Below are 57,671 nucleotides of genomic sequence, written 5' to 3'. Positions count from 1 at the left end.
TCCGGTTTACTGCGGCCTGTACAACATTGAAGGCAAGAAAATTCCGCTGACGGATACGTTCGAAATCAATCCCGATGATTTCAGGCAACCCAACGGCGGCGTGATTTTTCCGAATCCCAACGCCCCCACCGGGCGTTACCTGGAGCTCGCCAAGGTAGAGGAAATCCTGAAAGCAAATCCCGACCGGGTGGTGGTGGTTGACGAAGCCTACATCGATTTTGGCGGCGAGAGTGCCATTACCCTGGTGGATGCCTATCCCAACCTTCTGGTTTCACAGACGCTGTCCAAGGCCCGGTCTTTGGCTGGGCTGCGCGTTGGCTTCGCGGTCGGTCATCCGGACCTGATTGAAGCCCTCAACCGGGTCAAGAACAGCTTCAACAGTTACCCACTGGATCGGCTGGCTCTGGCCGGCGCGAAGGCGGCCTACGAGGATGAAGCCTGGTTCCGGAAATGCTGCGACGGAGTCATTGCCGAGCGTGAACGCTTGAGCGCTGCCCTGGAAAAGCTGGATTTCGAAGTGCTACCGTCCAGGGCGAATTTTGTGTTCGCCCGCCACAAGTCGCAAGCGGGTGAGTTGCTTGCCCAGGGTTTGAGAGAGCAGGGCATCATCGTTCGTCACTTCAGTAAGCCAAGAATCAGCGATTTCCTGCGAATCACAATTGGTACGCCGGAGCAGAATGATGCTCTGATCAAGGGGCTTCAGTCTCTGTAGCCTCCGGTCCGGGCGAGCCTGCAGAGCCAGGACGATCTTCCAGGAATAGTCAGACAGGAGACGAGCTATGGCCAACCGTAATGAAATCCTTCGCAAAATTGACGAGTGGCTCCAGCCGGACAACTTCCAGGATTATTGCCCCAACGGTCTCCAAGTTGAAGGCAAAGAGGAGGTTCGAGCCCTTGTCAGTGGCGTAACCGCGTCTCGGGCACTGATCGATGCGGCCATCGAAGCGGGCGCCGACATGATTCTTGTCCATCACGGTTACTTCTGGAAGGGCGAGGATCAGCGTATTCGGGGGATGAAGCGTGACCGCCTGAAGCAATTACTGGATCACGACATCAATCTGGTCGCTCACCACCTCCCGCTGGACGATCACCCGGTTTACGGCAACAATCGCCAGTTGGCGGATGTCCTGGGTATAGAAAATCCAAGGCCACTTGGTGGGCTGGTCTGGGAGGGCGAACTCACAGAAGCCATGAGTCCGGACCGCTTTGGTCAGTACATTGAACAGAAGCTGGGTCGGTCGCCGCTGCGGGTAGGTGAAGGCAGGTCTGAGATTAAACGGATTGGCTGGTGCACGGGCGCTGCCCAAGGGTTCATTGGAACGGCACTGGAGGCTGGATTGGACGCCTACATCAGTGGCGAAATTTCAGAGCCTACCACTCACACGGCACGCGAGTGCGGCATCCATTACTATGCGGCGGGTCATCACGCCACTGAGCGTTACGGCGTACAGGCGCTTGGCCAGGCTTTGGCGCAGGAATTCGGGCTGACGCACCAATTTATCGATTGCGACAACCCGGTCTGACTGATCAGGCCTTCTCTTTTTTCGGGAGGCCGAAACCTTCCGCCAATGTGCCTGAGGCACCCGGGTCGGTTTTTGGCGCGTAGTCGCGTGGCGGTTCGACGCCGTCATCGCTGACTTCCTCCAGACGTTTCCTGGAGGTTTCCTGGGCCAGCTCTTCCATCCATTCCTCGTCGTTGCACAGCCGGTTTGCGCCGCGGGCCATGTGCTGGTTGACGTCGCGGTAGGCGTCATTGAAACGACGCAGCAGGTGGGCCGACTCCATAAAGTGTTCGTTCACCTGGGCCTGGTAGCGGGTATATTCGCTTCTCAGTTCTTCAATCTGCTGTTCCGCCCGACGCTGTCTAAGCGTGGTTCCTTGCCCGGAGCGGCCAACAACTACCCCGATGACGATGCCCACAATCAACGCGGCAATCGCTGCCAGAATCAGGTTTGTCATATGCTGTGTCGTCCTTTTACCTGGAAATTAGCCTCGCACCACTTCCGAGTATAACGCCGGAAGAGCAATCAGCCCATGATTGTATCCTGCGCCAATCGTCGTATTGCTTCAGAAATGCCCGGCGTGGCGAAAAATCGCGAAATGCGCGACAATACGGCGCCCAAAATTTTACGACCAACCTCCGGGAATTCCTCAATGACAGAAGTTATGTCCTCAGACGTCAGTGCAAACTTGACCCCTTGGGAGCGTTACCAGAAGGATCTTGAGCGTCCGGAATTTCAGAAAGACCCGGCACAGGAAGACGCTGTCAGGCGACTCCAGTCACTGTACGACAAACTCGTTGAGGCGGAAAGTGACCGTAACGGTGCGATGGCCAAGTTGCGCCGAAAACTGAAGAAAGGCAAGGAAGATCCTGTTAAGGGGCTGTACTTCTGGGGCGGGGTTGGCCGTGGCAAAACCTATTTGATGGATACGTTCTACGAGTCACTGCCGTTCGATCGCAAGATGCGGGTGCATTTCCATCGGTTCATGCAGCGGGTTCACAATGAACTCAAGTCCCTTAAGGGTGAGAAGAATCCACTGGACCTGGTGTCCAGGAAGTTTGCGGATGAAGCCCGGGTTATCTGTTTCGACGAGTTCTTTGTGTCGGATATTGGCGATGCCATGATTCTCGCGACGCTGATGGACGGTTTGTTCAGCCGGGGGGTGACGCTTGTATGTACCTCCAACATCGTCCCGGATGGCCTTTATAAGGATGGGCTGCAAAGGGCGCGGTTTTTGCCCGCGATCGCACTGGTCAAGAAGCATACCGACGTTGTGAACGTCGATGGCGGTGTTGATTACCGCCTGAGAACGCTGGAGCAGGCAGAGCTGTTCCACTCCCCGCTTGACGAGGATGCGGATGTCAGTTTGCGGACCAGTTTTGATGCTCTTGCCGTGGAAGCAGGCAAGCACAGCAAGAGCATGGAAATAAACGGCCGCAAGATACCCGCTCGAGCGCACGCCGACGACGTGGTCTGGTTTGATTTCAAGGATGTCTGCGATGGCCCCCGCAGTCAGAATGATTACATCGAGCTGGCCCGACAGTTCCACGCAATCATCATCAGCAATGTGCCGATACTTGGCCGCGAGAAGGATGATCAGGCGCGAAGGTTTATTAACATGGTGGACGAATTCTACGATCGCAACGTCAAGGTGATCATCTCCGCCGCTGCCCCGATTACCGAGCTGTATTCCGGGGGGCGTCTGGAGTTCGAGTTCGAACGCACTGAATCCCGGTTGTTGGAGATGCAGTCGCGGGAGTACCTCGAGGCGCCTCACAAACCCTGACAAACATCATAAGAATTCAGCACCACTGAATCGTAAGCGAGGACGCAGTTTTAATGGTCCCAATGAAAACGACAGAGAGATCCATGTATGAGCAACGATAATGTAGTGATTGTCAGCGGCGTCCGCACCCCGATGGGCGGCTTCCAGGGCAGCCTCTCGGCGGTCAGTGCGCCCGAGCTTGGTGCCATTACCATCGCAGAGGCAGTCAAGCGCGCCGGACTTCAGCCTGCCGACGTGCAGGAAGTGATCATGGGCAACGTTCTGCCTGCGGGTCTGAAGCAGGGGCCAGCCCGTCAGGCCATGCGTAAGGCCGGGCTTCCGGACAATACCGGTGCCACAACCATCAACAAGCTGTGCGGTTCCGGCATGAAAGCGGCCATGTTTGCCCATGACCTGATCAAGGCGGGCAGCAATGACATCATGGTCGCCGGCGGCATGGAGAGCATGTCCAATGCCCCCTACATCTTGCCCAATGCCCGCAAGGGATATCGTATGGGCCCTGGCGATACGGCTCAGGATCACATGTTTCTGGACGGTCTGGAAGACGCCGAAACCGGCCGTCTGATGGGTGCCTTCGCCCAGGAGATGGCAGATAAGAAGGGCTATACCCGTGAAGAGATGGACGACTATGCCATCAATTCCCTCAAGCGGGCCCAGCGGGCGATCGAAGAAGGTCTTCTGAAGGCTGAAATCACCCCGGTTACGGTCAAGTCACGCAAGGGCGACACCGTGGTTGAGGATGATGAACAGCCCTTCAATGCCAATATTGAAAAGATTCCCACGCTGCGTCCGGCGTTCAGCAAGGATGGCACCGTAACGGCGGCCAACGCGTCCTCAATTTCCGACGGCGCATCTGCGCTCGTGCTCATGCGGGAATCTGAGGCGGAGAAGCGTGGCCTCAAGCCGTTGGCACGAATCGTGGGCCACAGTACGCAGTCCCAGCATCCGTCCGAGTTTACCTGCGCTCCGGTCGGTGCCATCGAGACGTTGCTGGGGAAAACCGGCTGGTCAAAAGAAGATGTTGACCTGTTCGAGATCAACGAAGCCTTTGCGATGGTCGCAATGATGCCGATTCGCGAGCTCGGGCTCGATCCGGAGAAGGTCAACGTCCACGGTGGCGCCTGTGCCCAGGGGCACCCGGTAGGCTCCACGGGATCCCGGTTGCTGGTCACACTGATGTACGCGTTGCAGCATTATGGCAAGAAGAAGGGCGTCGCGGCGCTGTGTATCGGCGGTGGTGAGGCAACCGCCATGGCGATTGAGTTGCTGTAACTCACTGACTGAACGGCCCGGGCCAAGGATGGACTGGGCTGTCTCTACCCCTTCCGACGTTCCACCCTCCTTCAATATCCTCCCGTTGAATCGCGGTGCATTGGCCACTGCAATGATCCGGCCTTGAACAGGAAAATCCCATCAAACCAAAGTGGTTGCATCCAGAATAGTTGTCTATAGTGAAGCGGTGCGAGGAAACCCGCTGGTTAATGGGGTGTTAGGGCAAAATCATACTTTTGACTGATCAAAGCGCTCGACAGCGTTAGCTATAGTGCCAACATCACGAGCACTGTGCATGAAGCCTCCAATACATCGTGAACACCAATAATCAGAGCAGCGACTCAGAACAACAATGGAGTAGCCTTCCAATGACAAGAAAAACTCAGCAATGGCAGCGTTGGACCAAATTACCGCTGGCCGTGGCAGTAGCCGCCGGAATGTCTGGCCAGGCCGCCGCTTACTCATTCTACATGGGGGATGTCGAAGCCCAGTTCAACACCACGCTGTCTGCGGGTGCTGGTTGGCGACTGGAGGACCAGGACAAGCGCCTGATCGCCCAGGGTAACCTCGGGCCAGAGTACGCTCCAGGCGGAGCACTGGAGAACATTGGCGCCTCTACCAACAACTACGACGACGGTAACCTGAACTTCGAGAAAGGGAAAACCTACTCGAAGATCGCCAAGGGCAACAGTGAACTGTTCCTGAACTACAACGTCGACAGTGATGTGCTTACTCGCGTTGGTGGTCTGCTTCGTGGCCGCTACTGGTACGACTTTGAGCTGAAAGATGAGAACCGTGCCGTTGACTTCGTGGGTCAGCAGCGTGAACTGAACCGGAAAGCCAAAGACAACGCCTCCGGTGGCGAGCTGCTGGACGCCTACGTCTTCACAGACTGGTATTTCGGAAACGTGCCAGTCAGCCTTCGTTATGGCCGCCAGGTGCTGAGCTGGGGCGAGAGCACATTCATCCAGGGTGGCATCAACGTCATCAACCCGGTTGACGTGCCGGCCTTCCGGGCTCCCGGTGCCGAGCTGAAAGACGCACTGCTGCCGGTGGAGATGTTCTATGCGTCCGCGGGTGTAACCGAGAACATCACGCTGGAAACCTTCGTGCAGGCAGACTGGGAGCCGGTAAAGGCGGATGACTGCGGTACGTTCTTCTCAACCAACGACTTCGCCTCGGATGGCTGTGGCCCGGTTCTTCTGGCCGGTCAGTTGCCGGACTCCCAGGCGTTAGCCCAGGGCTTCATTGCTCCACGTCTTGGGGACCAGGAAGCGGATTCCAAAGACCAGTTCGGTGTGGCCATGCGCTGGTACGTTCCGGCCCTGAACGATTCCGAGCTTGGTTTCTATTACATCAAGTACAACAGCCGTCTGCCGTACGTCAGTGGTCTGGTCAACAACCCGTCCAGCCCGAGTGCGACCCAGGCGAGCGATCCCTCGCTGCCGTCCTCAACCTTCCCGAGCTACTTCATTGAGTACCCGGAGAATATCAACCTGTACGGCGTCAGCATCAACACAACCGTGAGTGGCTGGTCATTGGGTGCGGAATACAGCTTCCGTGACAACGTGCCGCTGCAGTGGAACGCGTTCGAGCTGATCTACGGCGGTCTCCAGCAGCGCGGCCCCAACGGCGAAGTTCTGAGCAAGCTGGAAGCCCAGCGTCTTGAAGAGAGCGGTGGCGCCAACCTCGCGGGCAAGGCGGTTGCGGGTTATGACCGCTTTAACGTGTCTCAGGCACAGTTTACCCTGATCAAGTTTTTCGACCAGGTTATGGGGGCCAGCCGACTGTCCTTCATCACCGAGTTCGGCGCAACCTACATCCATGACCTGCCGGAATACGACGAAGCTCGTTACGGCCGCTCGGGCACCTACGGCATCGGAACCCTGCCGGTTGTTGGCGAAAACTTCACTGGCGATTTCTGTCAGGCGGGTGCCAATATCAACACCAACTACTGCAACAACGAAGGGTTCACTACAGACTTCTCCTGGGGTTACCGTGCACGCTTCGTTTGGGATTACCCCAACGTGTTCGCGGGTGTAAACCTGCGCCCACAGCTGGCCTGGTCTCATGACGTGCAGGGTTACAGCCCGCAGCCAGGCGGTGCGTTCAACGAGGGCAGCAAGGCAGTTGGCCTCTCTGTGGAAGCGATTTATCAGAATAAAATCACCGGTAATATCGGTTACACGAACTTTTTCGGCGGAAAGCCGTATAACGAGTTAACTGACCGTGATTTCGCAACCGTGAGTGTTTCCTACTCATTCTGATACCGGAACGAATTCGTTTGACGAGGGACTATAAATGAAACTAAACAAGAAACTACTGGCCACGGGTGTATTGGCTGCAAGCGTGTTTGCAGGCCAGGCCTATGGTGCGGTTTCTGCTGAGGAAGCGGCCAAGCTGGGCAATTCTCTGACTCCGATCGGAGCCGAGAAAGCCGGGAACGGCGGCGCGATCCCAGCCTGGGACGGTGGTCTGAGTACGCCGCCTGCGGCCTACAAGGGCGATGGTCGCTACGTGGATCCGTTTGCGGACGAGGAGCCGAAGTTCGTAATCGACCAGAGCAACGTCGATGAGTACGCGGACAACCTGTCGGCGGGCCAGATTGCAATGATCAAGCGTTACGATGATTACTTCATGCCGGTCTACGAGACCCATCGTACTGCGGGTTATCCGAAGGAAGTCAACGACAAGACCATCGAGAATGCGACTCAAGTCGAGTTGATCAAGAACGGCAACGGCCTCGGCAACTACACCGAAGCCACTCCGTTTCCGATTCCACAAAATGGTCTCGAAGTGATCTGGAACCATATCACGCGCTACCGCGGCGGTTCCGTTGCGCGGAATGTGGGTCAGGTGACTCCCACGGAGGGCGGCGACTTCTCTGTGGTCAAATTCCAGGACGAGTTTACCTGGCGTACCGCGCTCGAAGATTTCGAGCCGGGACAGGACCCGAACGTGCTGTTCTACTTCAAACAGGCAATCACGGGGCCGGCACGTCTGGCCGGTAACGTCCTGCTGGTTCACGAAACCATTGACCAGGTGGCCGAGCCACGTCGCGCCTGGGTCTACAACGCTGGTCAGCGTCGTGTCCGCCGGGCACCGCAGGTTGCTTACGACGGACCGGGTACCGCTGCCGATGGTATGCGTACATCCGATAACTTCGACATGTACAACGGTGCACCCGATCGATACAACTGGGAACTGGTTGGAAAGAAGGAGATGTACATCCCCTACAACTCCTATCAGCTGGTTGATCCGAGCCTCAGCTATGACCAGATCATCAATGCCGGTCATATCAATCAGGACCTGACCCGTTACGAGCTGCACCGTGTGTGGCACGTGCGCGCGACCTTGAAAGAAGGCGAGCGCCACATCTATGCCCGGCGTGATTTCTTCATTGACGAAGACTCCTGGCAGGCCTCTGTGATTGATCATTACGACGGACGTGGTGAGCTCTGGCGTGTGGCCGAAGCACATGCGATGCAGTTCTACGATCAGGACGTGCCGTGGTACGCCATCGAGGTACTGTACGATCTTCTGTCCGGCCGTTATCTGGCGCTGGGCTTGACCAACGAGGAAGAGAATCCGTACGAGTTTGGTGCTGAGCGCCGGTCTCGGGATTACACTCCGGCGGCCCTTCGTCGCGCTGGTACTCGATAAGCGTCAAAAGTGTGTTTAAACGGCGGGCCTTTGGCCCGCCGTTTTCGTTTGTGATCGGGAAAAGCAGACGAACGCCGGTTAATGTTAAAAAATCGCCACCTCCTAAAATCCTTTTACGTCAAAATTTTGCAGCCCGCCCCTTAATTGGTTTAACCTTCGTCTCATACTAAAGGCGTACCCGGAGCCGGACGCCACTCAAAAGTCAGTGCAGGAAACCATTTGTCGGTTTCTGGAGTTTGAAACTTCCGGCCGATGTCAAAACGGGGCAATGCGTGAAACCATTCAGTGATGGCTGTGCAGCCAACGATGAGTTCCAGTTAGCCAACAGTGGTCTGCAGCGGGGAGAGCTGGTCAGGGACCTGCTCAGGCAACGGTTGCAGGTGCCGGTGCTTCCTGAGGGGGCACTGAGTCGGCCGGCACTGAATCAGAGTATTGCCGATGCCTTGATTCCCCGGGGTGCGCTGTTCGTTGAGGCGCCTTGCGGTTTTGGAAAGTCCCACGCTGTGACCGCCGGTCTTTTTGCTGCCGGACTCGAGCCTGACAGCCTTCGCTGGGTCGCATTGAACGGACAGGACAATTCGCCGGCCCGGTTTCTTACCCTTATTTCCATTGCACTTGATCTGCCGGAGGCCTCCGAGAGCGGTCTTCAGGGTGGCGCTACCTATTCAGATGCCCTGGCGATGATGCTGGTTGCCCTTGACCGCCAGCAAGCTTGGCCGTGCCGGGCTCTTATCCTGGACAACGTCCAGAATATCGGCAATCCGGCCGTGGTGGCCCTGCTTCAGCAATTGGTTACCGACCTCCCTTCATACCTGTCGATCATCCTTATTTCCCGGCGGGCGCTGCCATTTGAAACACACGGCCTTGAGCTTGAGAATCGGCTGGTTCGCCTTGGTAGTGACGCACTGGAATTCAGTCGATCGGAAACCTTCGAATTCTTTGGTTCGCTGCTTGGCTCCAATCAGCTCTCCAGCATCGCCATTGATAATCTCTACGACATGACCGAAGGCTGGCCGACCCCGCTTGCGCTTTATCGGCGTGAAATTGCCCGCAACCCGGACTTGAAGCCGGTTCAGGAAACCAACAGCATCGAGCGGTTCCTGAAGGAGTCAGTGCTGGGCAACCTGACGTCGGCCCAGCGTCGGTCCCTGAGAGCCATGGCGGAACTCGAATTGTGTTCCGATGAGCTCTTCCTGGCACTCGCTCCCGATATGCCCGAGGTGGGTTTTGTGCCCTCGCAGGCAATGGACAGTGGCCTGCCGCTGAGGGGCATGCCCGGTCGGGGTCGCTGGTTCCGCTTCAATCCATTGTTGCAGGAATGGCTCAAAACTCCGGTTATGGCGGGTTACGCGGACCGCATGGGCCACGCGAGCCGGTGGTTCGGTGAGCGTGGCCAGTTTCCGGAAGCGCTGAAATATGCGTTGCTGAGCGGCGATGCCGAGGCCGTGATTCGCATCGCGTCTGAGGGGTCGGAGGCGTTGTTGCTGGGGCAGGATACTGCCTCTTTGCTCAGGTTGCGCAAGAGCCTGCCTGGGCAGCTTCTGGAACGGAGTCCACGGCTCCGGATCGTGTACAGCTGGGTTCATGCCATCGGCGGACAGTTTCATCAGGCGAGAGCGCTCATTGAAGGACTGGGAGAAGCCGGGATGGAAGAGCACGCTGCCCGTATCTGTGCGCTGAAAGCGTTCATCCTGAGAGGTGAGGGTAGTGTGGGGCCAGCCCTCAAAATGGCCAATCAGGCGTTGGCCGAGGGTGATCTGTCGACCCAGGGGCAACTGGTAACCCAGATGGTTCGATCCAGCGCCCTGTGTGCATCCGGACAGTTTCAGGAAGCGCGAGATGCCAATCGAGCCGCAGCTCGCCTTGCGCGAGAAGCGGGTGATTCGGGCTCAGAAGCGCTGGCGGTATACGCGCACGCGCGGATAGAGCTTGGGAAAGGCTCCTTGAAATATGCTGAACAATTGCTGCGTACCGGTCTGGATACGGCTATGCACGAGTTGGCCAGGCCCGCCCGCATCGGTGAAACCCGGCTACAGTTGAACCTTGTGCTGGTGCTCTGGCATCAGGGACGGTACAAGGAAGCAGACCGCTTGCTGGTCACCTGTGGCCGCCATGCCGAGCAGACGCGGGACCTGGGGCTGCTTATGGCCATGGCCATTCGCGTACTGATGTGTCGTGCCGAGGGGCGGCTTGAAGACGCTTTTGTCTGGATCGGTCGGGCTGAACGCACCATGCATGCCTGGCAGGTTGATGAGTCTTTGTTCGTTCCCGTTCTGGAGGCGCTCAAGGCCAGTTGCTGGTTGGCCCTGAATCAGGTTGACAGTGCCGCCCAGGCAGTCGCCAAGCTGGAACCCTACCGTAAGGCGGGGTGCGTGCCGGAACTGTTCCCCATGATGCCAGGCCTGTTGGATTGCATGCTGGTCAGGTTAGATCTGGCCCGAGGAGATTCTATGCGGGCCCGTGAAACCATTCAGGGTATTCGCGAGCGCTATAAAGATGCGATTCCCTGGGGTGTCGAGCTGCACATCCGTCTGCTGGAAGCTGTGCTTGTGCAAGATGAAAAAGGCACAACCGTGGCCCAGAAGATCCTTGCCTCAGTGGTCGCTGAGGCATCAAGGGAGCACTTTATCAGTCCGTTTGCGGAACTTCGGAATGAACTTCAGGATCTCGTTCAGAAAGGCTTTGCGCAACTACCCAATGGGCCTTTCAAAGAGGCTTTGGGCCGCCTTTACCAGGTGAAAACAGAAGCGGAGACGGTTGATGCATTGGCAGAACCGATCAGTGATCGCGAACAGAGTGTTCTGGAGTTGATCGCCAAGGGACTTTCAAACCAGGAAATTGCCGACAAGCTGCACATTTCGCTCCACACGGTTAAAACCCACGCAAGGCGAATCAATGCCAAACTGGAAGTGAGATCCCGCACCCAGGCCATCGTCCGTGCCCGGGAACTGGGCTTGCTCTAGGCGCTTTGCAGTGCCTGGATTCGCCTATCCTTTTCGGCCCAGACCTCACTGACCCAGCGCTGGAATTCCACGCGCGTATCCCGGTCGTTCTCGTAGTCCATCCCCAGAAAGCGGTCGGGTATGTCCCGTGTGCGCACGTCAATGATGATGCGTTGGATCCGGCCGCACAGATAGTCCCAGAACCCTGCCTTGCCGTCCGGATAGACAATGGTGACGTCGAGCATGGTATGGATCATTTCACCCATGGCCTGGAGGACGAACGCGGTTCCACCGGCCCTTGGCTTAAGGAGATGTTGGTAGGGTGAATTCTGGCTTTTGTGTTTGGCGCGGGTAAACCGGGTACCTTCCATAAAATTGAAGACGGTGACCGGAGTGAAGCGGAACTTCTCGCACGCGGCCTGGGTTGCCGCCACATCTTTGCCCTTCAGTTCCGGGCGTCGGGCTATCTGTTCTTTTGTGTGTCGATGCATGAACGGAAAGTCCAGTGCCCACCAGGCAACGCCCAGAAACGGCACCCAGATCAGTTCCTTCTTGAGAAAGAATTTCAGCAGCGGGATCCGGCTGTTCAGGACGTACTGAATGGCAGGGATGTCGGCCCAGGTCTGGTGGTTGCAGGTAACGAAATACCAGTGAGACTGGTCGAGCCTGTCGATACCGCGGATATCCCACTCCACCTTATGGAGCAGGTCCATCAGGACATTGTTAAAGCCAATCCAGACCCAGGCAATTCTGTTCAATACAACAGTACAGGCTTTCCGTGAGGCGGTAATTGGCACAACCAGCTTGCCCATGGCAAACACCAACAAAACGGGAAACAGGATGAGAGTGTTGGACAGTATGAGCAGGACCGCCAGGATTCCCTTTAGCGGTGCAGGCAAGAAGTTGAGCATGCTGGAATGTCGTCTCTGGAAGTTTAACAGTCTGTCTTGAAATCAGCCTTCAGCAGGGCCGGGGTTTGGGGCTTTCTGGCCGGGGAGCAGAACGGTCTCGGGGCTGGCCGAGGCGAGCTCCTGGAGGCGGTCGGGAGTAAGATCGCTGATCACATCCCTGAAATCGTTGTCGTAGAAGGACAGATTATTGTAGTGAATCATGGAGCGGATTTCTTTGACATAGTCCTCGCCGCGTTCCGAATAGCCCAGAAGGCCTTGAGCCATCTCAACACCGGAGAGTGGATCGTCGTCACGGCGGTCTTTGAGGCGAATGTCCCGTAGCGCCTGATAGGTGGGGTGACGATTCAGGTTCTGGATATACGCGCGAACGGAACGGTAAGGTGATGAAAATTTCGCGACTTCGTGGCTGGCGCCCTCGACTCGACCGCGAGGAACAAGGCCGCAGCCCTTGGAAAAGCACCATTGACCAAACAGATTGTAGCCCTTGGTCGCAAATCGTGAGGTTCCCCACGCGGATTCATTGGCCGCCTGGGCCAGAATCAGTGAGGGTGGAATCACATCGAGACGTTTCCGGAGTAGCGAAAACTGTTCATCGCTTCCCGGTTCGGCTTCTACTCGCAAGCGATCGGCCTGCGCAGCCAACCATTGTTGTTCGTCTTCTGACAGCGTGGACTTTCCGGCCAGACTGTCCAGGTAGTCTCTTTCAATAAGAATCCGGGAATTGGCCAACACGATACGCGGATAGAGAAATGAGAAGAACGCTGCTTTCTTTTCGGTCGTATCCCGAAAGCTGGCAAAATCCGGCAATCCGTCGTGGGCCCAGCTGGGCAGGGACGGCAGGGATGCGAGCGGTAGTTCTGAGCCGGACCGGTAGCCTTCCATGCCCGACTGGGGCACATAAAAACCGCCTCCAATCGCAAAGGCGATCAGTGGAACAAACAGCATCAGGGCCCGTTTACCTGCAGACATAAAACCTCACGTCAGAATCGATATGGTAACGATTATAACAGTTTATACGGACGAGTCTGCGTGCTGGCTCATTGCTGCTTTCGGCGCGCTCCTCAGGGAATCCGGGTCGCCATCAACAGTCCGATTTGCTCTTCTCCGGAGACCGTGTCTCTGAGGCGCAGATAGAACTGGTCCTGATCAGAGGTGAAAAAGCCTTCGAGGACCATGCTGGCGCCGGTAAATGTCACGCGCCCATTGCCCGCTGAAGAATCGTAGGCAAGGGAAATCGTATCACCTTCGTTCAGCTGCGGAGACGTTACAGTTTCGTCGCCTACCGTGTGAACGACGTCCAGGGTGCGTGGGTCCAGAGTTGCCAGAACTGTCGAGCCGATGGTCAGTACGGCATTGTCAAAATGCGCCAGCTGATTGGAATCGGAGGTCATGCCGAGACGAATGCCCTGAAGGCGATACCTGCCACTGGTGGGGGCTGATGCTGAGGTCTGGGCTGCGGCGATGAGGATGCCATCTCCGAAGGAACTGTCGTCCAGATTAAATGCGAGGAGACTGCCATCGGGGGTGCTGGCGCCCACGCCCAGATCCGGCTGCTCGAAATCACCGGAAGCGGTTGAAACATCCAGGTTCAGGCGCCCGATGTTGGCATCGCCGTCGCTGAGTCGTGATGTCCTGTTGCTCAGCGTCCAGGATTCAATCCGGATGCCGGTATTGTCCGTGCTGACCGCTCCGCTCGCGTCACGGGCCACTGTGGTAAGTAACTGGTTCTGGGTGATGGTGTTGCCGCTGATCCGCCAGTCGCCGAGGCCGGTTTCGAAGGTGACCGGTGTGGCGCCATCGCTGAACTGTGTGGCCAGGTACAGCACGTTGTAGTCGCGGCCGTCGAGAATGTTGAGGCTGAAGCCGCGCTGACGGAGAAGGTCGAGCTCCAATACAGACAGATAGTGATTCTCCAAGGTTTCCTTGCGCTTGAGCTCCTCGCCGGAGGTCTCCAGCTCTATGGCCTTGCCCGCGCTGAAGTAGCCGCTAACTACCCGGTCCGGCCCGGTAGTGTCAGACACAGGCTCACTCGTGTAGGCGTCAAGGTAATAAGGGTTTCGGGTCCAGCCAATGATGCGTGAGCTGCCGCGACCGGTGATGCTCTGATACAGGGCGCGGCCTGCCAGTAAACGGGTATCGGCGACCAGCGTAGCGGCGCCCGGTGACGAAGCGTGGGTGTTCAGGTCCCATTGCTCGGAGCCCCGGAGAAAGAAATCGTTGCCCGCTTGATGGATCAGTGCTTCCCGGGCATAGGGGATGTCGCTGGCAAGTGACGTCACGCGGATGTTGAAGGCATCGAAGCTGGTCAGGGTCAGTGCCGGATAGACGTACCCCACGCCGTACTGGTCTTCCAGCCGCTCCTCCTGAGCGGTCCGGGCACCCCATTGTCCGGAGTTGACCAGGGAGCTCTCAAGGAAGGTTTGGCCCAGCTCCACTCCGAAAAACACCGAATTGTAGTCCGCAGAGCTGGCAGTGATTCGACCGGAGGAGGTTTCGTCCAGCAGGGCGTAGTCCGCCATGGCAGAAACGTATCGGGCGAAGTCGCCGCGACCGGAAAGCAGGTCCAGCGCCGACGTCAGGTTCGCGGTTGACGGAATGTCGATTTCGAAATCGTGGACCTGATCCGCAAGTGTGGACCAGACATATTTGTTGAGACAGAGCTCGCCGCCGACATCATCCACGCAATCGAGAATGCTCTGGAACTGACCCGGGGTGTAAGTGGTCAGGGTGTTGCGTACGAGATATTCGGAGAACGGGTTGATCTTCACGTCGCGGTCGGCGTCGGCCGCCAGGGCGCGCAGCCGGACATTGCCGTAACTGGCATCAATGAGCACATCCGGACCCAGGGGCAAGCCTTCGTCAAACGCGATTATGGTGAAGCCATTGTCGTCGGTCCGCGTGGATACCGGTACCGAGCCCAGGTTTTGCAACGCCGTATTGGTGGTGTAGACACTGATCCGGTCCGGCTGCACGATTCTCAGGTTCCGGCGGGTCAGTTCGGCATCCGGAGCCACGCCACCGGGCACCTCCATGGTAATCCGGACTTCATTCGCTTCGAGCCCCGCAGTTTTGCTGGAGTCGCCGGTACTGCCAGGACTGAAGTCGTCCACCGGGTTCTTGCCGTTGGCGAAGTCGTTGGGATCATTCTGCGCGCCGGTAATGGCGTCGTCGCCTCCGCCGCACCCGCTGAGAAGCAAAAAAACGGTCGGAAGAATCAATCCAGAGGTCAATCGCATGCCAGGCTATCCGTGCAGGGAATTCAGACGAACAGTCTAACAGCGCGGAACTGGGGAAAGCGTGAGGAAAGGCACGAAAAAAGGTGCCCGAGGGGGCACCTTTGATTGTCTGTTCTGGCTATGGCTGAAAGATCAGAAGTAGATCTTCATGCCTGCCATGACGCCATCATCGAGATCCACGTCGCCGCGGAACGGACGATCCAGTTCGGTATTCAGATAACGGTAACCGGCAAAGACTTCGGCGTTGCGGATCACGCGGTAGCTGCCCCGCAGTTCCAGGCTGGTCAGGTCGTCGGAATCACCGAATGACAGGATGCTGGGTGCATAATGGAGGCCACCGGTGAAAGAGAGTCCCGGAACCCGCGGGATGTTCAGGGTGGCGTAGCCGCCCAGTGCGATGGCACCGCCGTCAACCGCGCCCGCGTCCCAGGCGAAACCACGCATGCCCAGGCCGGCTGTAGTAGGCAGGTTTCCGATTGCAGTCCGGCCCTGAGCGTGGAAATCAAGGTTCAGGATGTCGAGACCGCCTTCACGATAGGTGTAGCCGGCGCCCATCTGGAGATCGTCGTTGTTGCCCAGAAAGTTCACCTGGCCCTTTACGGAATCATCGGTGAGGCTGAGGTCCACATCGCCAGCGAAGGCTGGAGCGGCAGCCAGTGACAGAACCATCACGGAAATACGGGACACTTTCATGCATGCACCTTTCGTAAGTAATTAAAATATTTGGCGTATGTTAACGGGCATGCTCTGGGGGCTCAACTTAAAAGGCGGTAAGCCCGCATTAATCTGCGCTGAGATCCGGTTCAGTGGTGGGTATCGTCACCGCCCTGATCCAGGTCGTCAGGCGACACATTTTCGGCGGGCACCCGGTATTCCTCGTTGGCCCAGGCACCGAGATCAATGAGTTTGCAGCGCTCAGAACAGAACGGGCGGTATGGGTTGGCATCCGTCCATTCCACGGATTTTTTGCAGGTGGGGCATTCGACGTTCATGGTTGCCTTTCAGAATAATAAAACGGATCCAGGTATCCGCGGGCCCTTCAGGAAGTCGCGGACGCTTTACAGTATTGTTCCAGTACTGCCCGGAGCATTTCAATATTGACAGGCTTGGCAACGAATGAATCCATGCCGGCACGCCGGCATTTTTCCTCATCTTCCTCCATGGCGCTGGCCGTCAGGGCGACCACAGGCACCCTTGGCCGACTGTTCGTGTTCTCCCAATCCCGCAGGCGACGGGTGGCTTCAAAACCATCCACCCTTGGCATGATGCAATCCATGAAGATCAGGTCAAACGGATGCCACTGCCAGAGGCTGGCTGCGGCTTCTCCGTCATTGGCGGTCATCACATCACAACCGAGCTTTTCGAGCAGGCGGCGGGTGAGCGTGCGATTGACGGGGTTGTCTTCGACCAGCAGCACTTTCATCCGACCGCAGGGCAGTTCCCGTCGACGGGACGAATCGCTGACGGCCTGGAGTGAGAAGCGAGTCAGGAAACGTCTTTTATGGTTGGCCGCGTCCGCGAACAGCTGATTCAGAATCGGAGTCAGGCAAGACTCCCGCAATGACTTGCTGAGGAAGGCGTCAGCCCCCGCCTGGCGGAAATGCTCGGCGTCTCCCCGCTGGGGGTTGGAGGACAGGATCAACAACCGCATGTCACTCCACAAAGGGTTTCCGCGAATCTGGCGGCAGAGCAGATCGCTGTCCATGTCGGGGACAAAACCATCCAGCACAATGCTGTCAAATGGCTGCTGGCTGTCAAACGCCTGGCGAAGTGAGGTCAGCGCTTCACCGGCGGACTTCACCGCTTCAATGTGGACCTCATGGCGCGAAAGCATTTCGAGGGTAATTTTGCGGGACAATTCGTAGGAGTCTACCACGAGAATTCGCCGGTTCTTGACCATGCGGGTATCGGGGCGCACCCGGGTCGAGCTTTCCGGGGCAACGGGGAGTGTGATTTCGATCCAGAACGTTGAGCCTTCTCCCGGTCGACTCTCGAGGTCCAGCGAGCCATCCATCAGGTTGACCAACTGCCGGCAAATGGTGAGTCCCAGGCCTGCTCCCGGGAGCTGACGCTGGAAGCGTTGACCGAGTTGCACGTAGGGCTCATAGACCAGCGGGATGTCTTCCGGATTGATGCCCACGCCGGTGTCCTCGACCGCCAGTCGCAGGCGAGCCTGGTCATCGCGTCGGCCCAGTACTTCGATGCTGATCAGGACATGGCCGGAATCGGTGAACTTGATGGCGTTGGACGTCAGGTTCAGCAGGATCTGGCGTATACGTACCGGATCGCCTTTCAGTGCCCACGGCAGGTTTTCATCAATGCGAAGCTCCAGCGCCAGACCCTTTTCTCGTGCCCGGGAACCGAGCATATGAACCAGGTCGTTCAGGGTTTCACGGAGATCGAACGGGATCTCATCCAGCACCAGTTTTCCGGCCTCCATGCTGGAGATGTCGAGCAGATCGTTGATGATGGCAGACAGTCCTTCGGAGGCGCTCAGCAGGGTGTGGACGTATTCCCGCTGGTCCTGATCCAGCGGTGTATCGGTCAGCAGATTGGCATAGCCCAGTACTGACTGGAGGGGAATCCGGAGTTCGTGGCTGACATTGGCAAGGAACTGGTTCTTGGCGTGGTTCGCCCTGACTGCCTCATCCCGTTCGCCCTGGGACTGAATCGTGGTTTGGCGCAGTGACCGCGTGTCCTCGAGTATCTGGAGGCGCATCTTGTTGAGTGCCTGCTCCAGTTCGGTCAATTCATCGGGCGTTTTAGGGGCAGCGCGTTTCAGTTTTAGCGGATCGACCAGCGCATCAAGGTTAAGCCTTGCAGCATAGTCGGCCATGGCCTCCAGGTGCCGCGACAAGGTCATGCGTACGATGACAAGCAGACCAAGTGTTCCCAGCATCACCACGATGGATTGGAACAACAGGTTGAGTAGTGCCCGGTCTCTCAGATCATCGTATATGCGTTCAACGGAGGAGGTAAGGGTGAGGCTACCGACTTCCTCCGGGCTGCGAAAGCTCGACCGGTCGAAGACGAGCGGAAACGTCTGGGTGATAACGCGACCCTCCGGGAGGGTACCCGTGGTGAACTCATCGCCGGTTGAGGTAACGACGCGCGCGTGCTGGATTGCCGTCACGGCTTTCATGTCGTCCAGGCTGTTGGCCACCTCGCTGTAGTTCATCAGCCAGATGTTATTGCTCATACTGCCGGAAATGAGTTCAGCGGCCTTGGCCTGCGTGGCTTGCAGGTCTTCCTTGCGGCGCTCGAACTCGCCGATCATCTGTACGCCGGTGGCCACCAGAGAAAAGATCAGGCTGAACAGCAGTACATACGCCAACAGTCGGGCTGCCAGCGGCCGAATTCCCATGCGCTTTAAAAACCGGTTTGGAGGCAATGCACGAGTTCCCTGTGTCGACTACTAAATCACCAATCGGAGTTTAACAGACAGTTAGTACTTCGACACGTTCCTCTGAATCAAGGTTTACGAAACGGAACCGTACGTTCAGATCGTACAGGTGCGCGCCATAGATCCGGTCTTCCTCTCGCCCCCGACGAAAGGACGGCCGCGGGTCGTAGCTGACGACATCCTCAATCAGCAGTCGCAGGTCGGGATAATCCTCCGGGCTGAGTGCTTCAAGCTGCCTCTCGGCTTCCGGCAGGAAGGTCACCGCTAACCGCTCGGTCGGTGGCGCATCGGCCCAACCCAGGGATGCATCCGGTATCGAGTCCGCAAACGGCAAATAGGGTTTAATGTCGAGAATGGGCGTGCCTTCGATCAGGTCGTGGTCGCTGATGCGCAGCACCAGTCTGCCTTCCTTGCGAACTAATCCCTGATTCCTGACCACCGAAAGCCCAAGGCTGTTGGGTCGGAACGGGGAACGGCTGGCGAAAACGCCAATTTTCTTGTTGCCACCAAGGCGGGGTGGGCGCACGACCGGTCGCCATTCGGCACGAACCGCCTCATGAAACTGAAAGGTCAGCCACAGGTGGCTGGCGGATTCCAAGCCCCGGAACGCATCCTCCCGGTCGTAGGGTGCCTCGATAACGAGTTCGGCGTGGGCGTAACGCGTCAGGCCCGGCTGGCGGGGCACACCGAATTTGTCCTGAAAACAGGATCGAGTGAACGCAATCGGGGATAGCGTCAGTGCTTCCTGGGCTGGTCGGGAAGGGTGTCGGGGCATAGTCAATCTAGATAAGGTCGCTGAAGGCTACCGGAAAAGAACAATTCTACCCGGAAAACAACGGAAGGCCGATCCTTGAAGCTCTCTTCCCTTGGGAATTCGAGTGCGGGAATAACCTCTGCGTAAACCCAGTCGCTGTGCAGACGGTACCGCCAGGTCACGTCCGCGAAATAGGTGGTAGTTCGCCACGACGGCTTGCTCTCGCCCAATATCCCAAGGCGTGGGGTAAGTGTCGAGCGGTTGTTCAGTCGCTTGTCGACGCTGAAAATCTGGGCTGCGACAAACTCTTTTTCATCGTGGATCCATTCCAGTTCCGAGGACGATATGAAATACCAGCCCTGGCCGACCTGTCTACCGGCTGTCAGCCAGGTTCGCTCACCCCAGCCATCGTTGTGGTAGAAGTAAAATCGTTGTTGCGCTCTTAGAAGCCAGTCTTCATCCAGACGCCAGTCCTTCTGTGCCGTGGCTCGCCAGAAAGCATCTGGAGGGAGCCGAAGCCGCACACCTACGTCGTTCGACAGGTTGATGGCATCGCCAATTTCGGTCAGGTAGCGCAGTGCACCGGTCGCTTCGGTGTCGGAGCGTTCGTCCTGGGTCAGCTGCCGGTCACGCTGCCGCTCCTCCAGGGGGATGAGCTCTTCACTTTCACTCTCGATCACGAGGCGGAGCTTGCGCCGAGTGGTGGGAATGTCCAGTCGAAACCGGGCCTCAGGTTCGAACTGAAAGGGGGCGCCGGATTCGGATTCGGTCGCGAAGCCGATTCGAAGGTAACTGGCGTTGTTCGGTAATCCGTACTCGCTGCCCGAGAGCGTGCGGTCCGCCCACTGTCCGAGCCTTTCCACCTTGGGATTCTGGGTTCGTCCCTGAAGCAATACCCAGTTGCTGAAATTCACCCAGTAGGAATCGCGTGGCTCGGCCCAATACTCCTCTGGAGAAAAGTCGAAGAAGGACGAGGGCAGGGCCTCGGGTGATAAAATATCGGGCACGGATCGTTCCTGCACCTCGAACACCGGTTCGGCTGCCTGGGCGTGGGTCAGTGTGAGGCAAAGGGATGCGGCCGCAAGGCCAGCCAGCCGCGCGAGAAAAGATCGGTCAGACAAGATCCACCAAAATCCTTTTGTGCAAGTCACGGACCTGACGCTCCACGTCATCGATCGGGCGGTTGTTATCAATTATAGCGTCGGCCTTCGCGAGGCGCTGTTCCCTCGGCATCTGTGCAGCAATAATTCGTTCAACCTGCTCCCGGGAATTCGTGTCGCGGGACATGGTGCGTTCGATTTGCACGTCGACAGGCACATCGATCACGACGGCACGATCAACCAGCTGGTGCTGATCGGTTTCGAACAGCAGCGGAGAGACCAGGAGAGCGTAGGGCTGCGTGTAATTATCCGGCTTCAACTGCCGAATCAGTTCCTCGCGGATGATCGGATGCAGCAGGGCCTCAAGCCATGCTCGTTCCTCGGGGGCGTCAAAGACAATCGTCCGAAGACGTGCTCGGTCCAATGCGCCGTCCCTGGTCAGAATCTCAGGACCAAAATGCTCGGCAATCGCCTTGAGCGCGGGCGTGCCTGGTTCCACGACTTCGCGGGCAACATCGTCCGCATCGACCCAGTGTATGCCAAGGTCGCCAAACATCCTGACCACGGTTGATTTGCCGGAACCAATACCGCCGGTGAGACCCACAATTGCCATCAATCAGACTCCCAGAAAGCCAAACCAGAAACGCTGGATATCAGCGCCAAACCACAGGCAAAGCAGGCCAGCTGTGGCCAGGTAAGGTCCAAACGGAATGGGGACTTCCCGCCCGTGCTTCTTGAAGACCATCAGACTGATACCAACTACGGCACCAACGACGGACGAGAGAAGAATGACCGCCGGCAGCAGTTGCCAGCCAAGCCAGGCCCCGAGCGCCGCCAACAGTTTGAAGTCTCCATGGCCCATACCTTCTTTGCCCGTAACCAGCTTGAATAGCCAGTAAACCGACCAAAGAGACAGGTAGCCCGCCACCGCGCCCCAGAACGCGCTGGTAAAGTCCGTCAGCACGCCAAAGTAGTTGAGCACAAGCCCCAGCCACATCAGCGGAAGGGTAATGTTGTCCGGTAGGAGTTGCGTGTCAAAATCGATAACCGTAAGCGCGACAAGCGACCAAGTGAGCAACAACGCCCAGAGCCCGGCTTCCGATGAGCCCACAAACGCGATGGTTCCCACTGAGAGGAGGGCGGTTACCGCTTCAATGATCGGATAGCGTGGAGAAATGCCCGTTTTGCAGGACGAGCATTTGCCGCCCAGAAACAGATAGCTGACAACGGGGATGTTTTCCCAGGCCCGAATACTGTGACCGCAGGAAGGGCAGGTAGATGCCGGCTTCGAGAGGGTAATGGCGGCTTCCTGCTTTCGCTGTTGCTCGGGTACTTCAAGGAATTCCTCGCACTGGCAGCGCCAGTCCTGGTGCATCATCTTCGGGAGGCGCAGGATGACGACGTTCAGGAAGCTGCCGATGCACAGGGAAACCAGAATGACAGAGAGATGGAGTAGCCAGGGGGTATGGAGGTAGATGTCGAGGAACTGCATTGGACGCCTTGGGTGCGGAATGAACAAGGGGTCAGATGAACACTTTCATCTGACCCCGGCTTGAGGTCTAGAGCGGTGATCGGCGGGCAGAAAAAGATCTCTTCTGTCCTTCATCCTAGCTGTCTAGCCAACAACCTGACCCATCTGGAAAATTGGAAGGTACATGGCAATGATCAAGCCGCCGACCAGTACACCCAGAACCCCCATGATCATTGGTTCCATCAGCGCTGTCAGGTTATCAACCATGTCATCCACGACACTCTCGTAATGCTCTGCAACTTTGGCAAGCATCTCGTCCAGATTACCTGATTCTTCGCCGATCGCGGTTAACTGAACAGCCATTACTGGGAACAAGTCCTGTTCCTTCATAGACGCTTGGAGTTGAGTACCGCTGGATACATCATTTTTGATGTTCATGATGGCATCACGATAGACCGCATTGCCTGTCGCGCCGGCAACCGAATCCAACGCATCAACTAGGGGTACACCTGAGGCAAAGGTGGTCGAGAGTACCCGTCCAAATTTTGCTACAGCCGATTTGTCTAGTATTTCGCCCATAATTGGAAGTTTAAGAACATATTTGTCCATAAGGTCCGAAAATTTCTTGGAGCGTCTGTTTGCCTCCTTGAAGAGAAAAAGGGAGCCAACAATGCCCAAAAGAACAGCGAACCACCATTTCTGAAGCCATTCAGAGAGGTTCACCACAAACTGGGTGAATACGGGCAGTTCAGCACCAAATCCCTGGAACAGGCTCTCGAATTGAGGCACTACTTTAACAAGTAGAATCGCCGTCACTATTATTGCCACCACGATAACCGCAATCGGATAGGTCATCGCTTTCTTGACTTTTTTCTTCAGTATTTCGGTCTTTTCAAGATAGGTCGCAATGCGGTCTAGCATTTGTTCTAGCGCACCCGCCTTCTCACCGGAATCCACCAAATTGCAATAAAGATCGTCAAAATATCGCGGATGCTTTTTAAGGGCGCCGGCAAAACTTGTCCCTGACGAAATTTCGTTGCGAATCGTCATGACCAGTTCCTGAAGCCCCTTGTTTTCCAGTCCGTCTGCAACAATGTCGAAACTCTGTACCAGAGGAACCCCCGCTTTCATCATCGTGGCAAGCTGGCGCGTTAGCATCGCGATGTCAAACGGGGTTATCTTTTTGCTGCCACCCAGAAGCGGCTTGGGTTTTTTCTTGACCTTATCCGGAATGATTCCCTGTTTCCGGAGTTGGGCTTTGACAAGTGCCAGACTCTGGCCTGTCAGCTCACCTTTGGACTTGTTTCCCTTACGATCTTTCCCTTCCCAAATAAACGATTCGAGCTTTTGCGCTTTTTCTGCCATGCTTAATCCTTCGTCACGCGGTTGGCTTCCTCAAGGCTCGTCACTCCCTGAATCACCTTCAATAAGGCTGATTGCCGCAAATTACGGAAACCTTCCGCCTGAGCCTGTTTTGCAATTTTGATGGAACTGGCCTCTTCCATAATCATGTTCGCCAGCTCGTCAGTTACCTTGACCACCTCGTAAATACCAACGCGGCCTTTGTATCCTCCATTGCATTTATCACAGCCCTTTGGGCGGTACAACGTGAAGCCTGTATCAATTTGTTCCTGTGTGAACCCTTCCTTCAAAAGGACGTCCTTCGGTACATCAGCAGACTGTTTGCAGCTGTTGCACAAACGGCGACCGAGCCGCTGGGCGATGATGAGGCTCACCGAAGTGGCAATGTTAAAGGAGGCCACGCCCATGTTCATCATCCGCGTAAGAGTTTCAGCGGCACTGTTAGTGTGCAGGGTGGATAAAACGAGGTGGCCGGTTTGAGCAGCCTTGATGGCGATGTTCGCGGTTTCGAGGTCTCGGATCTCGCCTACCATGATGACATCGGGATCCTGGCGCAGGAATGCCCTGAGTGCTTCGGCAAATCCAAGGCCCACCTTGGTGTTGACGTTGACCTGGTTAATGCCTTCAAGATTGATTTCAGCCGGATCCTCGGCGGTGGAGATGTTGCGCTCGCTGGTATTGAGAATGTTCAGACCGGTATAGAGGGATACCGTTTTGCCCGAGCCGGTCGGGCCCGTGACCAGAATCATACCCTGTGGCTGCTCCAGAGCTTCAAGGTACATCTGCTTCTGGTCTTCCTCATACCCAAGGACGTCGATGCCCAACTTGGCCTGGCTCGGATCCAGGATCCGTAAAACAATCTTTTCTCCCCAAAGCGTTGGAAGCGTGTTTACGCGAAAGTCGATAGCTTTGGTCTTGGATAGCTTCATTTTTATCCTGCCATCCTGAGGAACGCGCCGCTCGGATATGTCCAGTTGGGACATTATCTTTACCCGGGCAGAAATTTTTGGAGCCAGCTTGATTGATGGGCGGGACACTTCCTTCAATATTCCGTCCGTACGGTACCGGACTCTGTAGGTTTTCTCGTAGGGCTCGAAGTGTACGTCAGATGCTCCCCCCCTGATGGCATCAAGGAGCATCTTGTTGACGTATTTTACAATTGGGGCGTCATCGACTTCGGTCGCACTTACGGAACCACTGTCGTCATCCTGATCGCCGCCCTCAGTTTCCACGCTCTCAAGGTCGGCGTCATCAAGCTCTCCCATCGAGGTATCCTGAGATTCCAGATACTTCTCTATGGCCACTCGGAGCTTCGCATCGTCCACGAGTATGGCGTCGGTGCTCAAGCCTGTATTGAACTTGATTTCATCCAGCGCCTGAATGTTGGTCGGGTCGGAAACTGCGATAAACAGGCGATTGCCACGCTTGAATATCGGTAAGACATTGTGTTTTCGGATCAGTTTCTCGTCTACCCCCTTTTCGGGCATCATCTCAGGCTGGAATGACTCCAGATCGAGAACTGACATGCCAAATTCCATTGCTGCGGAAAAAGCAAGCTTCGAACTAGGTGCCAGTTCATTCTGGGTAAGGTAGGTGATCAGGGGAATTCGATTCTGTGAGGCCTGCAGGAAAGCATCCTTTGCCGTCGCCTCATCTAGAAGCCCGTCTTCAAAAAACCGCCGGGCCAGGCCGGTCAGCGTTACGTTTCGATTGCTGCTCGCCATAAGTGCTCTGAAAAGATTGTTATAAGTCGCTGAATCGTAAATTAGCAAAAAAGAGTTTAGATGTCTGGCATGGGTTTGGGAAGCACTCTCGATCACAAACTGGTCGATCTGGTGATGTTGAGTGGTTTAGCAGGCGCCAGATGAAATCTTTCATCTGGCCCCATCTTTTTTAAAGTACCACCCTAAGAAATCTTGGTGACAAAAAACGTCACCTCCTGACGTCAAAGGTCTCTTGTTGCGTCGAAATTTGCTTTGTGATGCGCCTCACATAATCCTGTAAGCCGCTGATACGTGGTTGTTTTTTACGTTTTACTGCAATTGGCACGCTAACTGCTTCATGTCAGTTACGCTCACCGCGGTATCGGGGCAAAGCTCCACCGTCCCGGAGCTGTAACTAAAAACGAACAAACCTAGAGGTTTTCGCTATGCAAGCAATCAAAATGAACCAGGGTCAAAAAGGTTTCACCTTGATCGAACTGATGATCGTTGTTGCGATCATCGGTATCCTCGCAGCTGTTGCGATTCCGGCTTACCAGGATTACGTTGCACGTTCTCAGGTAACTGAGGCCGTTAACCTGACTGCCGGTTTGAAGTCTCCGTCTGCTGAGTACTTCCAGAACAAGGCGACTGTCCCTACGCTGGGCGAGCTTGGAGCTACCACTGCTGGCAAATACGTAGCTAGCATGGCGATCAATCAGGACAGCACTAACGCTTGGACTATCTCTGCAACTATGGATACCACCGGTGTTAACAACAACATCGCTGGCGAAACCTTTGCTATCTCAACCGCTGACGGTGGTTCCACCTGGGATTGCGGTACTATTGGCGCAGCTGCTGCGACCACTACCCTCGCAGCGAACTACCTGCCGACTTCCTGTAAGTAAACCTTCAGAACGAGGCAGGCCCATCGCGACCTCTGGTCGCGATGGGCCTTTTCTTATGTATAAGAGAATGAATCGAATTGCAGTTCCTGCAGCTCTGTTTTTTTTGATCGGGGCTTTGCTTTCTATAAATTTCCCGGGGGCTAGTGGGGCCTGGATACTCGATGATGTTGGCAATCTAGCCGGGCTGGCTGATTTGTCTGCGGGTACCCTGGAGAGTTACTACACGTTTCTTGCCGGGGGTGTCGGAAGTTTGGGCCGACCGATCTCACTACTGACTTTTGCTTTTCAGCACGAAAGTTGGCCTGATCCGTACAGCTTTAAAGTCGTAAATTACCTAATACATACAGTCAACTTCCTGCTGGTTTTCACCCTCCTTGTTAACCTGGCCCGTGCAACGAAGCGTGACGGGGCGCCGAAGAATAGATGGACGATAGTGCTCTTTCTGGTCATTGCTTTTGCGTGGGCAGCATCTCCGATTCACCAGACTACGATCCAGTATGTCATTCAGCGGATGGCAATGCTGGCTGCTTTCTGGATGTTGATTGGTATCAATATCTGGATCTACCTGCTTTATGTCTCCCGGTTAAAAACCGCAGAGTTCAGGCTGGTTTTGGCTTCGGCCCTCGTGTTGTTGTGTACCGTTCTTGCGGTGCTTTCAAAAGAGAACGGAATTCTGCTTCCTCTGCTGTGCGTTATAGTGTTTCTTGTAAGGCCTCCCGAGCAGTGCCTCAGCAGACCAGTGCGACTTCTGGCTATCCATGCTGTTCTCAGTCCACTTTATCTTCTGCTTGTTGTTCTTACTGTTGAATACCAGAAATATTTCATCGATGCCTACGCGATGCGGGATTTCTCGATAGCGGAAAGGGTTCTTACCCAATTCAGAATCCTGCCCCTGTATGCCGTAAAAACTCTATACCCAATCGGCCAGGACTTTTACCTGCTTTGGGATAATTTCCCAGTCTCAAAAACCCTGATGAATCCTGTTACCACTTTGCTTGGGCTCGCTCTGGTACTTGCGGGTGGGATTGTCGCAGTGGTTTCAAGGAAGCGGAATCCCCTTGTCGCGATCGGCATTCTCTTCTTTCTGGCTGCGCACGTTCTCGAGTCTTCTGTGCTGGCATTAGAGTTGTACTTTGAGCACAGGAACTATCTTCCCTCTGTAGGCTTATTCATTGCGTTGGCTGGTTTGGCGGAAAAGCTACCCCAAAAGGTTCTGCCAGTGATCGTTGGGGCTTTCGCTGTTTTATCGCTAATATTTTCACTGGTCACCTATCAGGAAGCCCGTATCTGGGGAGAGCCCCTGAAGCAGGCGATTCGCTGGTACCAGACGAATCCCACTTCGCCGCGAACTCATAGCCATATGGCCTCAATGCTGTCCGCTCATCAGCTATATGATGAAGCCGGTGATTTTTACGCCAAGACCATAGATGATTTTCCCGAAAGTATCACCATGCCGTTGTCGTGGCTGGAGCTTAACTGCGTTAGTGCGAATGCGGCCAGCGTGCCAGAGGAGTTACTGTATCACCGGGCCCGGGTTGCGGATTACAACAAGAATGCTGTAAATACACTCTCCTCGATTATGGAAAAGTTTGAGAGCGGGAAGTGTTCGCGGGATACGGCGCGCAAGCTGCTGAATGTCTCGTTAGTATTGCTCGAAAATGAACGCTTTGGCCGTGGCAAGGCATTTGTAGATCTGAACGTCGTAATTGCAAAGATCTACTTTTATGCAGGCGACCTTGGTAAAGCAAAACAGCATTTGTCTGACGCACTTAAGCGCAATAAAAGGCCCGACGTGATCTTTGCGGCGACACAGGTAGCCATAGCTCGGAATGAGGTAGCAAACGCCCAAGACCTATACGAAACACTGGAGTCTCGTTGTGGAGAGTCTTTGGAACCTCAATGCGTGAGCCTGAAGCCCGGAATGGAGCGGCTTGAACGCAAGCTAAACGAAATGGGAGATACGACCCAATGACGGATTCCTTAAGCATCATAATTCCGGCGAAGAATGAGCGAACGAGTTTGCCGGGTGTGCTTGATGAAATCTTTTCCTGTTGCTCCCCTCTGGAAGTGATTGTCGTTGACGATGGGTCAACCGATGGAACTGCTGCTGCGGCCTCCCGGGAGGGGGTTAAGGTGCTCAGGCATCCCTACTCGAAAGGAAACGGTGCTGCAATCAAGTCGGGAGCGCGTGCTGCCAGAGGTGACATACTGTTATTCATGGACGCTGATGGGCAGCATGATCCCCAGGATATCCCCCGTCTGCTGGCAAAATTACAGGAGGGGTATGACCTGGTCGTGGGTGCTCGCGGAAAAGGATCTCAGGCGAGCATCGGCCGAGGGCTTGCTAACAAGTTATACAACGGCCTTGCAACCTATATGACCGGGCATAAAGTCGAGGATCTGACGTCTGGTTTCCGAGTCGCCCGGGCGAAAAGGTTCCGGGAATTTCTGTCACTTCTACCGAATGGTTTCTCCTATCCGACCACCAGTACCATGGCATTTTTCAGGGCCGGTTATTCAGTGGCCTACGAAAACATCCATGCCGGGCGCCGCGAAGGAAAGAGTCACATCAGTCCGTTGAAAGATGGCATCCGGTTTCTGCTGATCATCTTCAAGATAGGTACATTGTATTCGCCTTTAAAACTTTTCTTCCCCCTGAGTGTCCTGCCTCTTCTTTTGGGGATTGGTTACTACGCCTTCACATACTTGAGTATGGGGCGATTTACCAACATGAGCGCGCTCCTTTTCACGACAGCACTGTTGATATTTCTGATGGGCCTCGTTTCCGAGCAGATTACCCAGCTGATGTACAAGGAGGTGGGCTTTGAGGAAAAGGATGCTGATTCGGGCCAGGGATCCGGACGGCAGAAATGAGTCGAATCCTGATCGATATCTGCCACCCTGCCCACGTACATTTTTTCAAGAATGTCATCGGGGTTCTGAATAATCGCGGCCATGAGATTCTCGTCACCAGCCGGGAGAAAGAGGTTACGGTCAGACTATTGGAGGATCTGGATGTAGATCATTGCATGCTATCCAGCGCGAGCAAAGGCGGGGTAGTCGGCATGCTGAAGGAACTGATTAGCCGGAACTTCGGGCTCTACAAGGTGGCTCGTCGATTCAAGCCTGATGTAATGGCTGCGATTGGGGGGATTTTCGTGGCCCAGGTGGGGCGACTGAGTAGTATCCCCTCCGTCGTCTTCTATGATACCGAGAACGCAACTCTCCAAAACGCATTAACGTATCCCTTCGCGTCGAGAGTCAGCGTTCCAAGGGCCTATGAGAGTTGGTTGCCCAAGCGAAGTGAGAGGTATGATGGTTACCACGAACTGGCGTATCTTCACCCGGAATTCTTCAAGCCCGATTACGTGGAGGCGGTGGCCAACGGTCTGTCGCCTTCGGGGGATACTTTTCTCATACGCGTGGTTTCCTGGAATGCCAATCATGATCTTAACGAACAGGGCTGGTCGGTTCAGCTCCTTCGAACCGTGGTGTCTTTCCTGAGCAGGCTGGGGAAGGTAATCGTGTCCTCAGAAGGGGGTTTACCCGACGATTTGGCGCCCTATGGTTATGCCGGGAATCCTTCCTCAATGCACCATGTCATGGCCTTTTGTCGCTTGTTCGTTGGAGAGAGTGCGACCATGGCGTCGGAATCGGTTGTTCTTGGTGTACCTGCGATCTACGCAGCACATACCGGGCGAGGGTACTGTAACGAGCAAGAAGTTCGTTACGGTATGCTTCGTAATATCAACGAGTTAAACGAAACGTCGCTGGTCGGGTGTATCAGAGAGTTCCTGTTGATTACACCTGATGAGATTTTAAAGCGGCATGAGGAGCTGTTGGGCGATACCATTGATGTCGTCGAGTACGCGGCCAACCTAGTTGAAAGAATGGCAAAACAATAATGGTATGTCCTCGACCGTATAAAATATCGGGTAAGAACAGTTGAACAAGCTACCTTTTGTAAGCGTTATCGTCCCCTATTTTAACGCCGGGGTTCAGATAAAGAGTTTATTACAGGCGCTATTGCGTCAGTCTTACCCTCATGAGTTGTTTGAAGTTATCCTGGTGAATAACGGCTCGACCGATGAGACCCAATGTCTCGTCGAATCATTTTTGAGCTCAGGGATCGGTAGTAATTTCCGTTTAGTTGATGAGAATGAAATCATTGGTTCCTATGCTGCGAGGAATAAAGGTATTCCCCTGGCGCATGGCGAACTTCTCGCATTTACAGATTCGGATTGCACTCCCGAGCCAGATTGGATAGAGCAAGGCGTCGCAGCAGTTTGTAGCAATGAGCAATCAATCATTGGTGGAAGAGTAGAGCTTCAGCCATTTGATCAGGCCAACCCTACTCCTGCAGAGTTGTTCGACCTTGCATATGGGTTTCAACAGCAGACGAATATTGAGAAAAAGGGATTTTCTGTTACCGCCAATCTGTTTGTTAAGAGAGAAGTGTTTCAGGTTGTAGGTGTATTCAACGCAAAGCTTAAGTCAAAAGGGGATTACGAGTGGTGCAATAGAGCGGCATCGCAGGGTTTTTTAATTACGTATCAACCATCCTGCGTGGTTAATCATCCCGCCCGTCGAAAAATTGCAGAGCTTGTCGCTAAAACCCGTCGCATAGCGGGCGGCCAGTATGACATAGGTGCACGGCCATCCGGTTCGGTTGTGGACGTACCCTCATTGCCGGTGCGTCTTGCTCAACAAGTCAAGTTCGTTTTCCTGAACAAGAAGATAGGCGGTATCAGGAAAAAGTGTTTTGTTGTCGGAATTGGCTTGGTCTTGGTTTTGGTTAAATACGTTGAAAAGGGTCGTTTGATACTAGGGGCGGAGAGTCGGCGATCATAGATAGGACAGGTCGGTGCGGCCTGAGATCGAAATTGATCCGTGAAATACTGGGCTAAACGTGGAACGTTTATCTGTTTAGCCACTTTCATACTGACCAACTTGAGAACGATAACCCGGAAAAGCGTCGAAGTTTTTCGATGTCCGGAGCTAAGGCTTCAGTGAGCACTGCCCTATCTGCCGGGGATAGACTTGGCCGTTCGAAGGATCTTCTGAACGGTGCTGTGATAAGGCGTATTCCAGCTAAAGTATATGGATTTTGAGTTCTATGGCTAAGTGTTTGTTCTAATCTAGATCTTCGCTTTTTTTTGCTGGATGCGTGAAAGGTTTTTGCGTACACACTTTTGTTGTATTCTGGATTTAGGTCTAAAAAACGAAAAACCTCATCCATGACGCTCGAGGTCTTGGACTTTAATCGCTCTGATTCAATAAGAAGTATTTGGTCGCCTGAGTAATACTCTAAAAATGCCTCAATCTGATAATAGTACTTGCTGGTTAAAATATAATTGCTTTGAGGATCGTTTATAGCCTCGGACAAAGATCTTGACTCTCTTCCATGAGCAACGTTGTGAACATAGTGTGATACTGCTCTATCGATGGGGTCACGAAGAATGCATATTAATTTAATATTAGGTAAGAGAGAATGCATTCTTTGGGGAACGCCGGGAAAGAGATGCCGCTTTGTATAATTAGGGGAGGCTTCGAAAGCCAAAAGTTGACCTGCTCTGAATAGAGATTTATACCAGTCAGTGCCTTTATTAAAGTCCTCTGTGCTCCTGAAAAAGTTAGTTTCTTTAACTGAAGAGGGGGTCACGCCAGAATGAGAGGCAATATAGTGGTATAGGCTTGACGTGCCGCCTTTCATTGTTCCTATGATGATAAAGTTCGGTAACATTTCTATCGCTTTTCGTTAGGAATTTTCAGTCCCGGCACGGGGCGGCAGGTCAAACAACCGGATGAAAAAGTCGTGCTTTGCTAAAATACGGATGCATGAATGGCTGTTCTGCTCCCAGATGTCAACTTCCTCAAATAACTCGGGCACTTCAGCATCCCACCCAAACTTCTCGCCATTTACCAATGCATTCCCCCGGGTTCCAGGTGCCTGGAAACCAGTAAAGACAATGCTGTTACGATGGTTGGGTAACAGGGTCTTGAGGTGGTGGAGTACCCGTCCACCGTTCGCACGAATTCGGTCTTATCATCAATCAACTTACACTGGTTCACGCTGAGCTTGTGTTCCTTGTGATGCTTACAGAAGATCTCTGTGGCTTTGATCGCCATAGGGCTGTTGAGGTAGACGGGCAGTTGCGGAATTCGTTCCTCACTCATCAGCTTTTGCACGACGTACAGCAACATCTGTGCACGACCTACGGCAAATGCCGGAACCAAAACAATGCCTCCGCGACAGGAAGTACGGGTAATGATTTCTTCCAGTTCGCTCTCCGGATCGACCTCAGCGTGAGCACGGTCGCCATAGGTCGATTCGCAGACCAGAACATCGGCCCTTTTGAGCCGCTCGGGCGGGCGCATGATCAGGTCGTGTTGGCGCCCCACATCACCGCTGAATACAACTGTCCGGCCGGTAACGTTATGATGAACGTGAACACAGGAAGAGTCCAGAATATGGCCAGCTGGCGTAAAGGGAACTTCAAAGCCTTTCACCGGTTCAAATGACTCGTGATAGTGCAGGGATTCAAAGTGCTTTAGAGCTTCCCTGGCATCCTTTTCGGTAAATAAAGGCTCCGGTCGTTCGTGCTTTGAGTACTTCTTGCGGTAGGCGTATTTGGCATCCTCTTCCTGCAGAAAGCCTGCATCGGGAAGCAGCACGTTGCAGAGTTCATGGGTCGCCTTGGTGTAATAGATCTTTCCTTTGAAGCCAATTCTGACCAGAGCCGGAAGATAGCCGGAGTGATCGATGTGCGCGTGGGTCAGCACCACAGCTTTGCTCGTGCCCGGATCCACCGGAAACTGCGCCCAGTTGCGCCGGCGCAGGGTTTTGACGCCCTGATACATCCCGCAATCCACCACCATACGATTTTTTTCTTCCGAGAGCAGTTAGCAGGAGCCGGTGACGGTTCCTGTGCCGCCGAGGAAGCGAAGTTTCATTTGGTTGGCGTCCTTGTGTCTGGGGTGAGACCGGCGTCAGATGAAGGCCTTCTTCTGAACCCTGCTTGAACAATGATACTATGGCGTAAAAACAGGGTCAGATGAAAGCTTTCATCCGACCCTAGGTTCACTGACCCCGAGCCCGAGTTCACGTTCAGCCCTATGCACCACAGCTCCATACTCCCGGATGTCCTCAGAACCGCCGACGAGGCCAGCGAAAAAGTTCTCCACATCTACGAATCCGACTTCAAGGTTCGCTATAAGGCAGATAGCTCGCCTATCACTGCTGCTGATGAGGCAGCCCATCAGACCATCTGTCGGGGCCTGCGCAACATCAGCCGGGACATCCCGATTCTTTCGGAGGAGGGCAAAGCGGTCCCGTGGGAGGAGAGAAAGCACTGGCGTCGTTTCTGGCTTATCGATCCGGTCGACGGAACCAAGGATTTCACTCAGCGTAATGGTGAATTCACCGTGAACATCGCAATGATTGAAGATGACCTGCCGGTGATGGGTGTCGTCACCGCTCCGGCTCTCAAAGAATCATATTGGGGCATCGTAGGCGAGGGCGCCCACAAGCGAGACGGCATCGGAAAGGTTCATCGCATCCGCGTAGCTAAGCCAAGAGAAACCAAGAGGGTTGTGGCAAGCAAGAACCATTTGAACGACGAGCCCTGAGCGTTCATTGAATAACTCGGCGATTTCGAACTCGTCCAGGCCGGCAGTTCACTCAAGTTCTGTCGCATTGCCGAAGGCCATGCTGACATATACCCCCGCCTTGGGCCGACCAGTGAGTGGGATACGACAGCGGGCCATGCAATATTGGCAGCTGCCGGCGGGCAGGTGCAGACATTGGAGGGGGAGCCGTTGCGGTATGGGAAAGAGGATATTCTGAATCCCTGGTTTGTGGCTGCGGGGAGTTGGTATTTTTAACGCGAACAACTCAGGGGGGCGGAGGAATTTGTTTATCTGGCCCCGATTTAAAGTCCAGAACGGTGTCAGAAGAAAGCTTTCCTCTGACACCTGAGTTACCCCCCCCAACCAAACAGACTTGCCAAGACGTGGTACGCCATTCAACCAAACTCGTCCGAGGAGACCGTGCCCATCAGCTCCAGAACCAGGACATTCCCTGTTTCTTCCCAAAGATCGAAGTGGAAAAGATCAAGGCGGGCAAACGCACCAAAAAGCGAGAGTCTTTGTTCTCCAGCTACCTGTTCGTAAACTTGGAGCAACCTGTCCTCGAATTTTCCAGAGGCTCATGATCTTCACACAATCACACATACTTTCGATCTGCGAATGGGATAAGATCTCGGACAGGATCGATACTAACCGCCGAGCAGATTGCCCGCACGAGTGCAATGTCAAGGTCGCTGAAGTGCTTCAGCGCTTAGTAGGAGTTTTGGCGGGACGTTCTTCAGTTAGGTACGAGCTAAATCAGCGCACAAATCCCGAAACGGCAAAAGTCCGAACGAAGAGAGTGTTACAAAATGATACCTGTCACCAAACCATATCTTCCCGATAGGAAGAAGTTCGAAAAATACATCGACGGTATCTATCAGCGTCATTGGCTTACCAATAAAGGTCGGTTGGTTCAGGATCTTACCCAGAGGCTTGAGGAATACCTTGGAGTAGAGAATTTGTTGCTGGTTGCAAATGGCACTCTGGCTCTCCAGATTGCCTACCGCGTGTTAGGCATCAGTGGCGCTCATCCAATGGGAAGTTCGGAAGCTATTACCACGCCCTTTACTTTTATCGCAACAGCAAGCTCGCTCAAATGGGATGGCGTAGAACCAGTTTTCGTGGATATCGACCCAGATACATGGTGTCTGGACCCGGCAAACATTGTGTCGGCAATTACTCCCAAAACAAAAGCAATTATCCCTGTCCACGTTTTTGGAAACGCCTGTGACGTAGAGGCCATCGATTCACTTGCCCGAGAATACAATCTTAAAGTCATTTACGACGGTTCCCATGCGTTTGATACTAAATACAAAGGCGAAAGCCTTCTCAGGCATGGTGATGCTGCCACGCTTAGTTTCCACGCTACGAAACTGTTCCATACCGGGGAAGGTGGAGCAATTGTTTTTAAGCACAAGGAAGATCTGGAGCGCGCCAAGAAAATGATCAATTTTGGCATAACAGGGCCGGAAAGAATTGAAGATTTGGGAATCAACGCCAAGATGAGTGAGCTGCAGGCAGCGATGGGCCTGTGCGTATTGGATGAAATGGAAGAGAATCTTGCCGCTAGAAGCGGGGTATGGCTGCGATATAAAAAGCATCTTGCCAGTCGTGTTCAGCTCCAGAGGCAAAGTCCGCATCTTTCCTACAATTACTCCTATTTTCCAGCGTTATTTGAGACAGAGGACCAGGCTCAATCCATAGCTGCGAGGCTTGAGGCCGATTCAGTTCTGGTGCGGAGGTATTTCTACCCTTCTCTGGAGTCAGTGAATTGCTTGGGGGAGCATTCTCCGCAAGCGATCTCCAGCGATGTTGCAAAGCGTATTTTATGCCTTCCGATCTTTGACCAGCTTGGGAAGGAGGAGCAAATGAGCATCATCAATATCATAAATATGGAGCTGAACTCATGAGTTTGGCGGTGATGCAGCCTTATCTTTTTCCGTATATCGGTTATTTTCAACTGATTTATTCGGCAAGGATTTTTCTAATATATGATGATGTTTCATTTATAAAACAGGGATATATAAATAGGAACTCAATACTGTCAGATGGTTTTCCTGTGCGCTTTACGATACCAGTACCCGGTTCCTCATCAAACAAGAGAATCGTTGACCTGAGCTTTTCTTCAAATGTTGGAAAGGCTCTGAAAACAATAAATCAGGCCTATTCCAGAGCACCATACTATGAGGATGTTTTTCCAATAGTTCGTCGAGTTCTGGAGTTTAAGGAAAGATCGATTCCCAGCGTATGCCTTGAGGCATTCAATTTGATTTTTTCTTACCTGGGGATAAGCAAGCAATTTTTCAGAACCAGCGAATTAGAGTATCAACGGGATCTGCCACCAGAAGATCGAATTATTGATTTATGTAGAAAATTTGATGAAAAGACCTATGTTAATCCCGTTGGCGGGCGACATTTATATTCGAAAGAGCATTTCTATAATAGTGGTGTGGAACTATTTTTTCTTCAATCAAATTCGGTAAGATACCGGCAGAAAAAAGGGGGCTTTGTTCCAAACCTTTCAATTATTGACTGCTTAATGAACTGTTCTCCAGCAGAGGTCACCACTCTTCTGAACCAATATGAGTTGGTGTAGTAATGGTAGACGAAAAGAGAGCCGCGGAATTTTCTCGGAATGATGGGCTTGAACAGCTTCTGATTGAGCTGGCAGAGCGCCTGACTCCGGCTAATTACCAGCTGACTAGTGAGTTGTGTACCGAGAATTTACCAAAGATTTTTATAGTCGGGCCCTTGCGTTCCGGAACGACACTATTTATGCAGTGGCTGGCGGCGACCGGGTTAGTGGCATACCCCACCAACCTGTTGTCCAGGTTTTATGGAGCGCCCTTAGTCGGTGCCAAGATACAGCAGTTACTCACGGATCCAAGGTACAACTTCAGAAATGAAATTCTTGATTTTAAATCGGAAATAAACTTTCGTTCGGACAACGGAAAAACTAAAGGTGCCTTGGCACCTAATGAGTTCTGGTATTTTTGGCGTCGATTTTTACCTTTTAATGAACTCGATTACATGCCCTCTCCACAATTGCAGAAGGAAGCCAACCTGACTGAGCTTCGTGACGAATTAAATGCTTTAGCGAACGTGTTTGAGAAGCCATTCGCCATGAAAGCCATGATCATGAATCAGAATATTCCCGATTTGGCTGAGCAGTTTGAAAAGACGCTGTTCATTTGGATAAGGAGAGATCCTGTTTTCAACATCCAGTCAGCTTTAGAGGCTCGTAAGCGTCAATACGGTGACATCAACACCTGGTATTCATTCAAGATCAAAGAATATCCTGAGCTGAGAAAACTGGATCCATTGGAGTCCGTTGCAAGGCAGGTCCTGTCAATCAATCGCTCAGTGGAGCAGGGAATACGGGATTTGCCTGCTCACAAGAAGTTGATCGTGCAGTATGAAGACTTTTGCCAGCGTCCCCAGAACTATTTCGATCAAATCATCGCGCGGCTTGTCAGGCAAACCGATATCAACGAGTCCGAGTTCCCCGCATATTCAGAGGTAGAGAGCTTCTCCAATAGTAATGTATGGCGTCTGAGGGACTACAGTGAGGCCGACGCCAAACGAGTTTATGAAGAAATATCAGGTGGTGCGTGATCATGGGGGTTTCGAGGCTGGTGAAGGCTAATGGTATGAAGTGGATAACCTCTGTCCGAAACCGCTATAGGGCAGCGGGAAAAGTGAAGTACTTCTGTATCGGAAGAAACAAAACTGGCACAACCTCGTTGAAGCGCGCTTTCGAAGACCTTGGTTTTCCGGTAGGTGATCAAAGAACTGCGGAAATACTCACGGGTAAGTACTACTTTGAGGGTGACTTTCAGCCGATTATTGGCTTCTGTAGAAGCGCTCAGGTTTTTCAGGATGTTCCATTCAGCTATCCCGAAACTTACAAGCACCTTGATGAAGCCTTTCCAGGGAGTAAGTTCATACTCACCGTACGGGATACGCCTGATCAGTGGTACCAATCCCTCACCCGTTTTCACTCCAAGATGTTCGGAAAGAATGGGAACCTTCCCACTACAGCGGAATTGAAGCTAGCACCCTATGTCTGGCCGGGATTCATGTACAACGTGGTTCGCATTCACGGTACACCTGAGGATGATCCATACAACAAGGATATTATGGTCCAGCACTATAAAAAATATAATGATGATGTCCTGAAGTATTTCAAGGGGCGCCCTGAGGACTTGCTGGTAATTAATCTTGCAGAGCCAAGGTCTTATGACAAGTTTGTGGAGTTTCTTGGGGTGGACTCCCCCTATCACGATTTCCCTTGGGAAAATCAGACCTGAGAGATAGCCTTAATCAGTGAAAGCAATGAACAGAAAAATTGGTGTCGGTGTTCTCTGGAACCTTGCTAGCGCCTTCATGACGCGGGGAGCCAGCACCATCTTCACGCTTCTTCTGGCACGTTTGTTGGCGCCCGAAGCATTTGGTCTGGTTGCCATGGCAACGGTCGTCTTTGAGTTGGCGAACGTCTTTGTAAGCTCGGGGCTTGGACAAGCGTTGATACGCAGTAAAGAGGTGTCCAGGGCAGATCTCAACACCGTTTTTTACACCAACCTGCTGCTCAGTGGCATTGCATACTCTGTGTTATTTGGGTTGTCACCATTTGTTGCCAGTTTTTACGGCCAACCCGAGCTGACCACTCTGGTGCGAGTTATGGGGCTGGTCGTGTTCCTGAATGCCGCCAAGGTAGTGCAAACGGCGGTGTTGAGCCGTGAGATGGATTTCAAGACTCAGATGAAGGCAAACACATTGGGGGTGCTTGTATCTGGTAGTTTGGCTCTTACCTTGGCGTGGTTGGGCTGGGGGGTGTGGAGCCTTGTCGCACAAATGCTCAGCGCAGCTGCGATGTCCGCGCTCATCCTCTGGTGGATCAGCGAGTGGCATCCCAGCTTTCAGTTTAGTTGCGAGTCTTTTGTCAGGTTATTTCGTTTCGGCCGAAACCTGCTCGCTGAGGGAATGCTGTCAGTCCTTTATCAAAACTCTTATATGCTAGTCATTGGGCGTTTGTTTGGCGCTGAAACAGCAGGCTTGTACTTCTTTGCCAGAAAAGTGAGTAATTTGGTCTCCCAGCAGTTGACTCGTGCGGTGCAACAAGCCACATACCCGGCGCTGGCGAGGCTGCAGGATGATAATTTCGTATTGAGAAATAAGTATCGTCAGATCCTACAGTTGATGATGTTCCTGATTGCGCCCACGATGGCTTTGTTGGCAGGCCTGGCTTCGCCGTTGTTTAGGTTGTTGTTTAACGAACAGTGGCAGCCTGCGATACCGTATCTGCAGTTATTATGTCTGGTCGGTATGCTGTATCCCCTGCACGCACTTAATATGAACCTTCTCAACGTCAAAGGGCGTTCGGATCTGGTGCTCAAGGTTGGCCTCGTAAAGAAAGCCCTTAACCTAACACTCTTGTTCGTGGCGATTCCTTACGGGGTGATTGGAATTGTCATAAGCCAAGTGGTTGGGGCGGCTCTTTCACTGGTTCCAAATACTTATTTTTCATCGAAATTTCTGGGCTATGGCCTGAGGGAGCAGCTTCTTGATGCATTTAAACCGATCCTGGCAGCAGTGGGGGCTGGTCTTTCAGCTTTCTGGCTTGCGGAACTTTTCAGCGGGTCGGCTTTCACGTCATTTGTTTCAGGAGGCTTGGGCGGCGCGTTGGCGTTCCTGGTCTTGGCCCTGTTTTTCCGAGTGGATGCGATAAGACTGTTGCTAGACAAGGTTGGCTTTTTTCAACCTCTTCGAAGGTTTTTTGAATCCTAATGGCGTGAGATTGGTTTGAATAAGGGTTTCGTCAATAAGTTTGTTATTTACTCTCCATTATATAGAGAAAATAGTGGAGGAATAATCGTACTCCACAAATTAGCCAGCATCCTGAATTCGATGGGCTATGAAGCAAAGATTTGGCCAAAACCCAAGCCTTCACCAAGGGAACTGAATGGATGGCGTGGGTGGTTGAAACTGGCCCGTTGGCTTAAGATTCGCCTGCTTTCTATTCTGAGGCGCAAAGATCTTCGGTCGCCGTATAATCTTAAATTTGCCAGAACAAAAGACCTCAAGGGCTCAGTTGTCGTTTATCCTGAGATTGTGGAAGGAAACCCTTTGGGCTCCGAAAAGGTCGTCAGATGGCTCTTGAATAAACCAGGAGCTATATCCGGGAAAGCAGAGTTTGGCGAAGAAGACTTATTTTTCTATTATAACGAGCATTTTAATGATTTTTCTTTAAATCCCAATAGAGATCGACGTTTAAATGTCGTCGAGTTGATGGGGCATGTCTACAAAACAACGAATCATGGGGGCAGGCAGGGGCAATGCTTCATGGTTCGCAAGGGGCGTGATAGAGAGCATACATATCATGATCCCGACGCAGTTCAGGTAGACGGTTTCTCACACGAGGAACTTGCCAAGGCGTTCAATGATCACAAGTATTTCATTTCCTATGATCTTTACACTATGTATTCCAGATTTGCCGCCATGTGTGGCTGTATTCCTGTCGTCGTCCCTCAGCAAGGCCTGCGGAAAGAGGTTTGGCGACCTGAAGTGCATAATCGATATGGAATAGCATACGGATGGGATGATATCGCGTGGGCATTGGAGACGAGAGTGGAACTTGTGAAATTCCTGTGTGAGTCGGAGCGCAGTAGCGTCGAGTCGGTGAGGGGATTCATAAGAATTCTGGAGCATCATTTCGATGATTGATGATAACTGGATGTGGGGCTTAGAGCTTTATAATGAAAATTTCAATCGCGATGGCGACCTACAATGGTGAGGAGTATCTGGAGGCGCAACTAAAGAGCTTTTTAGGTCAGACGCGCCAACCGGATGAATTGGTCGTCACAGACGATTGCTCGCCCGATAAAACGGAATCTATTATCCGTGAATTCGCCAAAACCGCCCCCTTCAAAGTCGTCTTTTCTCGGAACGAAAAAAATCTCGGCTATGGCGGCAATTTCAATGCCGCACTAACGAAAACAACAGGCGATCTGGTGTTCCTGAGTGACCAGGACGATGTGTGGTTTCCAGAGAAAATTGAGCACATGGCAGGGATTGCAGAGCGTTATCCGGAAGCACTGGTGGTAATGAACGATGCAGTGCTGACAGATGCTGAGCTCCATGAAGTCGGGCTCACCAAAATTGGGCAGATTCGGTCAGCGGGGTATCCTATGAGTAGCTTTGTGATGGGATGTTGCTGTGCAATGCGCCGGGAGTTGTTGGATCTTTGTTTGCCGATACCTCCGGGGTTCAAATCACACGATGGCTGGCTGGTCAGGTTTGCGGATGGCTTGGGGGCGAGGAAAGTTGAGGATAAGGCTCTCCAGTACTACCGCCGGCATGAGTCGAATGAATCTCAGTTCCTGGCGAATAGTACGAAGAGGATTTCCCGTTCACAAGCTTTTTTCCATGCAGTCAGCAAGGCTCTCCGCAAAGATGCGTGTGAGCGGGCGCAAGATGAAGTTGACCAATTAACTTTGTTTGTTCTCGGGACCCAGCGAGCCCAAGAGAGTGCTTCTGATAAGCGTCGACGACAACTCCAACAACTCCACAGGATCACCGAATCCAGAATCGAAGTGCTGAAGCAGCGGAGTAGAATCCGGGCAAAATGGTTTTTGCCCCGGGCGATCGCCGCGACAGGGCTTTTTGTTCGAGGCGGATACAGGAATTCGAATGGCCTAAAAGCGATGTTACGGGATCTTGCCGGCTAACATGGGGCTTTAAGCCTTTATTTCGCACATTTCCTGATGTTCTCATTTTTTAACAAAGCTTTACGTCTGCAACTGCCCGAATCACCGATTACCGTTAATAGTAACTTGCCTGCAATCCCACGACGCGTAGAATTGCGTCACAATTCGGAAACGCATTCAAATAATCAAAATAACTGACAGGGACTAGGTCGAGGTGTTTCTTTGCTTCATCCTCCGTTTTATCCGAACAAATTTGACGAATCTTCTGATCGCAAAAACCTTGGGAAGTGGTCGGTGGGGCAATAGCGTCCCTGAAGCCGCTTTTTGTCTTTGGTCTTGTCCTGGTCAGCATTAAAAGTTTTCGGCGTCTATGGGTGGATCCTGTCTTGAGCTTCTTCGCTGGTAATCATCGGCGCGGAGGATAATCCTTGGAATTTGGCCCGCAAGTTCCGTCTTGGCACCCAACTGGGGGGAGATGGCGTTTAGGTCGGTAATTGCACTTTGGGTCATAGCATTGCCGCAGATGATATGTTGGCGATTATGGAGCACCGAGCTTTTAAGGGACAGCCGTTGATGAAGCGGGGTCGGGAGAATTTGCATCAGATTTTCATTCGGTGGGCTTCTCGGATCGAGAGGCGCTGATTATGATTGCCGGAATTGCGCTGGTTTCCCCTGCCTTTGGGCTAATGCTGAGTGCTTCCGGGTTGCGGAGTGGTTTAGGTTGACCTCGTTCATCGGGGGGGGCGCCTTGTATGACTGGAGGGCGGTCACACAAGGCGGTTGTTGGTTGAATTGCGGGAGCTGTCGGGTAGCCGCAGCGTTTGAAAAGGTAGAGGTTTGATGACGGCGTGATGCGCTTTTTTGATGTGCTGTTTTCGTTGGTTGGCCTTTTTGCTGGCTTTCCCGTTTTTTTGTGCCTGCTGGTTGCCGGGTATTTTGATACGGGAGCGCCGCTGTTTCGCCAGGAGCGCGTCGGTCGGGATGGTCAGCCCTTTACGCTGGTGAAGTTCCGAACCATGACGGTAGGTACTGCGTCTGTGGCCACCCACCTGGCGCATGCTTCATCGGTTACTCGTTTTGGTCGTTTCCTTCGCAAGACCAAGCTGGATGAGCTTCCCCAGCTGTGGAATGTGCTCGTTGGCGACATGAGTATTGTTGGTCCTCGGCCTTGTTTGCCTGTTCAGGCGGAGTTAGTTAGTCTGCGAAAGAAGCTTGGTGTCCTTGATGTTCGCCCTGGTATTACGGGCTTGGCGCAACTCCGAGGCATTGACATGTCGACGCCAGAGGAGCTGGCCAAAACAGACGCTTTAATGTTAGAGCAGTTGTCCCTCTTCCATTACTTTGTTTATATTTTCCAGACTGCAGCTGGCAAGGGATCTGGTGATAGGGTGAAAAACGGATGAAATCACTATTAATCAGTCTCAGAGAATGGCTTTTCGAGTTGCCGCGGCCCCAGAAACGGTTTATCTCAGTCGCAGCAGACCTCTGCTTTATCTGCCTCGCTTTGTGGGTCTCCTTTGCCCTTCGATTCGAACAGTCTGATTGGTTGCCGTCGCAACGACAGTGGCTAGCCTTCGGAACTACTGCACTCGCCACCATCATTGTGTTCGTGCGGATAGGTCTGTATCGGGCCGTCATTCGTTACATCAGTGAAAAAGTCCTCATGGTGATGGTAACCGGTGTTGTCGCTTCGGCAATTGCACTGGTCCTGGCCGGCTATCTGTTCCAGGCCATGGTTCCAAGGTCTGTTCCGGTGATCTACGCATCACTCCTCTTCGTGATGGTCGCAGGAACCCGGTTTTCGATCCGGGATCTGATCAATCGGCCGCGGGAAAAAGCTAAGGGGCGGGTTCTCATTGTCGGCACGGGGCCCAAAGCCATTCAGCTGCACTATGCCTTGATGCAAGGAACCGAGTACCGGCCAATGGGCTTTGTTTCCCTCGACTGCAGGAAGCATAAGTCACTCATTGCCGGATTACAGGTCTACTCGGTCGAGCATCTCAAACGAGCGGCTCGGGAACAGGGCGTTCAGAGGGTATTTCTCGCGTTGGAGGACGAGGGAACGATCAGTCGACGGGATTTGATTGGGAAGTTGGAAGAACTTGTGATTCCCGTTCAAACCGTGCCGGCAATGTCAGAGTTGATGGCCGGGCAAGCACGGATAAACGATATCCGTGATTTGGACATAGCAGACCTGCTTGGTCGTGATCCGGTCCTGCCCAATAAGGCAGTGGTGGCTGAAAGTTTGACTGGCAAAGTGGTTATGGTCACTGGAGCTGGTGGCTCAATCGGTTCAGAGCTCGGTAGGCAAATTATACGCAACGGACCTGCCGCCATCGTACTGCTTGAACAATCTGAATTTGCTCTTTACAGCATTGAACGCGAACTTCGATCCATAAGCGACATTGAAGGGGTGACCATCGAAATTCACCCACTACTTGGGAGCGTGGTGCACCGCAAGCGAAACGAGGTCATTATGCGTTCATTTGGCGTCGATATTGTGTATCACGCTGCAGCTTATAAGCATGTGCCTCTGGTAGAGAGCAATATCATTGAAGGGATTCAGAACAATGTGATGGGTACGTGGCACTGCGCCGAAGGTGCAATTGCAGCAGGGGTAGAACGCTTTGTGCTTATCTCCACGGACAAGGCAGTGCGGCCCACCAACGTCATGGGTGGCTCCAAGAGGCTCGCGGAACTGGTTTTGCAGGGGTTGGCCCTGCGCCAGAAATCGACCCGTTTTTCAATCGTTCGGTTTGGCAATGTTCTCGGATCGTCCGGATCCGTAGTTCCTCTGTTTCGTGATCAGATTCGCGATGGAGGACCTGTTACCGTGACCCACCCGGAGATCATTCGTTACTTCATGACCATCCCTGAAGCCAGCCAGTTGGTCCTTCAGGCCGGCGCAATGGGCGAGGGAGGCGAGGTGTTCGTGCTGGATATGGGAGAGCCGGTCAAGATTGCCGATCTGGCGCGTAAGATGATTCGACTCATGGGCTTGACGGAAAAAACCGAAGACAATCCACACGGTGACGTTGCCATCACGTTCACGGGGTTGAGGCCTGGTGAGAAACTTTTTGAAGAGCTGTTGATCGGGGATGAGCAATTAAAGACGGCTCACCCAAGGATCATGATGGCCCGAGAAGAGTCGCTTTCTTGGTCTGGGGTAGAGAAGTTGCTGACGCGGCTTGAGAAATCCTGCAAACGATTTGACTGTGAAGCCGTGGTGGATCTCATTCGAGAAGCACCTACCGGCTATTCCGCAGCGCAAACCCCAAAGGACACACTCTGGCAGCGCGGGCAAGTCCCCCTGGAGGTTGTTTCCTTGGCAGACTCTGACAGCAGTAAGGTGCACAGGCTGCCTTTGTAGCATATCCGCCTCCTCGTCCTGGGAAGCAACGCGCACCTCATTCCAGCTTTAGGCTATGTTATTCTCCCCTGATTTTTCTTCGGAGCTATAAGACCAATGCGGATTTATGATGTATTCAATGGTGATGCTGACGGCATTTGCGCGCTCATTCAGCTTCGTCTGGCAGAGCCTTTAGAAAGCACTCTGATCACGGGGGTAAAGCGGGATATCGCTTTGGTGCAACATGTCCCGGTATCTGAACCGTCTCAGGTGAATGTCCTTGACCTTAGCCTTGAAAAGAATCGGTCTGCAGTTGACGCATTATTGGCCGCTGGTGCTCAGGTGTTCTATGTGGACCATCACTTTCCGGGAGAGGAGCTCCCCGAACATGAGAGCTTTCAGGCGTTAATTGATACCCAGCCGACAACCTGCACCAGCTTGCTGGTTGATGAATATTTAGGGGGGCGTTTCCGGAACTGGGCAATTGCCGCAGCATTTGGCGATAATTTGAACGCCGTTGGTGAAAAGTTGGCGTCAAAGTCAGGCCTCTCTGAAAAACAAATCAACAACCTGAGAATTCTCGGAGTGTGCATAAACTACAACGGTTATGGCGCGTCCGCAGATGATCTTCATGTCCATCCAGCCGATTTGTACCGTGAGCTTGTCCGGTTTGCCGACCCTCTGGAGCTGATTGGCGGTCAATCAAAGACATGGGAAAAACTCAGGACCGGATACGAAGAGGATATGTCACAAGGGCTTGCTGCCCCTGTCCTCAAAGAGACAGAGACATCCCTTGTGGTTAAGTTGCCGGATGAAGCCTGGGCACGTCGTGTTAGTGGCGTACTCGGCAATGAGCTTGCGAATCAAAATCCCGAAAAGGCATGTGCAATTGTCACGGAGAGGGAAGGCGATACCTACCTTGTCAGCATCCGGGCACCGTTGAACAACCGCGCTGGCGCAGATGAGGTGGCGAGAAAGTTTCCTACGGGCGGAGGCAGGAAAGCTGCGGCTGGCATCAATGCCTTGCCGGCGAGCCAATTAGACGATTTTCTTGATACAATGGCGCACTTTTGGCGCTGATCCTAACCAATAGTTATCGAGTCCCTACCAAGACCAACGGAACGACCAATGACGCTCACTCCCCCCAAAAAGACCCACCTCAAGCAACTTGAGGCTGAGTCGATTCATATCATCCGGGAAGTTGCCGCTGAGTTCGATAATCCGGTAATGCTCTACTCCATCGGAAAAGATTCGGCCGTAATGCTTCACCTTGCGATGAAGGCTTTTGCCCCCGGGAAGCCACCGTTTCCCCTTATGCATGTGGATACCACGTGGAAATTCCGCGAGATGATCGAGTTTCGGGACAAGATAACTGAAAAGCTTGGCTTAAAATTGATCGTTCATACCAATCAGGAGGGTGTAGAACAGGGAGTGGGACCTTTCACTCATGGCAGCGCCAAACACACCGATGTAATGAAAACCCAGGCTCTAAAACAGGCGCTCGACAAATACGGTTTTGATGCGGCCTTTGGTGGGGCAAGGCGAGATGAAGAGAAATCCCGGGCTAAAGAGCGCGTTTACTCCTTTCGAGACAAGTTTCATCGCTGGGATCCAAAAAACCAGCGTCCGGAGCTCTGGAACCTATACAACGGCAAGGTTAATAAAGGCGAAAGCATTCGGGTTTTCCCGCTCTCTAATTGGACGGAGCTGGACATCTGGCAGTACATCTATCTGGAAAATATTGACATCGTTCCCCTGTACTATGCCGCCGAGCGCCCGGTTGTGGAACGGGATGGGACTCTGATTATGGTGGATGATGATCGTATGCCATTGGAGCCCGGAGAAAGTCCTGAAATGAAAATGGTGCGTTTCCGAACGTTGGGCTGTTATCCGTTGACCGGGGCGGTAGAGTCTGAGGCGGCAACCTTGCCTGACATCATCCAGGAGATGCTCCTGACCAAGACTTCCGAACGACAGGGCCGTGTGATTGACCACGATTCGGCCGCCTCGATGGAACAGAAAAAGCGCGAAGGGTATTTCTAAGGAGCCGTTATGTCTCATGCATCTGAACTGATCGAGTCCGATATCCTCGCCTATCTGGACCAACACGAGAATAAAGATCTGCTGCGCTTCCTGACTTGCGGGAGTGTCGACGACGGCAAATCGACCTTGATTGGGCGCCTGCTGTTCGATTCCAAGCTGATTTTTGAAGACCATCTGGCTGCGCTGCACAAGGACAGCGAACGTATGGGGAATGCTGGGGAGGCATTGGACCTGGCGTTACTGGTGGATGGTCTGGCCTCTGAGCGAGAGCAGGGCATAACCATCGATGTAGCCTACCGTTATTTTTCCACGGACAAGCGCAAATTCATAATTGCAGATTGTCCAGGCCACGAGCAGTACACCCGGAACATGGCAACGGGTGCGTCCACCTGTGAGCTGGCGGTGGTGATGATTGATGCTCGCAAAGGCGTGTTAACCCAATCCCGGCGGCACAGTTTCATCGTCAGTCTACTCGGCCTCAAGCACGTGGTTGTAGCGATCAACAAGATGGACCTCGTGGATTACTCCGAAGAGGTGTTCAACAACATTCGCGCCGAATACCAGAAACTGGCTGAGCAACTGGGGCTTAAGGATGTCTATTACGTGCCCATCTCGGCCCTCAATGGCGACAACGTGGTGAACCGCAGCGAGAACATGCCCTGGTACCACGGTGAAACGCTGATGAACATCCTGGAGCAGGTCGAGGTTCGGGAAGATCAGAACGTGACCGACCTGCGTTTCCCGGTGCAGTATGTGAACCGCCCGAACCTGGATTTCCGGGGATACTGTGGCACCGTGGCCAGCGGTGTGGTGCACAAGGGCGAGGACGTGGCGGTGCTGCCGTCCGGCGTGACCTCGCGGGTTAAGGGTATCCACACCTACGAGGGCGAGATCGAGCGTGCCTGGCCGGGTGATGCGGTAACCATAACACTCGAAGATGAAGTGGATATTTCCCGAGGTGATCTGTTGGTGCATGCGAATGCGATCCCACCGCTTGGGAACAGATTTGCAGCACATATCGTTTGGATGAACGAGAAAGCCCTGGCTCCGGGACGGGAGTACGGCATCAAAATTGGTACCAAGGTGACAAACTGCTACGTCAATGAGGTTTTGGAAGAGGTGGACGTGAACACCCTTCAGCGACACCCAGGGGCTGCGGAGGGATTATCCTTGAACAGCATTGGACTTTGTGACGTTGAGCTTGCGGAGTCTGTGGTTGTAGAGGATTACCAGACCCACCATGGGACGGGAAACTTCATTCTCATTGACCGGATGACCAATGTGACTGTGGCTGCGGGTATGGTGGACCATTCACTCGATCAATCAGGTGAAGGGGAGGCGCGGATATACAGTCAAGCCGAGCGAAACCTGAACAGATTTATTCGAGAGAATTACCCGGAGTGGGGGTGCAAGCCAGTATGAAGTTATTGATAACCGGAGGGGCTGGATTTATCGGTTCTGCCGTCGTTCGTCATATTATCACCCACACGTCAGACGAAGTCGTTAATGTGGACAAACTCACCTACGCCGGCAACCTGGAGAGCCTTGAAAAGGTCTCCGGTAGTGATCGCTACGCCTTTGAGAAAGCGGATATCTGTGACAGAGCAGAAATGGACCGGGTGTTTCGTGAGCACCGTCCCGATGCGGTAATGCACCTGGCTGCGGAAAGTCATGTGGATCGTTCCATTGACGGCCCGGCCGCCTTTATAGAAACCAATATTGTTGGTACCTATACTCTGCTGGAGGCGGCGCGCCGCTACTGGAATGACCTGGAAGGCAACCGCAAGGCAGATTTCCGTTTCCATCATATTTCCACTGATGAGGTATACGGAGATCTGGAGCAGCCAGAAGACCTGTTTACTGAAGATACATCATACGCTCCAAGTTCTCCCTACTCGGCAAGCAAGGCCAGCTCCGATCATCTGGTTCGCGCCTGGTACCGAACCTACGGACTGCCAGTGTTGGTGACCAATTGCTCCAATAACTACGGCCCCTACCACTTTCCTGAGAAGCTGATTCCATTAGTGATTCTCAATGCACTTGATGGTAAACCGCTGCCTGTTTACGGCAGGGGGGATCAGGTGCGCGATTGGCTGTTTGTTGAGGATCATGCTCGCGCTCTATACCAAGTGGTAAGAGAAGGCAGCGTAGGGGAAACCTACAACATCGGCGGGCACAATGAGAAGCAGAATATCGAGGTGGTTCATACCATTTGCGATCTTCTACAGGAATTGGCGCCGGCAGACTTCAGTTATCGGGAACTCATAACGCATGTTGCTGATCGTCCGGGCCATGACCTCCGCTACGCCATCGACGCCGGCAAGATCCAACAGGAATTGGGCTGGGAACCGCAGGAAACATTTGAGTCTGGTATCCGCAAGACCGTTCGGTGGTACCTCGACAACCTGCCTTGGTGCAAGAGGGTCCAGGACGGCAGTTATCAACGCGAAAGACTGGGAGTCGCTTGAGTGAAAGGTATCATCCTGGCCGGAGGTTCCGGCACACGCCTGTATCCGATCACCCGTGGTATCTCAAAGCAGCTGCTGCCGGTTTACGATAAACCGATGATCTATTATCCGTTGTCAGTTCTGATGCTGGCGGGAATCCGGGACATTTTGGTCATAACGACCCCGGAAGATCAGGAGGGCTTCCAGCGGCTGCTTAGCGATGGCAGTCAGTTTGGAATCCGCATTTCCTATGCCGCACAACCAAGCCCCGATGGTCTTGCTCAGGCCTTCATTATTGGTGAGGACTTCATCGGGAACGATAGTGTCTGTCTGGTTCTCGGGGATAACATCTACTATGGGCAGGGGTTCAGTCAGCTGCTGCAGTCGGCTGCATCCCGCGAAAAGGGCGCCACGGTTTTTGGCTACAGGGTTAAAGATCCGGAGCGGTTTGGTGTGGTGGAGTTCGATGAGAATCAGCGTGCTGTTTCCATTGAAGAAAAACCCACTGAACCGAAATCCAATTACGCAGTGACCGGCCTCTATTTCTACGACAATGATGTTGTGGATATTGCAAAGTCTGTGCGTCCTTCTCATCGCGGAGAGCTTGAGATAACTTCAGTCAATCAGGCCTATCTTGATCGAGGCGATCTCAACGTCGAGCTGTTGGGGCGGGGTTATGCCTGGCTGGATACTGGCACCTACGATTCACTACATGAGGCCGCCGGATTTATCGAAACCCTCGAGAAACGGCAGGGGCTCAAGGTGGCCTGCCTTGAAGAGGTCGCGTTCCGCATGGGCTACATTGGCAAGACGCAGCTGCTGGATCAAGCGGAACTCCTAAGAAAAAACAGCTACGGTGAGTACCTTCGTCAGCTTGCAGAGCGTGGCCTCTGAACATGAAGCCCTCTGGAGCGTAAGTGTCTGATCCGAGCATATTGATAACCGGCGGCTCTGGGTTTATCGGCAGAGCGTTGGCACGACGTCTGGTCGACTCGGGTAGGCATCGGGTCCGAGCGTCTTGCCGGTCCGGCCGTCCGGCCCCCGTTTCGCACGAGATTGTTGAATCGCCAGATCTTTCGCAGGAGGCCAATTGGCGTAGAGCTCTGGATGGCGTGGACGCCGTCATTCACACTGCCGGCCGTGCACACGAAGTACGCAGTTCTACGACCAACCAACTGGCTGAGTATCGCCAGGTAAACGCTCTGGGAACATTGGCCCTCGCTCGGCAGGCTGCGGAATCCGGCGTTCGGCGATTCGTCTTTCTCAGTACGGTTAAGGTCAATGGAGAATTTTCGATTCCAGGACAGCCGTTTAAGCCTTCTGATACCCCCGCGCCCACCGACCCTTATGGAATTTCCAAGTTCGAGGCCGAGGAGGGGCTTCGTGACCTCGCTTCTCGAACGGATATGGAGGTCGTCATTATTCGTCCGGTACTCGTTTACGGGCCGGGTGTGCAGGCTAACTTCCGATCCATGATGCTCTGGTTGAAGCGCGGCTTTCCGTTGCCCTTGGGAGGCATTCGGAACAAGAGAAGCATATTGTTCGTCGACAACCTGGTAGACCTGGTTACTGTTTGTCTGGATCATCCCGACGCGGCCGGGCGTATTTTTCTCGTTAGTGATGGCGAAGATCTTTCCACGCCCCAAATGTTGCGCAAGCTCGGAAGTGCCCTTGGCAAGCCTGCCCGCCTGATACCGGTGCCTGAGGGGGTTTTGATACAGACCATGGCGCTTTTGGGGCGAGGAGCCATGGCCAACAGGCTTTGCAGTTCTTTGCAGGTTGATATCTCAGATACCGCCAAGGTGCTCGGATGGCGGCCACCGGTAAATCTTGACGACGCATTACAAACGACCTCGTCCGATTTTCTGGCGCATTTATGAACCTGTTTGTTTCTGTAGTCATTCACGAATGGGACGTTGGAACGCTTGAGCCTGCTTTGAGAGCACTTTCCGATGGCCTTGATGCAGCAGCCGAGGTAGGCGAGCTTGAGTCTGCCGAGTTGTGGCTTTCCTATAACGGACCAGCAGCGCTTGACGTCGCCGCAGCGGAATACTTGCTTCAGGCCGTTTCTACCTGGCCCACACACCTGCTCTCGAACCAGCCCAACTACGGCTACGGTGGCACCAATAACAAGGTGCTAAGGGATCATATCTTTGCTGAACGGCGGGACGCATGCGCCGAGAGCGCAATACTTGTCCTGAACCCGGATGTTGTCGTAGAGCGGTTGGCGATTACGGAAGCCCTTCGCCGATTAAAGCAGGATCCCCTTTGTGGGTTAGTTTGCCCTCGAATTCTTGACTGGACGGGCCATTCGGATACGTTTGGCCACAAACGGTACCCCTCGCTTTCAGTTCTTGCCGCGCGCTTGGTATCTCCTCTGATGAAACTGCCTGCTGTGCACTCGCTGAACCTGCGCTACGAATACCGCGATTTGCCTCTGGATCAACTGCAGGATGACATCGCCCTCTGCAGTGGCTGTTTTATGATGGCCCGTTTCCAATACTGGTTCAATCTGGATGGGTTTGAGGATGAGTTCTTCATGTATTTTGAAGACTTTGATCTGGCGGCGAGAGGAAGAGAACAGGGGTGGCATAACGTTTATGACCCTGCTGTCCGTATCCGACACGCTGGGGGCGGAGCGGGGCGGAAGAGTTGGCAGCACCGTCTCTGGTTTATTCGGTCTGCCATGAAGTTTTTCCATCGCCATGGCTGGAGAATTTGGCGGGTTTAGCCGTTTTTAACCTTTGTCGCCGGTTTGTGACATAGCTCCGATGTTCTGGGATAATCCCGCCGTTCAAATGCAGCTAAGCATTCAGTTTGTTTCGATTTCATGAAGGGAGGAGCCCGTCTGATGATCCTGGTTACCGGTAGCGATGGGCAGGTTGGTTATGAATTGCTCAGAGCCTTGGCGCCTTATGGACGGGTGACGGGGCTTACCAGAGCCGATGGTGACCTTTCGAATGCCGCAACTGTTGGGGCGTTGTTGGACAAGTACCAGCCGCGCTGCATTGTGAATGCGGCCGCTTATACGGCAGTCGATCAGGCCGAGTCTGATCCGACAGCGGCAGAGGCGCTTAATTCGCGGTTGCCGAGCCAGTTGGCGGCCTGGGCCAAGGCCAATGATGCCTCCCTGATTCATTACTCCACCGATTACGTTTATGACGGTAGTGGTTCTCGTCCCTGGAAAGAGGATGATCCGGTTGGGCCGCTGTCGGTTTATGGCAAGACCAAGCTGGCCGGAGATCAGGCAATAATTGACGCAGACATCGGCGCTGTAATCTTCAGAACATCCTGGGTTTACGGCGCTCGTGGCCGGAATTTCATGCTTACCATGCTCAAGCTTGCTCAGGAACGCGATGAACTGAACGTTGTCGCCGATCAATGGGGTACACCGACTCCGGCTTGGCTGATTGCGCAGGTGACCAGCGTGGCCGTGCGTGAAAACCTGCGGGAAAAAGGTTCATTCAAGGGCCTCTATCACCTGACTTGTAGAGGCGATACCAACTGGTGTGATTTTGCACGAACAATCATGACCGATGCTCGAGCTTTGGGGGTGGCGCTTAAGATTTCGCTCGAACGCGTCAAGCCGATTCCGACCATGGAATATCCGGCACCGGCGCCGCGTCCTTTGAATTCTCGCCTCGATGTGGCCCGTCTTGAACAGGCGCTTGGACTGGAGTTGCCGCACTGGGAAGAGGCGTTGCAGCTCACCGTTCGGGACTGGACTGAGTATGGTCGTCGCTCCTAGATAAGAGTGCCGCGTTATAAATTACAAAAGGTTGCAAGGCAAATCATGAAAGTTACAAAGACATCCCTCGATGGGGTACTGATCCTGGAGCCACCCGTGTTTGGCGACGAGCGCGGCTGGTTTACCGAAAGTTTCAATCATCAGAAATTTGCCGATGCGGTTGGTCGGGAAGTTGTGTTCGTTCAGGATAATCACTCCTGTTCGGCTCGGGGTGTACTGCGTGGCATTCACTTCCAGACTGGAGAAGCTGCGCAGGGCAAACTGGTGCGTGTGACCGCCGGCGAGATCTATGACATCGCCGTTGACCTGCGCAAGAGCTCGCCGACATTCGGGCAGTGGACCGGCGTGGTTTTGAGCGCTGGGAACAAGAAGCAGCTATGGGTACCAGCCGGCTTTGGCCATGCTTTCCTGGTGACCAGCGAAGCGGCGGAAGTTCAGTATAAGGTAGATGCTTATTGGTCCCCGGATCATGAGAGGAGCTTGCGGTGGGACGATGCTGAGGTTGGGGTTATCTGGCCCGAAGCCGGGGAGTTTCAGTTGTCTGGTAAGGATGCTGAGGCGCCGACATTGGATGATTTGAAGCAGGCTGGGGATCTCTTTGACTGATCAATCTCAACATCCCGTTAGGAAAAAATGCGTTATTGTGGTTCTGGGCATGCATCGCAGCGGAACCAGCGCGATAACACGTGGTTTGCAGGCGCTCGGTGCTGATCTGGGCCCCGAACTCATGGCGGGTATCAAAGGGGATAATGAAAAAGGGTTCTGGGAAGATCTTGGTTGCTATCGGATCAATGAACGGATTCTTGAGAGGCTGGATTCTGCCTGGGATGCCTTAGGTGAGGTGCCGGAACACGCTTTGACCGGGGAAGAGCTTGCTAAAGAGTACGACGATGCTGTTGCCCTACTAAGAGATCGACTGGCAAATACCGATGTTTTTGCCTTCAAGGATCCAAGAACCGTCAATCTCTTGCCCTTCTGGCAGAAAGTTTTTGCCGAGCTTGATCTGGATGACAGATATCTCATTACACTGCGAAATCCTCGCAGTGTGGCCGATTCTCTTGCCAGACGGAATGAATTCGCACGTGAGAAATCCTTTTGCCTCTGGATGAAGCATTCCTGCAATGCGCTTCTCTATGGCACTGCTCGGCCATTCGTTGTGGTGGATTATGACCGATTTATGGAGAGCCCGGCTCGCGAGCTTAGTAGGATGGCAGAGCCGTTGGGCCTTGCGGCACCAGATCTTGAGAGTGCAGAGTACCAGGAGTACGTCAGTGAGTTTCTTTCGACGGATTTGCGTCATAGCAAATACGCTGAGGCCCTAGGAGACGGGGATGTAGTCCCGCCATTTGTTGCAGATCTTTATGGGGTGCTGCTGGATGTGGCGTCAGGCTGTACCAAAAGTAAAACCGGCAAGACTCTTAATGAACGATGTCAGCAGCTGCGTGAGAGATTTACACAGTATGCTCCGGTGATGGGCTACGTCGATCGGCTGGAAAGGGCGGAAATAGCCGGGCTTCGTGAGTCGGACCGGTTACGACGCGAGCTCAATACCGAGATTCAGGCAAAAGCACAGCTCGAAGCTAAGACCAGCGAACTTCGCAAAGAGGTTGAAGAATTAGATGTTCGCCGGAAGCACCTCTATTCCAGACTCTATTTTTTCGACCGTTCCGGGCTAGGACGGATATTTGCTTTGGTGGAATGGGTGTACCGTTTGTTGCGACTTCGACCCAGCTCGAAAAGTTTCTATGGCCAGATTATAGAAGACAGCCGGGAGTTCATTGCCAGCGACGTAACTTCCGCGTTGGAATTCGCGGATGTTGAACCAGGACGGCTAAGGATGATCGCCCGGATCCTCCGTTACTTCATTCGGCACCCTTATTCCAGCCTTCGGCTGGTGAGCGTCTATCGGATCAAGAAGCTGTTGCAAACGGTATTTCTGGCCGATTCGTCCACGGCTCGCGCCTGGGTAAGCGCACGTTTCCCGGCTGGTTATTCGGCAAGCCGGAAGCCCGAAATCTTTCCGCCGGAAACTATGCCTGAACAGATGGAGCTCACCTTCCCGCAAATCGGTAATCCTGAAGTCTCAATCGTTATTCCCGTCTACAACCAGTACCAAACGACGCTGTCATGTTTGAAGGCGGTACTCGAACATACGGGCGAAGTGAATTACGAGGTGATTGTTGCCGATGACTGCTCAACGGATATCACAAGTTCCATTGAGAATCGCATTCACAACATCCGGGTGGTGCGAGGCGAGGAAAACTTCGGTTTTCTCGGCAACTGTAATAACGCGGTAGCCCATGCCCGTGGCAAGTATATGGTGCTATTGAACAACGATACCAATGTGCAGAAAGGCTGGCTGAGTGCACTGGTGAGTACCATGAAGGCTGACTCCAAAGCCGGGATTGTTGGCCCCAAATTGTTGTTTGAGAATGGGGTGCTGCAGGAAGCCGGTGGCATTGTGTGGAACGATGCATCCGGCTGGAACTATGGCAGGGGCCAGTCCCCGGATCAGCCCGAGTTCAATTATGTGCGGGAAACGGACTATATATCCGGGGCCTGCATCCTGTTTGAAAAGCAGGTCTGGGATGAGCTTGGTGGCTTCGATGAACGGTTCAAACCTGCCTATTACGAAGACACGGATCTGGCCTTTCAAATGCGCGCCCGTGGCCTCAAGGTACTCTTCCAGCCAGAGTCTGAGGTGGTTCACTTTGAGGGCGTGAGTAATGGCACCGACGTTGGCAGTGGCATCAAGAAGCACCAGGCCATCAACCAAGAGGTGTTCCGGGAGAAGTGGCAGGATGTGCTTGAGAAAGAGCATTTTCCCAACGCCCAGAACGTCTTCCAGGCCAGGGAACGCTCGGCCGCCAAGCGTACCGTGGTGTTTGTTGATCATTACGTCCCCTTCTATGACAAGGATGCCGGCTCACGGTCAACATATCTGTATGTTAAGTCCATGGTCGACGCGGGGCTGAACGTCAAGTTCGTGCCTGCCAATTTCTTCCCCCATCAGCCCTATACCCGGAGCCTTCAACAACTTGGGGTCGAGGTTTTGTTAGGGGAGAAGTATGCACGCAGTTGGAAAACCTGGTTTAGTGACAATGCCCAATACATCGACGTGATATACCTGCACAGGCCGCATATCACAGAAGATTTTGTCGATCACATGACCACACTGAAGCCGAAACCGAAGCTGATCTACTTCGGTCACGATTTGCATTACCTCCGCACAGCTCGCGAGGCTGAGCTGAAAGGTGATAAGGCCGTCATTTCGGACGCGGAGGACTGGAAGAAGCGCGAGCTGGCGATCTTTAAGAAGGTCGATAAGGTTTATTATCCGTCTGAAGTTGAGGTGGCTGAGGTCAAACGGGTGTCCCCGGCGACTGACGTATCCGCAATCCCGCTTTACTTGCTTAATACTCCTGATCTCAGCAGATACCATCACCAGGACCGCCACGGATTGCTGTTTGTAGGCGGATTCGGCCACCCTCCCAACAGCGATGGGGTGCACTGGTTTTTGAGCGAAGTAATGCCGTCTCTGGTAAAGGAGATTCCGGATATTTGCTTGCATGTGGTTGGATCCTCGGTACCTGATAGCATCAAGGACCTCGCAAATGACCATGTGAAAATTTACGGTTTTCTGTCGGATGAGGACCTGACCGAACTGTATCAGCAGGTCCGGGTTTGCGTGGTGCCTTTGCGGTTTGGTGCCGGTGTTAAAGGAAAAATCCTGGAAGCATTGCAGGCGGGAGTGCCCATATCCACCACAAGTATTGGCGCTGAAGGCCTGCCTGACGCTGCTGAAGTTATGGCGATTGCGGATGAGCCACGAGAAATGACTCGCCAGCTACTTACGCTCTATAACGAGCCTGAGGAATGTGCAAGGTTCCTGAGCAAATATCAGGAGTATATTGAACAGAACTTCGGTCAGGCAAAAGTCCAGGAAGTCATCACTGCCGATTTCCTTAATTGATTCAAACTGAGAACAGATAGTTTATGCGTTACGTAATTACTCACGGTCATATCTTCAAGAATGCCGGAACCACTTTTGACTATGCTCTTGAGAAAGCATTCGGCAAGGACTTTTGCGACCATCGGGATGATAAGGACATGCGTCAGGGTGGGGCGGAATACCTGAAGCAGTTTATTCTGGATAACCCCAATCTCAAGGCGATATCCAGTCATCATTTGTGTAATCCGCTGCCTGAATCGGATGAATTTAAGTGTATTCCGGTTTATTTTGTTCGCAATCCTATCGACAGGGTGCTCTCTGTTTACAATTTTGAGCGGAAGCAGAAACGAGGCTCGAAAGGGGCGGAGATGGCCTCCAAGCTGTCTCTGGAGGACTATGTTCGGTGGCGCATGACGCCCGAGGCACCCAAGGTAATTTTTGATTATCAAACGGCGTATATCGGACGAACTCGGAACCTGCACGCACATGAGGCTGTGAACATGCGAATTTTCCAGCGTGCTCTCGATATCGTGGTCAACGAGAAGGCTCTGATTGGAACGGTTGAACGTTTTGACGAAAGTTTCAGTTATATCTCGCAAAGCCTATCAAAATATTTCCCGGGGGTTGAATTTACCTTTCAAAAGAAAAACGTAACTAACCAGGCACCTACTGAAGAAAAGCTCCGGCAGGCGCTAGACCAACTTCGACCGGTATTAGCAGAAGTTGTGTCAGGTAATGCTTATGATATGGCCCTGTATGAAGTGGTGAATGAAAAGCTTAATTCCTT

Annotated in this window: 47 protein-coding genes and 3 pseudogenes (2 of these 50 cut by a window edge); 35 read left to right on the top strand and 15 right to left on the bottom strand. The window is 53.4% G+C overall.

Annotated elements, in window-relative coordinates; all coding sequences use genetic code 11:
• Positions 1 to 712: the 3' portion of a histidinol-phosphate transaminase gene (hisC, locus tag K0B93_RS05980; RefSeq protein ID WP_219866340.1), read on the top strand. The gene continues 341 nt to the left of window position 1, outside the view; the window shows 712 of its 1,053 coding nt (coding positions 342-1,053); the start codon falls outside the window, past its left edge; its stop codon occupies positions 710 to 712.
• 67 nt (positions 713 to 779) lie between these two features.
• Positions 780 to 1,523 (top strand): Nif3-like dinuclear metal center hexameric protein, encoded by a 744-nt coding sequence (locus tag K0B93_RS05975; RefSeq protein WP_219866339.1) that lies wholly within the window; start codon positions 780 to 782, stop codon positions 1,521 to 1,523.
• A gap of 4 nt (positions 1,524 to 1,527) precedes the next feature.
• On the opposite strand, the gene K0B93_RS05970 is transcribed toward K0B93_RS05975, so the two are convergent.
• On the bottom strand, positions 1,528 to 1,959 hold the full coding sequence (locus K0B93_RS05970; RefSeq protein ID WP_219866338.1) for a YhcB family protein: 432 nt from the start codon (positions 1,957 to 1,959) through the stop codon (positions 1,528 to 1,530).
• A gap of 231 nt (positions 1,960 to 2,190) precedes the next feature.
• Here K0B93_RS05970 and zapE point away from each other — a divergent pair, with 231 nt between their 5' ends.
• From zapE to K0B93_RS19455, 6 genes and pseudogenes are all read left to right on the top strand, one after another.
• Positions 2,191 to 3,288: a cell division protein ZapE gene (gene zapE, locus K0B93_RS05965; protein WP_228743413.1), complete on the top strand. Its 1,098-nt coding sequence runs from the start codon at positions 2,191 to 2,193 to the stop codon at positions 3,286 to 3,288.
• 87 nt (positions 3,289 to 3,375) lie between these two features.
• A complete protein-coding gene (locus tag K0B93_RS05960) occupies positions 3,376 to 4,560 on the top strand; it encodes a thiolase family protein (protein WP_219866336.1) in 1,185 nt (394 codons plus the stop codon).
• 368 nt (positions 4,561 to 4,928) lie between these two features.
• Complete coding sequence (locus tag K0B93_RS05955) at positions 4,929 to 6,827, top strand: DUF1302 domain-containing protein (RefSeq protein ID WP_219866335.1); 1,899 nt, start codon at positions 4,929 to 4,931, stop codon at positions 6,825 to 6,827.
• Between the two features lie 34 nt (positions 6,828 to 6,861).
• Entirely contained in the window at positions 6,862 to 8,223 is a 1,362-nt protein-coding gene (locus K0B93_RS05950) for a DUF1329 domain-containing protein (RefSeq protein ID WP_219866334.1), read from the top strand.
• 680 nt (positions 8,224 to 8,903) lie between these two features.
• A pseudogene (locus tag K0B93_RS05945) lies at positions 8,904 to 10,856 on the top strand (helix-turn-helix transcriptional regulator); the annotation flags it as partial.
• A gap of 102 nt (positions 10,857 to 10,958) precedes the next feature.
• The gene (locus K0B93_RS19455; protein ID WP_416383204.1) at positions 10,959 to 11,186 is read left to right on the top strand and encodes a response regulator transcription factor; all 228 of its coding nucleotides are present in this window, start codon (positions 10,959 to 10,961) and stop codon (positions 11,184 to 11,186) included.
• On the opposite strand, the gene K0B93_RS05940 is transcribed toward K0B93_RS19455, so the two are convergent.
• The 12 genes from K0B93_RS05940 to pilB all read right to left on the bottom strand — a co-directional run bounded on the left by K0B93_RS05940 (position 11,183) and on the right by pilB (position 25,126).
• Positions 11,183 to 12,076, bottom strand: a complete 894-nt coding sequence (locus K0B93_RS05940) for an acyltransferase (protein WP_219866332.1) — start codon at positions 12,074 to 12,076, stop codon at positions 11,183 to 11,185. The two genes, K0B93_RS19455 and K0B93_RS05940, sit on opposite strands and share 4 nt — an antisense overlap.
• A gap of 42 nt (positions 12,077 to 12,118) precedes the next feature.
• Positions 12,119 to 13,045, bottom strand: a complete 927-nt coding sequence (locus K0B93_RS05935; protein ID WP_219866331.1) for a glucosaminidase domain-containing protein — start codon at positions 13,043 to 13,045, stop codon at positions 12,119 to 12,121.
• Positions 13,046 to 13,137: 92 nt separating this feature from the next.
• The gene (locus K0B93_RS05930; RefSeq protein WP_219866330.1) at positions 13,138 to 15,312 is read right to left on the bottom strand and encodes a hypothetical protein; all 2,175 of its coding nucleotides are present in this window, start codon (positions 15,310 to 15,312) and stop codon (positions 13,138 to 13,140) included.
• Between the two features lie 132 nt (positions 15,313 to 15,444).
• Positions 15,445 to 16,005 carry a YfaZ family outer membrane protein gene (locus K0B93_RS05925; RefSeq protein WP_219866329.1) on the bottom strand — a complete coding sequence of 187 codons (561 nt, stop codon included), beginning with the start codon at positions 16,003 to 16,005 and terminating at the stop codon, positions 15,445 to 15,447.
• Between the two features lie 110 nt (positions 16,006 to 16,115).
• Entirely contained in the window at positions 16,116 to 16,304 is a 189-nt protein-coding gene (gene yacG, locus K0B93_RS05920) for a DNA gyrase inhibitor YacG (protein ID WP_219866328.1), read from the bottom strand.
• A gap of 47 nt (positions 16,305 to 16,351) precedes the next feature.
• Positions 16,352 to 18,676, bottom strand: coding sequence for a response regulator (locus tag K0B93_RS05915; protein ID WP_228743315.1), 2,325 nt, complete (start codon positions 18,674 to 18,676; stop codon positions 16,352 to 16,354).
• Between the two features lie 70 nt (positions 18,677 to 18,746).
• Positions 18,747 to 19,490, bottom strand: a complete 744-nt coding sequence (gene tsaA, locus K0B93_RS05910; protein ID WP_219866326.1) for a tRNA (N6-threonylcarbamoyladenosine(37)-N6)-methyltransferase TrmO — start codon at positions 19,488 to 19,490, stop codon at positions 18,747 to 18,749.
• 2 nt (positions 19,491 to 19,492) lie between these two features.
• Positions 19,493 to 20,590: a hypothetical protein gene (locus K0B93_RS05905; protein WP_219866325.1), complete on the bottom strand. Its 1,098-nt coding sequence runs from the start codon at positions 20,588 to 20,590 to the stop codon at positions 19,493 to 19,495.
• Positions 20,583 to 21,182 (bottom strand): dephospho-CoA kinase, encoded by a 600-nt coding sequence (gene coaE, locus K0B93_RS05900; RefSeq protein WP_219866324.1) that lies wholly within the window; start codon positions 21,180 to 21,182, stop codon positions 20,583 to 20,585. The genes K0B93_RS05905 and coaE overlap by 8 nt, the downstream gene beginning before the upstream one ends.
• A gap of 3 nt (positions 21,183 to 21,185) precedes the next feature.
• Positions 21,186 to 22,061, bottom strand: a complete 876-nt coding sequence (locus K0B93_RS05895; protein ID WP_219866323.1) for a prepilin peptidase — start codon at positions 22,059 to 22,061, stop codon at positions 21,186 to 21,188.
• Positions 22,062 to 22,184: 123 nt separating this feature from the next.
• Entirely contained in the window at positions 22,185 to 23,405 is a 1,221-nt protein-coding gene (locus K0B93_RS05890; protein WP_219866322.1) for a type II secretion system F family protein, read from the bottom strand.
• A 2-nt stretch (positions 23,406 to 23,407) separates the two neighbouring features.
• Positions 23,408 to 25,126, bottom strand: a complete 1,719-nt coding sequence (gene pilB / locus K0B93_RS05885) for a type IV-A pilus assembly ATPase PilB (protein WP_219866321.1) — start codon at positions 25,124 to 25,126, stop codon at positions 23,408 to 23,410.
• Positions 25,127 to 25,551: 425 nt separating this feature from the next.
• Between pilB and K0B93_RS05880 the strand changes: the two genes are divergently transcribed.
• The 5 genes from K0B93_RS05880 (at position 25,552) to K0B93_RS05860 (ending at position 30,861) form a co-directional block, all read left to right on the top strand.
• Entirely contained in the window at positions 25,552 to 26,010 is a 459-nt protein-coding gene (locus K0B93_RS05880; protein ID WP_324124100.1) for a pilin, read from the top strand.
• A gap of 67 nt (positions 26,011 to 26,077) precedes the next feature.
• The gene (locus K0B93_RS05875; protein ID WP_219866320.1) at positions 26,078 to 27,982 is read left to right on the top strand and encodes a hypothetical protein; all 1,905 of its coding nucleotides are present in this window, start codon (positions 26,078 to 26,080) and stop codon (positions 27,980 to 27,982) included.
• Positions 27,979 to 28,884 (top strand): glycosyltransferase family 2 protein, encoded by a 906-nt coding sequence (locus tag K0B93_RS05870; RefSeq protein WP_219866319.1) that lies wholly within the window; start codon positions 27,979 to 27,981, stop codon positions 28,882 to 28,884. Before K0B93_RS05875 ends, K0B93_RS05870 begins: the two co-directional genes overlap by 4 nt.
• Positions 28,881 to 29,915 (top strand): DUF354 domain-containing protein, encoded by a 1,035-nt coding sequence (locus K0B93_RS05865; RefSeq protein ID WP_219866318.1) that lies wholly within the window; start codon positions 28,881 to 28,883, stop codon positions 29,913 to 29,915. Before K0B93_RS05870 ends, K0B93_RS05865 begins: the two co-directional genes overlap by 4 nt.
• 40 nt (positions 29,916 to 29,955) lie before the next feature.
• Positions 29,956 to 30,861, top strand: coding sequence for a glycosyltransferase (locus K0B93_RS05860; protein WP_219866317.1), 906 nt, complete (start codon positions 29,956 to 29,958; stop codon positions 30,859 to 30,861).
• Between the two features lie 85 nt (positions 30,862 to 30,946).
• Here K0B93_RS05860 and K0B93_RS19450 read toward each other — a convergent pair whose 3' ends face one another.
• Positions 30,947 to 31,753 carry a sulfotransferase domain-containing protein gene (locus K0B93_RS19450; protein WP_219866316.1) on the bottom strand — a complete coding sequence of 269 codons (807 nt, stop codon included), beginning with the start codon at positions 31,751 to 31,753 and terminating at the stop codon, positions 30,947 to 30,949.
• A 15-nt stretch (positions 31,754 to 31,768) separates the two neighbouring features.
• Positions 31,769 to 32,913 (bottom strand): annotated as a pseudogene (locus tag K0B93_RS05850) (MBL fold metallo-hydrolase).
• Between the two features lie 213 nt (positions 32,914 to 33,126).
• Between K0B93_RS05850 and cysQ the strand changes: the two are divergent.
• From cysQ to K0B93_RS05740, 22 genes and pseudogenes are all read left to right on the top strand, one after another.
• Positions 33,127 to 33,894, top strand: a pseudogene (cysQ, locus tag K0B93_RS05845) (3'(2'),5'-bisphosphate nucleotidase CysQ).
• Between the two features lie 62 nt (positions 33,895 to 33,956).
• Entirely contained in the window at positions 33,957 to 34,223 is a 267-nt protein-coding gene (locus K0B93_RS19225; protein WP_324124095.1) for a transcription termination/antitermination NusG family protein, read from the top strand.
• A gap of 225 nt (positions 34,224 to 34,448) precedes the next feature.
• Positions 34,449 to 35,549 (top strand): DegT/DnrJ/EryC1/StrS family aminotransferase, encoded by a 1,101-nt coding sequence (locus K0B93_RS05835; RefSeq protein WP_219866314.1) that lies wholly within the window; start codon positions 34,449 to 34,451, stop codon positions 35,547 to 35,549.
• Positions 35,546 to 36,235: a WbqC family protein gene (locus K0B93_RS05830; protein WP_219866313.1), complete on the top strand. Its 690-nt coding sequence runs from the start codon at positions 35,546 to 35,548 to the stop codon at positions 36,233 to 36,235. Before K0B93_RS05835 ends, K0B93_RS05830 begins: the two co-directional genes overlap by 4 nt.
• 2 nt (positions 36,236 to 36,237) lie before the next feature.
• On the top strand, positions 36,238 to 37,254 hold the full coding sequence (locus K0B93_RS05825; RefSeq protein ID WP_219866312.1) for a sulfotransferase: 1,017 nt from the start codon (positions 36,238 to 36,240) through the stop codon (positions 37,252 to 37,254).
• Between the two features lie 35 nt (positions 37,255 to 37,289).
• A complete protein-coding gene (locus K0B93_RS05820; protein WP_219866311.1) occupies positions 37,290 to 37,949 on the top strand; it encodes a sulfotransferase in 660 nt (219 codons plus the stop codon).
• A 25-nt stretch (positions 37,950 to 37,974) separates the two neighbouring features.
• Complete coding sequence (locus K0B93_RS05815) at positions 37,975 to 39,426, top strand: lipopolysaccharide biosynthesis protein (protein WP_219866310.1); 1,452 nt, start codon at positions 37,975 to 37,977, stop codon at positions 39,424 to 39,426.
• Positions 39,427 to 39,441: 15 nt separating this feature from the next.
• A complete protein-coding gene (locus K0B93_RS05810; RefSeq protein ID WP_219866309.1) occupies positions 39,442 to 40,362 on the top strand; it encodes a hypothetical protein in 921 nt (306 codons plus the stop codon).
• A gap of 32 nt (positions 40,363 to 40,394) precedes the next feature.
• Positions 40,395 to 41,366 (top strand): glycosyltransferase family 2 protein, encoded by a 972-nt coding sequence (locus K0B93_RS05805; RefSeq protein ID WP_219866308.1) that lies wholly within the window; start codon positions 40,395 to 40,397, stop codon positions 41,364 to 41,366.
• An 827-nt stretch (positions 41,367 to 42,193) separates the two neighbouring features.
• Complete coding sequence (locus K0B93_RS05800) at positions 42,194 to 42,748, top strand: sugar transferase (protein WP_219866307.1); 555 nt, start codon at positions 42,194 to 42,196, stop codon at positions 42,746 to 42,748.
• Positions 42,745 to 44,715, top strand: a complete 1,971-nt coding sequence (locus K0B93_RS05795) for a polysaccharide biosynthesis protein (protein ID WP_219866306.1) — start codon at positions 42,745 to 42,747, stop codon at positions 44,713 to 44,715. The genes K0B93_RS05800 and K0B93_RS05795 overlap by 4 nt, the downstream gene beginning before the upstream one ends.
• A 96-nt stretch (positions 44,716 to 44,811) precedes the next feature.
• A complete protein-coding gene (locus tag K0B93_RS05790; RefSeq protein WP_219866305.1) occupies positions 44,812 to 45,774 on the top strand; it encodes a DHH family phosphoesterase in 963 nt (320 codons plus the stop codon).
• A gap of 48 nt (positions 45,775 to 45,822) precedes the next feature.
• Complete coding sequence (gene cysD, locus K0B93_RS05785) at positions 45,823 to 46,737, top strand: sulfate adenylyltransferase subunit CysD (protein ID WP_219866304.1); 915 nt, start codon at positions 45,823 to 45,825, stop codon at positions 46,735 to 46,737.
• Between the two features lie 9 nt (positions 46,738 to 46,746).
• Entirely contained in the window at positions 46,747 to 48,159 is a 1,413-nt protein-coding gene (cysN, locus tag K0B93_RS05780; protein ID WP_219866303.1) for a sulfate adenylyltransferase subunit CysN, read from the top strand.
• Positions 48,156 to 49,205, top strand: coding sequence for a dTDP-glucose 4,6-dehydratase (rfbB, locus tag K0B93_RS05775; protein ID WP_219868039.1), 1,050 nt, complete (start codon positions 48,156 to 48,158; stop codon positions 49,203 to 49,205). The genes cysN and rfbB overlap by 4 nt, the downstream gene beginning before the upstream one ends.
• Positions 49,206 to 50,078: a glucose-1-phosphate thymidylyltransferase RfbA gene (rfbA, locus tag K0B93_RS05770; protein WP_219866302.1), complete on the top strand. Its 873-nt coding sequence runs from the start codon at positions 49,206 to 49,208 to the stop codon at positions 50,076 to 50,078.
• A gap of 23 nt (positions 50,079 to 50,101) precedes the next feature.
• Positions 50,102 to 51,064, top strand: a complete 963-nt coding sequence (locus K0B93_RS05765; protein WP_219866301.1) for a UDP-glucose 4-epimerase family protein — start codon at positions 50,102 to 50,104, stop codon at positions 51,062 to 51,064.
• The gene (locus K0B93_RS05760; RefSeq protein WP_219866300.1) at positions 51,061 to 51,915 is read left to right on the top strand and encodes a glycosyltransferase; all 855 of its coding nucleotides are present in this window, start codon (positions 51,061 to 51,063) and stop codon (positions 51,913 to 51,915) included. The genes K0B93_RS05765 and K0B93_RS05760 overlap by 4 nt, the downstream gene beginning before the upstream one ends.
• A gap of 117 nt (positions 51,916 to 52,032) precedes the next feature.
• Positions 52,033 to 52,932 carry a dTDP-4-dehydrorhamnose reductase gene (gene rfbD, locus K0B93_RS05755; RefSeq protein WP_219868038.1) on the top strand — a complete coding sequence of 300 codons (900 nt, stop codon included), beginning with the start codon at positions 52,033 to 52,035 and terminating at the stop codon, positions 52,930 to 52,932.
• Between the two features lie 45 nt (positions 52,933 to 52,977).
• Complete coding sequence (gene rfbC / locus K0B93_RS05750) at positions 52,978 to 53,538, top strand: dTDP-4-dehydrorhamnose 3,5-epimerase (RefSeq protein WP_219866299.1); 561 nt, start codon at positions 52,978 to 52,980, stop codon at positions 53,536 to 53,538.
• Positions 53,531 to 56,905 (top strand): glycosyltransferase, encoded by a 3,375-nt coding sequence (locus tag K0B93_RS05745; protein ID WP_219866298.1) that lies wholly within the window; start codon positions 53,531 to 53,533, stop codon positions 56,903 to 56,905. Before rfbC ends, K0B93_RS05745 begins: the two co-directional genes overlap by 8 nt.
• A 23-nt stretch (positions 56,906 to 56,928) precedes the next feature.
• On the top strand, positions 56,929 to 57,671 hold the 5' portion of the coding sequence (locus tag K0B93_RS05740) for a sulfotransferase family 2 domain-containing protein (RefSeq protein ID WP_219866297.1). Its footprint extends 10 nt past the window's final position; the window shows 743 of its 753 coding nt (coding positions 1-743); it begins with the start codon at positions 56,929 to 56,931; its stop codon lies beyond the right edge, outside the window.

The organism is Marinobacter sp. F4218 (assembly GCF_019443085.1).
Classification (GTDB): domain Bacteria; phylum Pseudomonadota; class Gammaproteobacteria; order Pseudomonadales; family Oleiphilaceae; genus Marinobacter; species Marinobacter albus.
The sequence above is the reverse complement of the archived record's forward strand: the minus strand, read 5'-3'. Positions and strand labels throughout refer to the sequence as shown.

Excerpts from the sequence above, each read along its gene's own strand:
- K0B93_RS05975 (WP_219866339.1), top strand. The coding sequence starts at position 780 with ATGGCCAACCGTAATGAAATCCTTCGCAAAATTGACGAGTGGCTCCAG.
- K0B93_RS05970 (WP_219866338.1), bottom strand. The coding sequence starts at position 1,959 with ATGACAAACCTGATTCTGGCAGCGATTGCCGCGTTGATTGTGGGCATC.
- K0B93_RS05960 (WP_219866336.1), top strand. The coding sequence starts at position 3,376 with ATGAGCAACGATAATGTAGTGATTGTCAGCGGCGTCCGCACCCCGATG.
- K0B93_RS05955 (WP_219866335.1), top strand. The coding sequence starts at position 4,929 with ATGACAAGAAAAACTCAGCAATGGCAGCGTTGGACCAAATTACCGCTG.
- K0B93_RS05950 (WP_219866334.1), top strand. The coding sequence starts at position 6,862 with ATGAAACTAAACAAGAAACTACTGGCCACGGGTGTATTGGCTGCAAGC.
- K0B93_RS05940 (WP_219866332.1), bottom strand. The coding sequence starts at position 12,076 with ATGCTCAACTTCTTGCCTGCACCGCTAAAGGGAATCCTGGCGGTCCTG.
- K0B93_RS05935 (WP_219866331.1), bottom strand. The coding sequence starts at position 13,045 with ATGTCTGCAGGTAAACGGGCCCTGATGCTGTTTGTTCCACTGATCGCC.
- K0B93_RS05930 (WP_219866330.1), bottom strand. The coding sequence starts at position 15,312 with ATGCGATTGACCTCTGGATTGATTCTTCCGACCGTTTTTTTGCTTCTC.
- K0B93_RS05925 (WP_219866329.1), bottom strand. The coding sequence starts at position 16,005 with ATGAAAGTGTCCCGTATTTCCGTGATGGTTCTGTCACTGGCTGCCGCT.
- yacG (WP_219866328.1), bottom strand. The coding sequence starts at position 16,304 with ATGAACGTCGAATGCCCCACCTGCAAAAAATCCGTGGAATGGACGGAT.
- K0B93_RS05915 (WP_228743315.1), bottom strand. The coding sequence starts at position 18,676 with ATGGGAATTCGGCCGCTGGCAGCCCGACTGTTGGCGTATGTACTGCTG.
- tsaA (WP_219866326.1), bottom strand. The coding sequence starts at position 19,490 with ATGCCCCGACACCCTTCCCGACCAGCCCAGGAAGCACTGACGCTATCC.
- coaE (WP_219866324.1), bottom strand. The coding sequence starts at position 21,182 with ATGGCAATTGTGGGTCTCACCGGCGGTATTGGTTCCGGCAAATCAACC.
- K0B93_RS05895 (WP_219866323.1), bottom strand. The coding sequence starts at position 22,061 with ATGCAGTTCCTCGACATCTACCTCCATACCCCCTGGCTACTCCATCTC.
- K0B93_RS05890 (WP_219866322.1), bottom strand. The coding sequence starts at position 23,405 with ATGGCAGAAAAAGCGCAAAAGCTCGAATCGTTTATTTGGGAAGGGAAA.
- pilB (WP_219866321.1), bottom strand. The coding sequence starts at position 25,126 with ATGGCGAGCAGCAATCGAAACGTAACGCTGACCGGCCTGGCCCGGCGG.
- K0B93_RS05880 (WP_324124100.1), top strand. The coding sequence starts at position 25,552 with ATGCAAGCAATCAAAATGAACCAGGGTCAAAAAGGTTTCACCTTGATC.
- K0B93_RS05875 (WP_219866320.1), top strand. The coding sequence starts at position 26,078 with ATGAATCGAATTGCAGTTCCTGCAGCTCTGTTTTTTTTGATCGGGGCT.
- K0B93_RS05870 (WP_219866319.1), top strand. The coding sequence starts at position 27,979 with ATGACGGATTCCTTAAGCATCATAATTCCGGCGAAGAATGAGCGAACG.
- K0B93_RS05865 (WP_219866318.1), top strand. The coding sequence starts at position 28,881 with ATGAGTCGAATCCTGATCGATATCTGCCACCCTGCCCACGTACATTTT.
- K0B93_RS19450 (WP_219866316.1), bottom strand. The coding sequence starts at position 31,753 with ATGTTACCGAACTTTATCATCATAGGAACAATGAAAGGCGGCACGTCA.
- K0B93_RS05835 (WP_219866314.1), top strand. The coding sequence starts at position 34,449 with ATGATACCTGTCACCAAACCATATCTTCCCGATAGGAAGAAGTTCGAA.
- K0B93_RS05830 (WP_219866313.1), top strand. The coding sequence starts at position 35,546 with ATGAGTTTGGCGGTGATGCAGCCTTATCTTTTTCCGTATATCGGTTAT.
- K0B93_RS05825 (WP_219866312.1), top strand. The coding sequence starts at position 36,238 with ATGGTAGACGAAAAGAGAGCCGCGGAATTTTCTCGGAATGATGGGCTT.
- K0B93_RS05820 (WP_219866311.1), top strand. The coding sequence starts at position 37,290 with ATGAAGTGGATAACCTCTGTCCGAAACCGCTATAGGGCAGCGGGAAAA.
- K0B93_RS05815 (WP_219866310.1), top strand. The coding sequence starts at position 37,975 with ATGAACAGAAAAATTGGTGTCGGTGTTCTCTGGAACCTTGCTAGCGCC.
- K0B93_RS05805 (WP_219866308.1), top strand. The coding sequence starts at position 40,395 with ATGAAAATTTCAATCGCGATGGCGACCTACAATGGTGAGGAGTATCTG.
- K0B93_RS05795 (WP_219866306.1), top strand. The coding sequence starts at position 42,745 with ATGAAATCACTATTAATCAGTCTCAGAGAATGGCTTTTCGAGTTGCCG.
- K0B93_RS05790 (WP_219866305.1), top strand. The coding sequence starts at position 44,812 with ATGCGGATTTATGATGTATTCAATGGTGATGCTGACGGCATTTGCGCG.
- cysD (WP_219866304.1), top strand. The coding sequence starts at position 45,823 with ATGACGCTCACTCCCCCCAAAAAGACCCACCTCAAGCAACTTGAGGCT.
- cysN (WP_219866303.1), top strand. The coding sequence starts at position 46,747 with ATGTCTCATGCATCTGAACTGATCGAGTCCGATATCCTCGCCTATCTG.
- rfbB (WP_219868039.1), top strand. The coding sequence starts at position 48,156 with ATGAAGTTATTGATAACCGGAGGGGCTGGATTTATCGGTTCTGCCGTC.
- K0B93_RS05760 (WP_219866300.1), top strand. The coding sequence starts at position 51,061 with ATGAACCTGTTTGTTTCTGTAGTCATTCACGAATGGGACGTTGGAACG.
- rfbC (WP_219866299.1), top strand. The coding sequence starts at position 52,978 with ATGAAAGTTACAAAGACATCCCTCGATGGGGTACTGATCCTGGAGCCA.